The sequence below is a fragment of the Bradyrhizobium pachyrhizi genome (genome assembly GCF_029714545.1).
Lineage (GTDB): Bacteria > Pseudomonadota > Alphaproteobacteria > Rhizobiales > Xanthobacteraceae > Bradyrhizobium > Bradyrhizobium pachyrhizi.
The window spans coordinates 3,709,554-3,766,309 of sequence record NZ_CP121667.1; the positions used below are offsets into that span (position 1 = coordinate 3,709,554).

Below are 56,756 nucleotides of genomic sequence, written 5' to 3' on the forward strand. Positions count from 1 at the left end.
GTGGGTCGCGCACTCCGCGCCGTCGACGTTCTCACTGGCGGCGGCTCGTTTGGGCTGGCGTATCGAGAATGCTGTCTGTCTCGGTCTTCATGCCGCACCGTTCGAACGGCTGTTGCCGCATCTCGTGCGCGATGCGCGGATCATCTGCCTGCTGCGCGACGGCAAGGCGGCGTCCGATCTCGCGCGCTGGCTGACGGAGCGTGGTTGGGGGGCGTCGGCAATATGGACGCTTGCGGCGCTTGGCGGACCGCGTGAGTCCGTCACGCAGCATCGCGCCGACTCGTATGCGGGTGATTCAAGCGAGAGCCTGATCGCAGTCGCGCTGGAGGCGCGGGGAGAGCAGGGAATCGCACGCAGCTCGGGACTTGCCGATGCGCTCTTTGTGCATGACGGGCAACTGACAAAGCGACCGGTCCGCGCGCTTGCGCTGTCGGCGCTTGCGCCGCGGCCCGGTGAGCGGCTGTGGGATGTCGGCGCGGGCTCGGGCTCGATCTCGATCGAATGGGCGCTCTGTGGTGGGACGGCGATCGCCGTCGAAGCCCGCCGCGAACGCGCCGCCAACATCCGGCGCAATGCCGCGAGCTTCGGCCTGGCGCATCGGATCACCATCATCGAAGGCGAGGCGCCCGGCGCTTTATCGGACCTCGCGGCGCCTGATGCCGTGTTCATCGGTGGCGGCCTCGACGCCGCGATGTTCGATGCGATCTGGTCGCGGATTGCGCCGGGCACGCGGCTGGTCGCGCATGCGGTGACCCTGGAGACCGAGGCGCTGCTCTCCCATCTGCACCAGCGTCATGGCGGCGAGTTGATGCGCCTCGAGATCGCGCAGGCGGAGCCATTGGGTCGCTATCGCGCCTGGAAGGCTGCGCGGCCGATCGTGCAATGGAGCGCGCTCCGATGAAGGTCGCTGGTCTCGGATTCAGGCGCAATACCAGTGTCGCGTCCTTGCGCGACGCGCTCGACGCGGCCGGCGGTTCCGACGGCCTTGCAGCCGTTGCGACGGTGAGTGACAAGGCGGATGCGGCGGCGTTGAAAGCGCTGGCGCAGCAACTGGGAATACCGATCCGGGGCATTCCCGCGGAGACGTTGGCCGAGATCAAGACTGCAACGCAATCCGAGTTCATCAAGGCAAGATTCGGAACGGGCTCGGTCGCCGAAGCTGCGGCGATCGCTGCAGCAGGGCGCGGTGCGCGCCTGATCTCGGCCAGGACCGCGTCACAGGATCGCATGGCCATCGCGGCGATTGCGGAAGGAGACGGCGAATGACGGTACATTTCATCGGCGCAGGACCTGGCGCTGCCGATTTGCTGACCCTGCGCGGGCGCGATCTCATCGCCTCGTGCCCGGTTTGTCTCTATGCCGGATCGCTGGTGCCGTCAGGTGTTCTGGCGCATTGTCCGCCGGATGCGCGCATCGTCAACACCGCGGCGCTGTCGCTCGACCAAATCATTGCCGAGATCGCTGCCGCGCATGCGGAGGGCAAGGATGTCGCGCGGCTGCATTCGGGCGATCTCTCGGTCTGGTCGGCGATGGGCGAGCAACTGCGTCGGCTGCGCGCGTTGCAGATTCCGTATTCTGTCACGCCCGGGGTGCCGGCCTTCTCGGCGGCCGCGGCGGCGCTGGAGGCCGAGCTGACGCTGCCGGGCCTTGCGCAATCGGTGGTGCTGACGCGAACGCCGGGCCGGGCGAGCGCGATGCCTGATGGCGAGACACTCGCAGCCTTTGCCGCGACCGGCGCGGTGATGGCGATCCATCTTTCGATCCATCTGCTCGACAGGGTCATCGCCGAACTCACGCCGCACTACGGCGCGGATTGCCCGGTTGCGATCGTCTGGCGCGCGAGCTGGCCGGATCAGCGCATCGTGCGCGCCACGCTCGCGACGCTCGATACCGCCGTCGGCCCCGAGCTCGAACGCACTGCGCTCATTCTGGTCGGCAAGACGCTCGGGGCGGACGAATTCGCCGAGAGCCGTCTCTATGCAGCCGACTACGACCGCCGCTACCGCCCGGTCGGGGCGGTGCCGCGTTTTCCGGAAGCGTCGCCGGAATCATCGCAATGACCGCGGGGCTCGTCATCTCTGCGCCGGCATCCGGTGTCGGCAAGACGACGCTGACCCTGGCGTTGGCGCGCGCTTATCGCAATCGCGGCGTGAGGGTGCAATGCCTCAAGAGCGGGCCTGATTACATCGATCCCGCCTTTCACGCGGTCGCCACCGGACGCGCGTCGGTCAACATCGATAGCTGGGCGATGGCGCGCGAAGCCATCGCGCATTTGGCAGGCCGCGGCGCGGATGCCGATCTCGTGCTGACGGAAGGCTCGATGGGACTGTTTGACGGCGTCGCGGCGCGTGGCGTCTCGGGGACCGGCGCCACCGCCGACATCGCCGAGATGATGGGGTGGCCGGTGTTGCTGGTAATCGATCCCTCCGGTCAGGCGCAGACGGCGGCGGCGGTGGCGGCGGGATTGCGTGATTTCCGCGCCGGCGTACGGCTTGCAGGCGTCGTCCTCAATCGCGTCGCGAGCGCACGGCATGACGCCCTGGTGCGGAGTGCGATGGCAGGCGCGGGCATCCCGGTGTTGGGATCGCTGCCCCGCCACGCCGAGATCGCCTTGCCGAAGCGTCATCTCGGACTGGTGCAGGCCGAAGAGCAGGCTCAGATCGATGGTCTGATTGACGAAGCCGCGCGCTTTGTCGTCGAGCATATCGATCTCGACGCCGTGCTGAAATCGGCCGAGGTCTGGTCGCCGCAATCCGCCGTGCCCAGCCTGGTCATCACGCCGCCCGGCCAGCGCATCGCGCTGGCGCGCGACGCTGCGTTCTCCTTTGTCTATCCTCACATGCTGGAAGCCTGGCGCGCGGCCGGCGCAGAGATCGTGACGTTCTCGCCGCTTGCCGACGAAGGCCCCGACGCGGATGCCGATGTGTGCTGGCTGCCCGGCGGCTATCCCGAACTGCATGCCGGCCGGCTTGCGGCCAACAGGCGATTTCTCGGGCAGCTCCGCGCCTTCGCCGAGACGCGGCCGGTGCATGGCGAATGCGGAGGCTACATGGTGCTGGGCGCCGCGTTGACCGATGCCGACGGCGTGCGTCACGAGATGGCGGGCTTGCTCGGCCTTGAGACGAGCTATGCCAAGCGCCGCATGCATCTGGGCTACCGGCTCGCCGAGCTTGCCGCACCGATGCCCGGCCACGGCCCAGGCGCACGCCTGCGCGGCCACGAGTTTCACTATTCGACGATCATCGCGCAGCCCGACACGCCGCTCGCGGTGGTGCGTGATGCGACCGGTACGATCGTTGCGGAGACCGGATCGCGGCGCGGCTGTGCGACGGGTACATTCTTCCATCTGATTGCGGAGGACCGGTGAGCGGATTCGTGTCCTTCGTCTCGGCCGGTCCCGGCGATCCCGAGCTCCTGACCATGAAGGGAGCGGCGCGGCTGCGCGAGGCCGATGTGGTGCTCTATGACGATCTTGCCTCGGGCGCGATCCTCGATCTCGCGCGCTCCGGCGCCAATCTCGTCGCGGTCGGCAAGCGCGCCGGCCGCCTGTCGGCGAAGCAGCACCATGTCAGCCGGCTGCTGGTCGATTATGCTGCCGCCGGCGTGCGGGTGGTGCGGCTGAAATCCGGCGACGCCGGCATTTTTGGTCGGCTCGAGGAGGAGATCGAAGCGCTGCGCGCGGCCGGCATCGGCTACGAAATCATTCCCGGTGTGACCTCGGCCTCGGTTGCCGCCGCGCAGGCCGGCATTCCGCTGACGCGCCGGCTGACCTCGCGCCGAGTCCAGTTCGTCACCGGCGCCGATGTGACGGGCGAATTGCCCGCGGACCTGAACTGGGCGGCGCTGGCCGATCCGGAAGCGACCACCGTCGTCTATATGGGGCGGCGGACCTTCCCGGCATTGGCCGCAAGGCTGATCGCTCATGGCCTCGCGCCCGACACGCCCGCACTGCTGGCGGAATCGCTCGGCCACGCCGACGAGCGGCTGCTTCGCACCACGATCACAGCGCTGGCCGACCGGCTCATGCAGGCCGGCGCGGCCACGGCGGCTGCCGTTATCCTGTTCGGTGCGCTGGCGCCGGAGCGAGGGTGACGCGGCCATGTTGACGCTGTCTCTGATCGGCATCGGTTGTGGTGATCCCCGGCAGCTCACTTTCGCCGCGACCGCCGCGATCAATGCCGCCGACCTGATCCTGATCCCGCGCAAGGGGACGGCGAAGTCGGATCTCGCCGAGTTGCGTCGCACCATCTGCACAGAAGCGTTGACCAACGACCGCACACGCATTGCCGAGTTCGACCTGCCGGTGCGTGACGCCGGTGAGGAGGACTATCGCAAGGGTGTGGACGATTGGCACGATGCGATCGCCGCGACGTGGTCGCAGGAAATCGCGCGCCATCTCGGCGGGGAGGGACGCGTCGCCCTGCTGATCTGGGGCGATCCCTCGCTCTACGATTCGAGCCTGCGGATTGCGCGCCGGCTCGATCCGTTGCCATCGATCGAGGTAATCCCGGGCATCACGTCGATCCAGGCGCTGTGCGCGGCGCATGCGCTGCCGCTCAATGAGATCGGCGAGCCATTCCTCGTGACGACCGGCCGGCGGCTGCGCGAGGGCGGCTGGCCGCCCGGCGTCGACACCGTGGTCGTGATGCTCGACGGCGGCGCCGCCTTCCAGACGCTGGATCCTGCCGGGCTGCAAATCTGGTGGGGCGCCTATCTCGGCATGCCCGATCAGATCGTCATGGCGGGAGAACTGGCAGAGGTCGGCCCCCGCATCGTCGCCGCGCGACGCGAGGCGCGTGAGCGGCATGGCTGGATCATGGACAGCTATGTCCTGAAGCGGAGATCGTGATCCAGATTTTGCTCCGGCATTCCATGCAGCGGGGCCGCTAGGTCTTCAACCCGCGAATCGAGGGTTGAATGGTCAGGCGGTAAGCGACGAGCTTGTCGCCATCGAACTGCTCGAGCGTCGTCTCGCAAACCGGGCAGCGATACTCGCCCTCACTTCCTGACCTGGATGCCAGCTCAAGGCGTCGGAATCCAGCCCCGCAACGCGGGCATGTGACGTCGTCCTTCTTCATCAACTCACCCCAGAACAACACCGGCGCTCCTTTTTAGCGCAGACCGCGCGGCGGAACTATGTTCATGGCCGGAGAGCTATGGATCATTCGTGCATGGAAGCGGCGGTGGGTCGTCAAGCGGGCGACAGCGCAGCCGATCGCGCGGAGCGCGTGGCCGATTTTCAACGCATTATGCAAGTTCGGCAATGAGTTATGGCTCGGCCTTCAAGAGCAAGGGCCGCCGGACCGGTGCAACAATAGTGACTGCGATGTCGTTGTGTTCGAGAGAGATGCTGCGTCTGCTCAATACCACGCGCGATCGCCGGCACGCCCGAGGCCCACCGGCGATCAATCGCGATCAGCTATTGCCTGATCAGACGGACCACGTCCTGTCGCAGCAGGTAGAGCGAGACGGCGAGCAGAACGACGTCCTTCATCAGGAACGGCACGTTGCCGGTCATCGCGGGAAAGCCACCGGCGGCGACGTCCCAGCCATCGGGCATGAACGGAATGATGGTGACCGTCGCGATGAAGGTCCCGGTCGAGCCGAGGGCGCCGAGCACGCCGAGCCGCTTGTCCCAGAAGCCCGCGAGCAGCAGCGAACCGAATGTCCATTCCGAGGCGCCGAGGAAGTAGCTGGCGCCGGCGTGGCCGAACGCTGGATACAGCCACCAGATCAGCGGCCCGTTGCTGATAAACGGGACCAGCCGTTCGAATTCGTACGGAAACCACTTCTGGTAACCGAAGAACAGGAACATGATCACCATCGCGGCCCGGACGACGTGATAGTCGAGATCCTCCGCCAGCAGGCCGGACCTGTCGAGCGCGCGGACAAGCGGATTTTGTGTGGTGTCGGCAAGCGTGGTCATGGTCGTGATCCTTTTGCGTGACATCGCCCGGTCGCTTCAGGCGACCGCCGGGAAATCGATGTCGGTGTCGTTGATGCGGTTGAAGACGTTGGTGAAGACCGTGGTCGCAAACGCCAGGCTGATCTCGACCAGCTGCGCGTCGCTGTATCCGGCGGACTTGATCGCGGCGAAATCCTCGTCGCTGACGGTGCCGCTCGACTGCGCGAGGTTGCGCACGAAATGCACGAGCGCATCGCGCCTGGCGTCACCGGTCGGCGCGCCGTCGCGGATCTGCTTGAGCACATCAGCACTCACGCCAGCTAGTTTGGCGAGATGCGAGTGCGCGGCGACACAATAATCGCAGCCGCCGGCAGCGCTGATCACGAGCTTGACGACCTCCAGGTCGCGCCGGGGCAGGCTGCCGCCAGTCAGCACGGCGACGGCCGCGAGGATCGACTTGAGCGCGGCCGGACCGTGGGCGGCAATCGCCGCGTAGGTGTTCGGGACGCCGCCGATCGCCTTCTTGATCTGGGCGTAGATCTGGCCGGACGGGCCGGTATCGGTTTCGAGATTGGGGGTTGAGAGACGCGACATGGTGGCACTCCTTGTTGCGGGTGGTGAACGATTGCGGAGTGAGAATAGGATCGAGATTTGAGACATTGAATGTTCATATTGCTCGTTTATATGCTCAATCGTCTCATGCACTCCTTCAGGGGGATTTGGCTATGGATTGGCTGAGCCGGCTGTTCGAGATGATGCCGGTGCGCGGGCGGCTCGATCTTCGCTGCAGCTACAGCGTCCCCTGGCGTATCGAGCAGGGCCCGGGTTTAACCAACGAGATCCCCTATCATGCGGTGCTCGCCGGCTCGGCGATCCTGGACGCCGCCGCGGGCGGACGGCCGTTGCTGCTGAAGGCCGGCGACATTCTGCTGCTTCCCGGCAACCCGCGACACGTAATGCACGATGGAAGCGGGGCGACACCGCTGCCGGCGCGCAACCGGGCGGCGGAGAATTTCACGATCAGCGAAAACCTCGGATCGGACGAACGGCTTGACCTGTTGTGCGGGCACTTCGCGATTACACCGCTCCACGACCGTCTGTTGCGCGGCTATCTTCCGCCGCGTCTTGTCGTGCATGCCGGCGCGCGTGCGGGAAAGGGGACGGCTGCGCAGCTCGCCGGGCTCGTGTCGCTGATGCGCAGCGAAACGGCCGACGATCATCTGGGCGGCCGCGCCATGCTGAATGCATTGTCCACGGCAATGTTCGCGCTTGTGCTGCGGCTTGCGAGCGAGACCGATGCAACGTCACGGGGACTTCTCGCCCTGGTCGGTGATCCCAGGCTCGCGCCGGCCGTGGCCGCCATGTTCAAGGAGCCCGCGCGAGCGTGGTCGCTGCCGGAGCTCGCACGGCTTTGCAACATGTCGCGCGCCACGCTGGCGCGGCAGTTCCAGGACAAGCTCGGGCGATCGGCCAGCGATCTGCTCACCGATATCAGGATGACGCTTGCGGCGAACGAGTTGAAGGGATCGCCGCTTTCGACCGGCGCGGTGGCGGAGATGGTCGGGTATCAATCGGAAGCCGCCTTTCAGCGCGCCTTCAAGAGCCACATGGGCGTGACGCCGGCGCAGTGGCGAAAGACGCAGCACTTCGGGGAGGATGTGTTGGCCGGCGCCGGCGCGCCGGCCGATCCGGAGGGGAGTACGCCGGCCGCACATACCTAGCCTGCGAGAGGAAAGCGCCCGATGGTCACTCGCCACCGGCCAGTCTGCGCGCTGTCATGCTTTCACGATCGCCTGCTGGAGGACAGCGATCATGTCCTCGGGCTCGGGTCGGCGGGTATAGTCGGGGTTGACTTCGGAGTAGAGGATCACGCCGTCTCGTCCGATGACGTAGCGGGCCGGCATCGGCAGCGTCCAGCTCGGATCGTCGTTGAACGTCGGCAGATCGTTCTTCAGCTGCTTGTAGAGCTCGACCAGATAGTCGGGCAGGTGGAAGCGCAGTCCGAAGGCCTCGCCGACCTGACCGTTCACGTCGGACAGGATCGGGAAGGAGAGCTTGTTCTGGCGCACCGACTTGCGGCTGTTCGGCGCGGTCTGCGGCGAGATCGCCACCAGCGCGGCGCCGTATCTGTCGAATTCCGGCTTGGCCGCCTCGAGCGCCTGCAACTCCATGTTGCAATACGGGCACCAGACGCCGCGGTAGAAGCTGAGCACCAGCGGGCCGCGCTTCAACAGATCGGTCGAGTTGACGATGTTGCCCTCGGGATCGCGGAGCGAGAAGGCGGGGGCGACATCGCCCGCCTTCCTGGCGCGCTGGGCGGCACCGGATGCGATCAGCTCCGCGGTGGCGCGGTGCATGATATCGATGACTGGTCGCGGAACGTTGTAGGGCGGCTTTCCGGCTTCGAAATCGGCCTTGAAAGCGTTGAGCCTGGCTTGCAGCGACATGACGGTTCTCCTCGGTCTCTGCGTGGTGGACGGCGGCGCCGTCCGGTTTGTTGAACTCACACGCTGCAAGCTAAAGGAGGTGGCCACGCCGGGTAGCGCTGCCGTCGGACTAGCGCTTATTCCTGTCGGGAATAAGCATCGACCGTTTCAATCGGCCGATGACGTCATGCATTGAAGCTGCGCTCGAAGAAGCTCACGAATGCGCGTGCCTTGGCGGTCGCTGCACGTCCGGTCGGAAGCACGGCCCAGAGATCGAGGGCTGGGAGGTTCCATTCCGGCAGGACCGCGCGCACGGCGCCCGATTTGAGCTCCGGGGTGAACATCCATTCCGATGCGATCGTGAGCCCGGCATCGGCGAGCACCGCAGCACGGACGCCTTCGGCTGCGGTCACCCGCAACCGGCTCCGCACGGTGACGGCCAGTTCGGTACTGTCACGTTGAAACGACCACACGCTGCCCTCGCGAAGATAGACGACGGCTTGGTGCCGGCTCAATTCGCTCGGTGTCGACGGCGTGCCGGCGCGGTCGAAATAGGCAGGCGTGCCCAGCACGAAGCGCTGGCATCGCGCGATACGGCGCACCGTCAGCGTCGAATCCGTCATCTTACCCATCCGCAGCGCGACATCGATGCCCTCCTGGACGAGGTCGATCTGACGGTCATCGAGCACGACCTCGAGGTCCAGCTCGGGATGCTGCGCGAGAAACCTCGGCAGCATCGGAATGAGATGGATTCGTGCGAAGGTGACGGCCGCACAGACCCGCAATCGGCCCTTGAGGCCGGCCCCGGCGCCACGCGCCGCCAGTTCGGCTTCCGCAGCCTCTTCCAGCGCGCGCCGGGCACGCTCGAGATAGCCAAGCCCCGCTTCCGTCGGCGTGAGGCCATGGGTCGAGCGAATCAGCAGCTTGACCCCGAGAAACTCCTCGAGCTGCGCGACCGATTTCGAGACCGCCGGCTGGCCCACGCGAAGCTGCCGCGCTGCGCCGGAGAACGAGCCGGTCTCGACCACCCGCACGAATGTCTCCATCGCCGCCAGACGATCCATGCCTATTCTCCGCCGGAATGAACGTGTCAGCCCATCCTGTCACGGTCTGGGGCGATTGGCCATGTCAGGACGCGTCCCCGGGGAGTGGAGGCAGCAGGCTAGGACTTGCGGTGCCTGGCGTTGACCGCGATCGCGGCGGCGGCGGTGCGGTTCTCGACGCCGAGCTTGGCGTAGATCTGCTCAAGGTGCTTGTCGACGGTGCGCGGGCTGAGGCCGAGGATCTGCGCGATGTCGCGGTTGGTCTTGCCCTTGGAGAGCCAGGACAGCACTTCGCCTTCACGCGTGGTCAGGCCGAGCTCGCTGGAGAACTCGGCCGGCATATCGCCGCTGGTGTCCTTGGCGAGACGCAGCAGGAATTCGTTCGGGCCGAGCTTGCCCATATATTGCAGCCGCAGCTGCTCGTTGCCGGGGAAAGGTGCCACGGTCGCAGTCTTCTTTCCCGCAGCGCCTTTCTGCGCCTGCTCGAGCCATTGCGGCATCGGATCCGGCAGCGCGAAATTGTCGGCGGCGTCGGCGAGCGTGTCCGACAGCAGTCGCTGTGCCTGCGGCGTCGCCCACAGCAGCGCGCCGGCGCTGTTCACCGCGAGCAGATAGCGGCCGGAGACGTCGAGCGCGGCGCGGGCGCTTTGCGTCATCCGCGCATTGGCGAGATGGACCCGGATGCGCGCCAGCATCTCCTCGACCACGATCGGCTTCGTCACATAGTCGACGCCGCCGGCCTCCAGCCCGCGCACGATATGCTCGGTTTCGGCAAGACCCGTCATGAAGATGATCGGCACGCCGTCGAGCCCGGCATCGCGCTTCAGTCGCCGGCAGGTCTCGAAACCGTCCATGCCGGGCATCACGGCATCCAGCAGCACGATATCGGGCGTGATCTGGTCGACGATGCGCATCGCCGAGGCGCCGTCGAGCGCCACCATCACGGTCATGCCGGCGCCGTCGAGTGCATCGGTCAGCAGGCGCAACGTCTCGGGCGAGTCGTCGACGACGAGCGCAACGTCGCGCTTCTTTTGTTCAATGGTCATAACTGTGCAATATCTTCAACGTCGCCATATATTGATCGAGATCGAACCGGTCGATCAGCGTGCGCATCTGGCCGACGAAGTCGGCATGTTCGGGACACTCATTGCCGATCTCGTCGAGCTTGAGCTGGATCGCCCTGACGTAGCCGAGCTGGCCGAGGCTGATCAGCTCTTCGACATATTTCACCGGCGGCCGCGAACCACTCTCGGGCTTCCACTGTGGAGGCGGGGCCGGCTCGGCCTCATACTGCCACTCGATCTTGAGCAACTGGCGGATGGTCTCGAGCAGCCGCGGGATGTCGATCGGCTTCATCAGGTAGCCGTCATGGAATGGTTGCGCCAGCGGCGCGCCATGGGCCTCCAGCGCGCTGGCCGAGATCATCAGGATCCGCGCCTGGTGATGGCCTTCGGAGCGCAGGGTTTCGGCGACGGTCCAGCCGTCCATGCCTGCCATCGAGATGTCGAGCAGGAACAGGTCCGGCCGGCAATGCTGCGCGAGGGCAAGACAGCCCGGCCCATCCGGCGCGCTGAGCAGGATGAAGCCGAGCGGCGTCAGGATCTCGCGCAACAGGTCGCGGTGGGTCGGGTCGTCGTCGGTGATCAGGATCGTCTTGCGCGGACCGTGATAGCCGTACACGGGAGCATCGACCGGCGCATCGCGCCGCGGATTGGTGACCTCCGACAGCAGCAGCTTGACGCGGAACGTGCTGCCGGTGCCGACCGTGCTCAACACCTTGATGTCGCCGCCCATCACACCCGCGAGCAGGCGGCTGATGGTGAGCCCGAGCCCGGTGCCGGTCTGTGGTTGGGTGACGCCAAGCGCGCCGCGCTCGAACGGGGCGAAGATCCGCTCGAGATCGTCGGGCTGGATGCCGGGCCCGGTATCGATCACCTCGAACTCTGCGACCGGGCTGCGGTAATGCACCACGAACTGCACCTGGCCGGATTGCGTGAACTTGATCGCATTCGACAGCAGGTTGATCAGGATCTGCCGCAGCCGCTTCTCGTCGGCATAGACCACGACGGGCAGCACGGCCGGCCGTTTGAACACGAAGTCGATGCCTTTTGCTGCGGCTTGCAGGCGGAACATGCCGACCAGCTGCTCGAGGAAGTCATTCAAACGCACTTCATCGCGCGACAGGTAGAGCCGGCCGGCCTCGATCTTGGAGATATCGAGGATGCCGTCGATCAGCCCCGACAGATGATCGGCGCTGCGGCGGACCACGCGCACTTGCTCGCGCGGCCGCACCTGCAGGCTGTGGTCCTGCTCCAGCAATTGCGCGTAGCCGGAGATCGCATTCAGCGGCGAGCGAAGCTCGTGGCTGAGGCCCACGACGTACCGGCTCTTGGCGAGATTGGCTGACTCGGCAACTTCTTTGGCGCGCTGCAGTTCGGCGTCGGTCCGCTTGTGGGCGTCGATCTCCTGGATCAGCAGCGTGGTCTGCCGGCGTGTTTCCGCTTCCGCGGCGCGCCGGCTCTGTTGTGCCAGCACGAACAGCCAAGCGACGACGCCGATGATGAGGGTCAGCGCAAAGAACACCTTCCAGAGCACGTCGGCCAGCAATTCGTTGGCATGCACGGCCGCGGTGGTCTGCAGGTAGATCAGGCCGAGCACCAGCGCCACGAGGCCGGCCGAGACGGCGAACACGCCGAGATAATGCCCAAGCTGCGAGTTGATGCGGGCGTAGATCGGCTGCGGCATCACCTTGCCCAGCGCGTCCGAGACCTGTGCGCCGATCCGGCCATGCGGCTTGCAGAGGTCATGGCAGCGTGCGTCGAGCGAGCAGCACAGCGAGCAGATCGGGCCGGCATAGGCGGGGCAGGAAGCCATGTCCTCGGGCTCGAATGCATGCTCGCAGATGCAGCACTGGATCGATTCAATGTTCTGCCAGCTCCGCTTCGGCTTGCGGGCGATGTAGTACTTGCCATCGGTGGCCCAGGCGATCAGGGGAGCCGTGACGAACGCGACCGCAAGCGCGACGAAGGCCGACAGCGCCTTCGCGGTCGGGCCGAACAGGCCGTAGAACGCGCTGATCGAGACCACGGTGGCGATCGTCATCGCGCCGACGCCGACCGGATTGATATCGCAGAGATGGGCGCGCTTGAACTCGATGTGCTGCGGCCGCAGGCCGAGCGGCTTGTTGACGACGAGATCGGCTACCAGCGCGCCGACCCAGGCGATCGCGACGTTCGAGTAGAGCGCGAGCGTCTGCTCCAGCGCCTTGTAGACGCCGATCTCCATCAGCAGCAGCGCGACGACGACATTGAACACCAGCCACACCACGCGGCCGGGATGCGAGTGGGTGAGGCGGGAGAAGAAATTCGACCAGGCGATCGAGCCGGCATAGGCATTGGTGACGTTGATCTTGACCTGCGACAGGATCACGAATGTCCCCGTCAGCGCCATTGCCAGATCCGGCTGCGACAGCACGTAACGGAACGCCTCGAGATACATGTTGGCCGGCTCGGCCGCGTGCTCGGCCGAGACGCCGTGGCTCAGCGCGAAGAAGGCCAGGAACGAGCCGGCCAGCAGCTTGAGCGCGCCGAGCACGATCCAGCCGGGACCGGCGCTCAGCAGCGCGATCCACCAGGCCTTGCGCGAGGTGCGGCGGTCACGCGGCAGAAAGCGCAGGAAGTCGACCTGCTCGCCGATCTGCGCCACCAGCGCAAACACGACGGAGGCCGCGGTGCCGAACAGCAGCAGGTCGAGATTCCCTGCGGGATCGCCATGATCGCCGGCGAATTTGCGCCACTCGGTGAAGGAATGCGGATTGGCCCAGGCGATCGCCGCGAACGGCATGATGTGGAGGACGATCCACAGCGGCTGGGTCCAGAGCTGGAAGCGGCTGATCAGCGTGATGCCGTAGATCACCAGCGGAATGATCACGACTGCGCTGATCAAATAGCCGATCGGCCGCGGGATGCCGAAGCACATGTCGAGCGCGCTGGCCAGGATCACCGCCTCGATCGCGAAGAAGATGAAGGTGAAGGAGGCGTAGATCAGCGAGGTGATGGTCGAGCCGATATAGCCGAAGCCGGCGCCGCGGGTCAGCAGGTCGATGTCGATGCCGCTCTTCGCGGCATGGTAGGCGATCGGCAGCCCGCAGAGGAAGATGATGACGCTGACGACCAGGATCGCGGCGGAGGCATTCATCGCACCGTAGTTCAGCGTGATAGTGCCGCCGATCGCCTCCAGCGCGAGGAAGGAGATCGCGCCGAGCGCGGTGTTGGCGACGCGGGCGGCGGACCAGCGCCGCGCGCTCTTGGCGGTGAAGCGCAGCGCGTAGTCTTCCAGCGTCTGGTTGGCGACCCATTGATTGTACTGGCGCCTGACGCGGTCTATCCGCTGCCGCCCTGCCACTCGTTTGAACTCCTGGTCCACGATGCGCTGATCGCGGGCAAATCCCGTACCAAAACCTACGTCGCTATTTTGCGGTGCAGTATACGCGATCTCACGTATCAGCGCGCTGCACAAAAGTGAGCAATCCTCGCCTGATCAATAAGCGTTCTCGAACCAGATGGGGTGCTCATGTCAGACGAAACAAAACCAGGCCTGAAGTCTCCGCTCCGGCGCAAGCTCTTGATGGGAATGGCCGCTTTGCCGGCCGTCTCGATGCTGGGCCGTCCGGCATTTGCCGACGTCCCTGCAACCTCTGCGGTCAACACCACGGGGCTTGCAGTCACCGATAGCGAAGTCACGGTCGGCATCCTGCATTCTGTCACCGGCACGATGGCGATCTCCGAGACCGGGTCGGTCGAAGCCGAGAAGCTCGCGATCGAGCAGATCAATGCCGCCGGCGGCGTGCTCGGCCGCAAGATCAAGTTCATCCAGGAAGACGGCGCCAGCGACTGGCCGACCTTCGCCGAAAAGGCCAAGAAGCTGCTGGTCAACGACAAATGCGCGGCCGTGATGGGCTGCTGGACCTCGGCCTCCCGCAAGGCGGTGCTGCCGGTGTTCGAGCAGTACAACGGCATGCTGTACTACCCGACCTTCTATGAAGGCCTCGAGCAGTCCAAGAACGTGATCTACACCGGGCAGGAGGCGACCCAGCAGATCATCGCCGGCCTCGACTGGGTCAACAAGACCAAGGGCGCCAAGAGCTTCTACCTGCTTGGCTCGGACTACATCTGGCCGCGCACCTCGAACAAGATCGCGCGCAAGCACATCGAGAACCATCTGCAGGGCTGCAAGGTGGTCGGCGAGGAATACTTCCCGCTCGGCTCGACCCAGTTCAACTCGGTCATCAACAAGATCAAGCTGACCAAGCCGGACGTGATCTACGCGATCATCGTCGGTGGCTCGAACGTCGCATTCTACAAGCAGCTCAAGGCGGCCGGCATCGACCTGTCCAAGCAGACGCTGCTGACGATCTCGGTGACCGAAGACGAGATCGACGGTATCGGCGGCGAGAACATCGCCGGCGCCTATGCTTGCATGAAGTACTTCCAGTCGCTCGACAATCCGAACAACAAGGCCTTCGTGCCCGCCTTCAAGAAGATGTGGGGCGAGAAGACGGTGATCGGCGACGTCACCCAGGCTGCCTATCTCGGTCCGTGGCTGTGGAAGTTGACGGTGGAGAAGGCGCAGAGCTTCGACATCGACAAAATCGCGGCGGCTTCCCCTGGCGTCGAGTTCAAGGGCGCGCCGGAAGGTTACGTCCGGATCCACGAGAACCATCATCTCTGGTCGAAGACCCGCGTCGGACGCGCCAAGGCCGATGGCCAGTATGAGCTGATCTACGAGACCGCCGATCTCGTCGAGCCGGATCCGTTCCCCAAGGGCTACCAGTGAGCCAGTAGCCCGCATGAGCGGAGCGATATGCGGGACCGTCCCGGGTATCGCGACCGCCCGCTCGGGCTACGAAGCTCCACAACGCATCGTGGCCTGGACGTCAGCGCCCACGCCACGGAACGAGCGTCGCTTGACCGGCGGCGCGTGCCCCTTGGAATGACGGAGGACCAGATGTTCGGCGACTATTCGATCAGCGATCTCGGCGCCATCCTTGCGATGCAGGGATTTGCCGGGCTCATCCTGTTCTCCGTCTATGTGCTGATGGCGCTGGGACTTGCCATCATCTTCGGCCAGATGGGCGTCATCAACATGGCCCATGGCGAGTTCATGATCCTAGGGGCGTACGTCACCTGGATGACGTCGAACGCCGTGCAGCACGTCGCGCCCTGGCTGTTCCCCGGTTACTTCTTCATCGCAATGATCCTCGCGTTCATTGCTTCGGGCGCGCTCGGCATGCTGGTCGAGTGGGCGCTGATACGCCATCTCTACAAACGCCCGCTCGACACGCTGCTGGCGACCTGGGGCCTTAGCCTGATCCTGCAGCAGGCCTATCGTTCGATCTTCGGCGCGCGCGAGGTCGGCGTCGAACTGCCGGAATGGATGATGGGCTCCTGGCAGGCGACCGACTCGATCCAGATCCCGATCAACGGCATGTTCGTGATGGCGCTGACCATCCTGATCACGATCGCGGTCGCCTATGTGCTGTTCTGGTCAAGCTGGGGCAAGCAGGTACGCGCTGTGGTGCAGAACCGCGTGATGGCGGGCGCCGTCGGCATCAATACCGAGAAGGTCGATCGTTACACCTTCGGCCTCGGCTGCGGCATCGCCGGCATCGCCGGCTCGGCCTTCACCATGATCGGCTCGACCGGGCCGACCGCCGGCCAGCTTTACATCGTCGACACCTTCCTGGTGGTCGTGTTCGGCGGCGCCGCCTCGCTGTTCGGCACCATCGCCTCCGCCTTCTCGATCTCGCAGACCCAATCGACGCTGGAATTCTTCCTGTCGGGATCGATGGCCAAGGTGATCACGCTGCTGACGATCGTCGCGATCCTGATGGTGCGTCCGCAGGGGCTCTTCGCGCTCAAGGTCCGCAAATAAGAACAAGCAGGCTGGTCATGATCATCAACTCGCGCTTTTTCAATCGCTCCGAACTGCTCGGCTTCCTTGCGCTCGCGGTGCTGTTGTTTCTCGTCCTGCCGCTGTCGCTGGATATCTTCCGCCTCAACCTCGTTGCCAAATATCTGACCTACGCCTTCGTCGGGATCGGCCTCGTGCTGTGCTGGGGCTATGGCGGCATCCTGAGCCTGGGGCAGGGCGTGTTCTTCGGTCTCGGCGGCTACTGCATGGCGATGTACCTGAAGCTCGAGGCGTCCTCGGTCGCGAACACCAAGATCCAGTCGACGCCGGGCATTCCCGATTTCATGGATTGGAACCAGCTCACCTCGCTGCCTTTCCTCTGGAAGCCGTTCCACAGCTTCCCGGTCACGCTGCTGGCGATTTTGCTGGTTCCCGCGGTCTTCGCGCTGATCATCGGTGCCGCGATGTTCAAGCGTCGGGTCGGCGGCGTGTACTTTGCCATCATCACGCAAGCGATCGCCGCGATCCTCACTATTCTGATTGTCGGGCAGCAAGGCTACACCGGCGGCATCAACGGCATTACCGACTTACGCACGCTGCACGGCTGGGACATCCGCACCGATCACGCCAAGTACATCCTGTATTTCGTGGAGGTGGCATTGTTGTTCGGCTGCATCTGCGCCGCGCAGTTCATCCGCCTGACAAAACTCGGGCGCATCCTGGTGGCAATGCGGGAGCAGGAGGATCGCGTGCGCTTCTCCGGTTACAGCGTCGCCAACTTCAAGATCTTCGCGTTCTGCGCCGCGGCGGTGTTCGCTGCGATCGGCGGCGCCATGTTCACGCTCGAGGTCGGCTTCATGTCGCCGTCCTTCGTCGGCATCGTGCCGTCGATCGAGATGGTGATCTACACAGCGGTCGGCGGCCGGATGTCGATCTTCGGCGCAGTCTGGGGCGCACTGCTGGTCAATTTCGCCAAGACCAGCCTCTCGGAGTCCTTCCCGCAGCTCTGGCTGTTCGGCCTCGGCGCGCTGTTCATCGCCGTCGTGCTCGCCTTCCCGAACGGGCTCTCCGGCATCTGGGCGGACCACGTCCAGCCGCGCATTGATGGCCTGCTGGCATCACGCAAATCGAAATCGGCGGCCGGCCTGATCGCCGACGGCGCACCGGCCGAGTGAGGAGGGATCATCATGCTTGTCGGCCATCAGCCCAAGGACTTCCTGCTTGCGGTCTCCGGTCTCACTGTGTCCTTCGACGGCTTCAAGGCGGTGAACGATCTCTCCTTCTATGTCGAGGAGAACGAGATCCGCGTCATCATCGGCCCAAACGGCGCCGGCAAGACCACGGTGCTCGACCTGATCTGCGGCAAGACCAGGGCCACGTCCGGCTCGATCCAGTTCCGCGGCCAGGAGCTGACGAGGTTGCGCGAGAACGAGATCGTGCAGGCCGGGGTGGGGCGCAAGTTCCAGACGCCGTCGGTGTTCGAGGATCTCACCGTGTTCGAGAACCTTGAGATTTCCTTCCCGCGCGGCCGCACCGTGTTCGGCTCGCTGACCTTCCAGCGCGACGACACCGTCAGGCAGCGGGTCGAGGAGGTCGCCGAGATGATCTTCCTGAAGGACAAGCTCAACACCTATGCCGACCAGCTGAGCCATGGCCAGAAGCAGTGGCTCGAGATCGGCATGCTGCTGATCCAGGACCCGGACCTCCTGATGCTCGACGAGCCGGTCGCCGGCATGAGCGTGTCCGAGCGCGCCAAGACCGCCGAGCTGCTCAACCGCATCATCAAGGACCGTTCGGTCCTGGTGATCGAGCACGACATGAAGTTCGTCGAGGACATCGCGCACAAGGTCACGGTGCTGCACCAGGGACAAATCCTGTCTGAGGGAACGATGGAGCACGTCAAGAACGATCCGAAAGTCATCGAAGTGTATTTGGGGCACTGACGGATGATGACGAATGTCACAGGTCTAGCCGCGAACTCGGTCCACCTCTCCCGTAGGGAGAGGTCGAATTGCGCAGCAATTCGGGTGAGGGGTATCGCGCTCCCGTGGGACCTGAAGGCCCTCACCCGGCGCTGCGCGCCGACCTCTCCCCGGTGGGGAGAGGTGGAGTGTGCGGCTCTGCCGGACACTTCAACGCACATCTCGCAATAGGAGGCGATCTCATGTTGGCAATCTCAGATCTTCACGTCGCCTATGGCCAGAGCGAGGTGCTGCACGGCCTCAATGTCTCGGTCGCGCCAAACGAGATCGTCGCGATCATGGGCCGCAACGGCATGGGCAAGACCACGTTGATGAAGTCGCTGATGGGCATCCTGCCGGCCAAGAGCGGCAAGGTGACCATGGACGGCACCGAGCTCGGCGCGTTGAAGAGCTACGAGCGGGTGGCGAAGGGGCTCGCCTACGTGCCGCAGGGCCGCATGATCTTCTCCACCATGACCGTCAAGGAGAACATCGAGACCGGGCTCGTGGTGTCAGGCGGCTCCGAGGTGCCGGGCGATATCTACGAACTGTTTCCGGTGCTGCTCGAGATGAAGGAGCGCCGCGGCGGCAATCTCTCGGGCGGTCAACAGCAGCAGCTCGCGATCGCCCGCGCGCTGGCGACCAAGCCCAAGGTGCTGCTGCTCGACGAGCCGACCGAAGGCATCCAGCCGTCGATCATCAAGGACATGGCGCGCACCCTGAAGCGGATCCGCGATGAGCGGGGACTGTCGATCGTCGTCTCCGAGCAGGTCCTGAGCTTCGCGCTCGACATCGCCGACCGCGTGCTCGTCATCGAGAACGGCGAGATCGTTCGCGACGATCCACGCGCCAGCGTCGATGCCGCGCAGATTTCTAAGTACCTGTCCGTCTAACTATCGGTAACCCAAGGGGAGCATCGCGATGCCAGATACACTGATCAAGGTCGATCTCAGCAAGTCGGCCTATGAAAACGACAAGATCCATAACCGCTGGCATCCGGAGGTTCCGATCGTCGAGTGGGTCAGCCCCGGCGACGACTTCATCATCGAGACCGTCGACTGGACCGGCGGCTTCATCAAGAACAACGATTCCGCCGACGACGTGCGCGACATCGACCTCTCGATCGTGCACTTCCTGTCCGGCCCGATCGGTGTCAAGGGCGCCGAGCCCGGCGATCTCCTCGTCGTCGACCTGCTCGACGTCGGTCCGTTGAAGGAGAGCCTGTGGGGCTTCAACGGCTTCTTCTCCAAGCAGAATGGCGGCGGCTTTCTCACCGACCATTTCCCGCTGGCGCAGAAGTCGATCTGGGACATCAAGGGCCTCTACACCTCGTCGCGTCACGTCCCCGGCGTCAACTTCGCCGGCCTGATCCATCCCGGCCTCATCGGCTGTCTGCCCGATGCCAAGATGCTGGCGGCCTGGAACAAGCGCGAGGCCGAGCTGATCGCGACCAACCCGACCCGGGTGCCGGGCCTCGCCAATCCGCCGTTCGCGCCGACCGCGCATGCCGGCCAGGCCAGGGGTGACGTCAAGGCCAAGATCGGCCTCGAGGGCGCCCGCACCGTGCCGCCGCGCGAGCATGGCGGCAATTGCGACATCAAGGATCTGTCGCGCGGCTCGAAGATCTACTTCCCGGTCTATGTGCCGGGCGGCGGGCTCTCGATGGGCGATCTGCACTTCAGCCAGGGCGACGGCGAGATCACCTTCTGCGGCGCGATCGAGATGGCCGGCTGGCTGCACATCAAGGTCGACGTCATCAAGGACGGCGTCTCGAAATACGGCATCAAGAACCCCGTGTTCAAGCCGTCGCCGATCACGCCGAATTACAAGGACTATCTGATCTTCGAGGGCATCTCGGTCGACGAGGCCGGCAAGCAGCACTATCTCGACGTCCACATCGCCTATCGCCAGGCCTGCCTGAACGCGATCGAGTATCTGAAGAAGTTCGGCTACTCCGGCGCCCAAGCCTATTCGATCCTCGGCACCGCGCCGTGCCAAGGTCACATCTCCGGCGTCGTCGACGTGCCGAATGCTTGCGCCACGTTGTGGCTGCCGACGGAGATCTTCGACTTCGACGTCATGCCGTCGTCGGCGGGACCGATCAAGCATATCGAGGGCGACGTGCAGATGCCGATCTCGCCGGACAAGTAATCCTTTAGGTGATCCCTGCGCGAAGGGTGCGGACGGCTGCGTATCTGCCGCCCCGCATCCATCGCCGGATGTCACGCACGACTGCGCGAGGATTAAGGAAATGCCAATCTACGAATATCTCTGCAACGACTGCGGTTCCTTCACCGACATGCGGCCGATGGCGGAATGCGACCTGCCGCAGGATTGCCCGCAATGCGAGGCGACGTCGCCGCGTGTGATCCTGACTGCGCCGGCGTTCTTCTGCATGCCCTCGGACAAGCGCAAGGCGCACGCTACCAACGAGCAGAGCCGGCACGCGCCGAAGACGCTCGATCAGTACAAGGCCGCGCATGGGCCAGGCTGCGGCTGCTGCTCCACCGGAAAGAAGAAGCCGGCGCGACTGATGACCAAGACGAAGAACGGCGCCAAGGGCTTTCCGACCGCGCGGCCCTGGATGATCAGCCACTGACGGCGTGGTTGACCGTCTGCTCTCCTCAAACTGGCGCTGCTTCGTCATGGCCGGGCTTGTCCCGGCCATCCACGTCTTTCTTGGCCGATCGGAGCAAAGACGTGGATGCCCGGCACAAGGCCGGGCATGACGGAGCTAGTTAAGAAATCTCGATGTCATTGATCGCATTTCGAAACAGGCTCTCAGGCCTGCTCGGCGACTTTCAGCGCCTCGGTGCGGATTTCCTCGACCAGCCGCTCCTTCAGGGCAACGAATTCGGGTGTGGTCTTGATCTTGTAGGACCGGGGATGCGGCAGGTCGACCGCGATCTCGGCCTTGATGCGGCCGGGGCGCGCGCTCATGACGATGACGCGGCTGCCGAGGAAGATCGCCTCCTCGATGTCGTGGGTGACGAACAGCACCGTCTTCTGGTCGCGCTCCCAGATCCCCAGCAGCATCTCCTGCATCAGCGCGCGCGTCTGGTTGTCCAGCGCGCCGAACGGCTCGTCGAGCAGCAGGATCTTCGGATCGTTGGCCAGCGCGCGGGCGATCGCGGTGCGCTGCTGCATGCCGCCCGACAGCTGCTTGGGCCAGTGATTTTCGAAACCCGAGAGCCCGACCCGGCGAATGAAGGCGTCGGCGATGTCATGGCGCTCGGCTTGCGCAACGCCGCGCTCGCGCAGGCCGAAGGCGATATTCTCCCGCACCGTCAGCCACGGAAACAATGTGTAGGACTGAAACACCATGCCGCGATCGGCGCCGGGGCCGGTGACCTCGCGCCCGTCGAGCGTGACCCGTCCGCCGGTCGGCCGGTCGAGCCCGGCGACGATCCGGAGCAAAGTAGACTTTCCACATCCGGAGGGGCCGAGGATGGTGACGAAGTCGTTGTCGCCGACGTCGAGCGTGGTCGGCTCGAGCGCTCTCGTCGGCGCGTTGCCGGCGCGGGCGGGGAAGGTTCGCGAGACCTGATCGATCCTGAGCGCGGTCATGCGAGCTTCCACGGGAACAGCCAGGCATTGAAGGCCTTAAACAGGAAATCGGAGATCAGGCCGATCAGCCCGATCACGATGATGCCGAAGATGATCTGGCCAGTGTTGAGCAGCGCCTGGCTGTCGGTGATCATGTGCCCGATGCCCGAGGATGAGCCGATCAATTCGGCGACGATAACGTAGGTCCAGGCCCAGCCCAGCACCAGCCTGAGGATTTCAGCGATCTCGGGCGCGGCGGAGGGCAGCAGCACGCGGCGGATTATGCCGCGGTCGCGGGCGCCGAGCGTGTAGGCGGCCTCCACCAGGTCGCGCCTTGTGGCACCGACGGTGACGGCGACCATCAGGATGATCTGAAACACCGCGCCGATGAAGATCACGAGCAGCTTCTGCAACTCGCCGATGCCCGCCCACAGGATCAGCAGCGGGATGAAGGCGGATGCCGGCAGATAGCGCGCAAAGGACACAAACGGCTCGAGAAAGGCCTCGATCGGCTTGTAGGCTCCCATCAAAACGCCGAGCGGCACCGCGATGACCGCAGCAAGCACAAACCCGCCGATCACGCGCCAGATCGTCATCCCGATGTCGAACAGAAAGCCCTGCTTGGCGAGCAACTCATAGCCCTCCTGTACCATGGTCAGCGGGTTGGCGAGGAAGGTCTTGGACACGTGGCCGCCGAATGTCGCCCAGGACCAGAGGGCGACGAACAGCACGAAGAAGGCGAGGCCATAGGTCACGCGCTGCTTCGATGTCGTGGGCTCGAGAGGACGCATCAAAATGATCCGGGCGTATCTTATGCGGCGGTCCCGCCCGCTGTGTAGCGAGGCGGGACCGGCCGAAATGGTTGCTGCGTTACTTGATGAAGCTGGCGTCGTAGATGTCCTCGACCTTCGGCGCGGCCTTGATGATGCCGACCTCGAGCAGCAGCTCGGCAGCGTCCTTGTTGAAGGTGAGGAAGTCGCCGGCGAAGAATTTCTGGTTGGCGGCCTTGTCCTGCCAGCGCAGATACTTTGCCGAGTTGCCGAACTGCTCGCCGCTCTGCTTCACGTCAGCGCCCATGATCTCATAGGACTTGGCCTGGTCCTTGGCGATCATGTCGAGCGCCTCGAAATAGCTGTTGGCAAGCGCCTGTGCCGCTTTCGGATTGTCGGTCAGGAATTTCGGCGTGCAGCCGAAGGTATCCATCACGATCGGGTAGTCGAGTGTGGTCGCGATGATCTTGCCCTTGTCGGGAGCGGCGCGCACCGTTGACAGATAAGGCTCGTACGTCATCGCGGCATCGTTCTGGCCGGAGACGAAGGCCTGCGCCGCGGCTGCGGGCTCCAGATTCACCACGGTGACGTCTTTCACCGTGAGGCCGTTCTTCTTCAGCATCCACGCCAGCGCGAAATAGGGCGAGGTACCCGGCGCCGAAGCCGCGACGGTCTTGCCCTTCAGGTCCTTGATCGCGGCGATGTCGTTGCGCACGGCCATGCCGTCGGCGCCATAGCTCTTGTCGAGCTGGAAGATCTGCTTGGTCGCGACGCCATTGGCGTTCCAGGAGATCCAGGTCTCGACCGTCGTCGCCGCACACTGGATGTCGCCCGACGCAATCGCGAGATGGCGGTCCTTCTGCGGGATCTTCTTCAGGGTCACGTCGAGGCCGTTCTTCTTGAAGATGCCGGCCTCCTTGGCGAGCGTCAGCGGCGCGAAGCCGGTCCATCCGGAGATGCCGACGCCGACCTTGACGTCATCCGCGAACGCGGCGGTGGACGCGAGCAACACTGCGATTGCGGGCAATAGCTTGAAGGAACGCATGATTGTCGACCCCTTGAACGATGGATTGAACCCAGTTGATGTCTTCACGGCAGTCGCGGCGGTGCCGCATGAAGCATGTCGGCGGACGATGGCCCATGATGCATTGCATGAAATATGCCGCGCAAGGCGTCCTCAGCCTCCCTTGAAGCGAGCCACCAGGCGGTGCGTCTCGCCTGGATAATGCAGCCGCACCGCCGTCACCGTGCGCGCGCTGCGCCAGGTGTAGCGGTCGATCACGAGGCAGGGCGCGCCGACCGCGATGTCGAGCGCCTTTGCCGTGCGGTCGTCGGCGACGACGGCGCTGATGGTATGCTCGGCTTCGGTCCACGGCACGTGATGCAGCAGCCATGATCCCGGCGGTTCGCGGGCGAAGTCCGCGTCGGCAGCCTCCGGGACCGTGGAGAGATCGATCAGCCTGTCCTCGACGGCGAACGGCACGTTGTCGGCGCTGTGCCGGCAGGCGATCGCGACCACCTTGCCGGCCGTGCTGACGCCGAGCCGGGCGCGATCGGCCGATGTCGCGGTGCGGCGCCGGCATTCGATCAGCTGATAGCCGTAGCTGCGGCCGAGCGCGGTGATCTCGGCGCGGATGTCGGCGATCTTGAGCACCGCCGACAGATGCTGCGGACGGCGCACGAAGGTGCCGGCACGGCGCCGCCGCTCGATCAAATCGGCCTGCGCAAGTTCCGACAGCGCCTTGTTCACCGTCATGCGCGAGCAGCGATAGCGCGCCATCAGCTGGTGTTCGAAGGGGATGCGATGCCCGGGCGGCCATTCGCCGGTCAGGATCCGCGTCTCGATGTCGAGCCGGATCCGCTTGTAGAGTGTCGGCTTGCCGGCTGCATTCGGCTTGGGCTGGTCGGAGGCGAGACTCACGCGACGAGCCTCCGCACGCTGGCATTGAACTGCTCGCGCGCCTTGTCGCGCAGCCGGTGCCGGCCGCCTGCGACCACCTTGTCGCCGCCGGCCCAGACGCAGTCGATCGCGTCGCTGCCGGTTGCAAACAGCCAGCCATCGAGAACCGCATCGCCCGACCGTCCCGCGAGGGACGGATGCGCGGTGTCGAGGCTGACGATGTCGGCGCGTGCGCCGGGCGCGAGCCCGGCCTTGGTCTGTGCCAGAGCTTGCGCGCCGCCAGCCAGCGCCTGGTCGAACAGGGCACGGCCGGTGGATGTGCCCGGACGCCCCGAGAGCACATTGCGCTCGCGGTGTTTCAGCCGCTGACCGTATTCGAGCTGGCGCAGCTCGTCGGCGACGCCGACCAGCACATTGGAATCGGTTCCGATGCCGAACCGGCCGCCCGCGGCGAGGAATTCGCGCGCCGAAAAGATGCCATCGCCGAGGCTTGCTTCGGTGACGGGGCAAAGGCCGGCAACCGCGCCGCTGCGGGCGAGCGCTGTGACTTCCTGCTCCGTCATGTGAGTCGCGTGAATCAGGCACCAGCGCTGATCGACGGGCGCATGGTCGAGCAGCCATTGCACCGGCCGCCGCCCCGACCAGGCGGAGCAATCCTCGACCTCGCGCACCTGTTCGGCGGCGTGGATGTGGATCGGATCCGCCCCGGCCAGCGGGATGATCGCCGCCAGCTCATCCGGCGCCACGGCGCGCAGGCTATGCGGAGCGATGCCGATGTTGGCGCCGGGTAGATCTCGGATTGCCTCGCGCGAGGCGGCCATCAGCGCGGCGAACTGATCGACCGGGCAGATGAAGCGGCGCTGCCCGGCATGTGGTGCGGCGCCGCCGAACGTGCTGTGGGCATAGAAGCTCGGCAGCAGCGTGAGCCCGATGCCGGAGGCGCTGGCGGCCTCAGCAATGCGCACGGCCATCTCGGCGAGATTGGCGTAAGGCGCGCCGTCCCGATCGTGATGCAGATAGTGAAACTCGCCGACACGGGTAAAACCCCTCTCGAGCATCTCGACATAGAGCAGGGTGGCGACGGCGGCGACGTCGTCCGGCGTCATGGTCAGCGCGAAGCGATACATCGTCTCGCGCCAGGTCCAGAACGTATCGGTCGTGTCGCCGCGCAGTTCGGCAAGACCGGCCATGCCGCGCTGAAATGCGTGGCTGTGCAGGCTCGCCAATCCTGGAACCGCCATTTGGTGACGTTCGTCGCCGGCGCTAGGCGCAACGCCCGCCGTCACCGAAGCGATCGCGCCATCGACAACGACGACCTGCACGTCATTGGCCCAGCCCGAAGGCAGCAGCGCGAATGCGAAATGCAGTCGTGTCATTTTTCCACGCCGGCTGGACAGAACCCGGACACGATTATATGTCTAGACATATAAGTCAAGCATCCCACATCGAGGGGACGATCGCATGGCAGAGCGCTTCGACCGTATCTGGCACAACGCCCGGCTCGCCACGATGCGCAGCGACCGCACTGATCTCGGCGAGATCGAGCGGGGCCTGATCGCGGCGCGCGACGGCCGCATCGTCTATGCCGGCATGCAGTCGGATTTTCCCGTGGATGCGGACGCTGTTGAACGGACCGATTGCGGCGGCCGCTGGATCACGCCCGGACTGGTCGATTGCCACACCCATCTCGTCTTCGGCGGCAATCGCGCGCACGAGTTCGAGCTGCGCCTGAAAGGCGCGAGCTATGAGGAGATCGCGCGCGCCGGCGGCGGCATCGTCTCGACCGTCGCGGCGACGCGCAAGGCGACCGAGGCGGAGCTCGTCGCCGGTGCGCTGCCGCGGCTCGATGCGCTGATCGGCGAGGGTGCAACCACCGTCGAGATCAAGTCCGGCTATGGCCTCAATGCCGAGACCGAGATACGGCAGCTGGCGGCGGCACGCAGCCTCACCCGCCTGCGGCAGGTTGCGATCCGCACGTCGTTTCTCGGTGCGCACGCGCTGCCGCCAGAGGCCAATGGCGACAACGACGGTTACATCGATCTGGTTTGCAACGAGATGCTGCCGGCCGTGGCCAAGGCCGGCCTTGCCGACGCCGTCGACGGCTTCATGGAGGGGATAGCGTTTTCCGGAGAGCAGACGGCGCGAGTCTTCGAGGCGGCGCGTGCGCTCGGACTGCCCGTCAAGCTGCATGCGGATCAGCTGTCCAATCTCGGCGGCGCGGCGCTGGCCGCAAAATTCTCGGCGCTCTCAGCCGATCATCTCGAACACACCGACGAAGCTGGCGCCGTGGCGATGGCGAAGGCCGGCACCGTGGCGGTCCTGCTGCCCGGCGCGTTTTATTTCATTCGTGAGACGCACAAGCCGTCGGTCGAGCTGTTTCGTAGCCACGGTGTGAACATGGCGCTTGCGACCGATTGCAATCCGGGCAGCTCGCCGCTCACCTCGCTGCTGCTGGCGATGAACATGGGTGCAACGCTGTTCCGGATGACGGTCGCCGAATGCCTCATAGGGGTGACTCGGGAAGGGGCCCGCGCGCTCGGCATGCTTGCCGAGACCGGTACGTTAGAGGCCGGCAAGTGGTGCGATCTGGCGATCTGGGACATCGAGCGTCCGGCCGAACTGGTTTACCGCATCGGCTTCAACCCGCTGCACAGCCGGGTGTGGAGGGGACAATGAGCGATCGGGATGCGCCTGTCGTCGTGACGCCCGGAACCGTCGGCCTCGACGTCCTGGCGCGCGTGATCGCGGGCGCGCCCGTCGTGCTCGATCCATCGTGCTGGCCGCGCGTCGAGGCTGCCGCGCAAATCGTGGCGAAGGCGGCGCAGATCGACGTTCCCGTCTACGGCATCAATACTGGTTTCGGGAAGCTGGCATCGACGCGCATCGCGCCCGACCAGACTGCACTGCTTCAGCGCAACCTCATCCTGTCGCATTGCTGCGGAGTCGGTTCGAACACGCCCGAGCCGATCGTGCGTTTGATGATGGCGTTGAAAGTGATTTCGCTCGGTCGCGGCGCGTCCGGCGTGCGCCGCGAGGTGATCGAGCAGTTGCAGGGCATGCTGGCGCGCGGTGTCTATCCGCTGGTGCCGCAGCAGGGCTCGGTCGGTGCCTCCGGCGACCTGGCGCCGCTCGCCCACATGACCGCGGTCATGATCGGGGAGGGGCAGGCAATCCTTGATGGCAGGCTTGTGCCGGGGCGCGAAGCGCTTGCCGCTGCCGGCCTCGCGCCGCTGACGCTCGGCCCCAAGGAGGGGCTCGCGCTGATCAACGGCACGCAGTTTTCCACCGCCTACGCCATCTCCGGCCTGCTGCGTGCGCATCGCCTGGCGTGCGCCGCGCTGGTGACCGGTGCGCTGTCGGTCGATGCGGCGATGGCCTCAACGGTGCCGTTTCGTCCCGAGATCCAATCCTTGCGCGGCTATGATGGGCAGATCGCTGCGGCCGCGGCCCTGACCGCGCTGCTCGACGGCAGCGACATCAGACAATCGCATCTCGAAGGTGACGAGCGCGTGCAGGATCCTTATTGCTTGCGCTGCCAGCCGCAGGTCGCGGGCGCCGTGCTCGACCTGCTCGCGCAAGCCGCGCGCGGACTGACCGTCGAGGCCAATGCCGTGACCGACAATCCGCTGGTCCTGGTCGAGACCGGCGAGATCGTCTCGGGCGGCAATTTCCACGCCGAGCCGGTGGCGTTCGCTGCCGATCAGATCGCACTGGCGCTCTCGGAGATCGGTGCGACCAGCGAGCGCCGGATCGCGACCCTTGTCGACCCGGCGCTGAACTTCGGGTTGCCGCCGTTCCTGACGCCGGAGCCCGGCATCAATTCCGGCTTCATGATCGCCGAGGTGACGGCCGCGGCGCTCTATGCCGAGAACAAGCAGCGCGCGATGCCGTGCTCGATCGATTCCACGCCGACCAGCGCCAATCAGGAAGACCACGTCTCGATGGCCGCGCATGCCGCGCGCAGGTTGTCGGACATGGCCGACAATCTCGCGGCCATCCTCGGCATCGAGCTTTTGGTCGCGGCGCAGGGCATCACGCTGCGCGCACCGCATGCGACCAGCGCGCCGCTCGCCGCGGTCATCGCCGCGCTGCGCGCGCATGTTCCGGCACTCGCCGCCGACCGCTACATGGCCGACGATCTTGCGCGGGCCGCATCGCTGGTCGAAGCCGACGCGCTGCCTGCCGCAGCGATCGCGGTTCTCTCATCCGACCCGTTTCCAAAACTTGCTTAGCCGACAGGGGCATCCGTCATGAACCGCCGACTGGATAATGAACGCATCATCCGTGCTCCCCGCGGCACCGACATCAGTGCCAAGAGCTGGCTGACCGAAGCACCGCTGCGCATGCTGATGAACAATCTGGACCCTGATGTCGCCGAGCGCCCGAGCGAGCTCGTGGTCTATGGCGGCATCGGCCGTGCGGCGCGCGACTGGGAGAGCTTTGACCGGATTGCCGCGTCCTTGCGCAAGCTCGAGGGTGACCAGACGCTGCTGGTGCAGTCCGGCAAGCCGGTCGGCATTTTCCGCACCCATGCCGACGCGCCGCGCGTGCTGATCGCGAACTCCAACCTGGTGCCGCATTGGGCAACGCTCGATCATTTCAACGAGCTCGACCGGCAGGGCCTGATGATGTTCGGCCAGATGACGGCAGGCTCCTGGATCTATATCGGCAGCCAGGGCATCGTGCAGGGGACTTATGAGACGTTCGTCGAGGTCGGCCGCCGGCATTATGGCGGCAGTCTCGGCGGCAAATGGATCCTGACGGCGGGTCTCGGCGGCATGGGCGGTGCGCAGCCGCTGGCCGCGACGATGGCCGGCGCCTCGATGCTCGCGGTCGAATGTCAGCCGAGCCGCATCGAGATGCGGCTGCGCACGGGCTATCTTGACCGCCAGGCGACGACGCTCGATGACGCGCTGGCGATCATTGCTGAAGCGGTCAAAAGCCAGAAGCCGGTGTCGGTCGGCCTGCTCGGCAACGCGGCCGAGATCTTTCCGGAGCTGGTGCGCCGCGGCGTGCGCCCGGACATCGTCACCGACCAGACCAGCGCACATGATCCGATCAACGGCTATTTGCCGAAGGGATGGACACTCGCCGATTGGGAAGCCAAACGCGCGGCCGACCCGAAGGCTGTTGAGACGGCGGCCAAGACCTCGATGGTCGATCACGTCCAGGCCATGCTGGATTTCCACGCGCAGGGAATCCCGACGCTCGATTACGGCAACAACATCCGTCAGATGGCCAAGGACATGGGCCTGAAGCAGGCGTTCGATTTTCCGGGATTCGTTCCGGCCTATATCCGCCCGCTGTTCTGCCGCGGCGTCGGACCGTTCCGCTGGGCCGCGCTGTCGGGCGATCCCGAGGACATCTTCAAGACCGATGCCAAGGTCAAGGAGCTGATGCCCAACGACAGCCACCTGCACAACTGGCTCGACATGGCCAAGGCGCGCATCAAGTTTCAGGGACTGCCGGCACGGATTTGCTGGGTCGGGCTCGGCGACCGCCATCGGCTTGGCCTTGCCTTCAACGAGATGGTGGCGCGCGGCGAGCTCAAGGCGCCGATCGTGATCGGCCGCGATCATCTCGACAGCGGCTCGGTGGCGAGTCCGAACCGCGAGACCGAGGCGATGCGCGACGGCTCCGACGCGGTGTCCGACTGGCCGCTACTCAATGCACTGCTCAACTGCGCGAGCGGCGCCACCTGGGTGTCGCTGCATCACGGCGGCGGCGTCGGCATCGGCTATTCGCAGCACGCCGGCATGGTGATCGTCGCTGACGGCACGCCGGAGGCGGCGCGCCGGCTCGAGCGTGTGCTATGGAACGACCCGGCGACAGGCGTCATGCGCCACGCCGACGCCGGCTATGACACGGCGATCGAATGCGCACGCGCGAACGGGCTCGATCTGCCCAGCCTGCGCTGATGGGATCCCCCTGATCGGGAGTTGTTCGTGGTTCAGCGGCATCTCCCGATCGGGATGCAGGTTAACGAGCAATCTCGTCGCAGCTCTCTCAACCTTCCGGTTGATGGACGCGCGGTGACCGGCCGGACATGCCTTGATACGGGAAATCGGCGGTGCAGCTACCGGAGATAGGTGGTCCGTGGAGCGCTGCGCCTGTGATCCGTCGCGGGTGACACAAGTCTGCCTGCTTTCGCGTCAGCTTCGCTGACAGGATGAGCGGCCAGGGTCCTTGTCTCGCGGCAGATGGCATGCAATCTTCCGCAGCCGGCAATGCTGTTCGAGAGCAACAAGAACAATAATCCCTCTCGTCCCTCCAATTCTGTCGAGGGCCTGATCATGTCGAACCTTACCCAAACGACATCCGCTCCGTGGCGGATAGGAGTGCTGTTCTCGCGAACCGGCTTCATGTCGGTCATCGAGGAGACCCAGTATCAGGGCACGCAACTCGCGATCGAAGAGGTGAATGAAGCGGGCGGCGTGTGCGGCCGCGAGCTGGTTCCCGTTGCCTATGACCCCGGATCGGACTCGGCCGCCTATGGCCATTACGCCAAGCGGCTGATGATCGAGGATCAGGTCAGCACGATCTTCGGCTGCTACACCTCGTCGAGCCGCAAGGCGGTGCTGCCGGTGGTCGAGCGGCTGAACGGTCTGCTCTGGTATCCGACGCTTTACGAAGGGTTCGAGGCGTCGCCCAACGTCATCTACACCGGCGCCTCGCCGAACCAGAACAGCCTCGCGCTGTGCCGCTATTTGATGGATACGTTCGGAACGCGGTTCTATTTCGTGGGGTCGGACTACATCTATCCGCGCGAGTCCAACCGGGTGATGCGGGAGCTGCTCAAGAGCAATGGCGGCTCGGTCGTTGGCGAGCGCTATGTCAATGTCTATGCGCGCTGGCAGGATTTTGTGCCGATCATCCAGGATATCAAGCGTGTCAGGCCCGACGTGATCTTCTCGACCGTCGTCGGGGAGGGCACGGTGTTCCTCTATCAGGCTTATGCCAATGTCGGGCTCGATCCAAAGCAGGTGCCGATCGCCAGCTTGACCACGACGGAAGCGGAAATCGCCGCCATGGGCTTCGACGTCGGCGAGGGACACGTCACGGCGGCATCGTACTTCCAGGGCGTCGAGGGCAGCGCCAACAATGCGTTTGTGCAGCGCTTCAAGAAGCGGTTCGGCGCCGATATCTCGACCAATATGTGCGCCGAGGCGTCGTACTTCCAGCTGCATCTGTTCGCCAAGGCGCTCGAGCAGGTCAATTCACTCGACACCGAAGTGCTCCGCTCGATGGTGTTCGGCACCAGCTTTGATGCACCGCAAGGTGCAGTCACCGTCAACCCGATGTCGGGTCATACCGACCTCTGGACCCGCATCGGGCGCGCCAACCGCCAGGGACAGTTCGATGTCGTCAGCCAGTCGAAGGAGCCGGTGCATGCGGATCCGTTCCTGATCGGATATGGTCGTGCAACGCAAACAGGAAGCGTCCAATGAACGAAATGTCGCGTAAGCCGTCGCTGAGCCGAGACGTCGGCGGACGCAAGACCATGGTTCAGGAACTTGCCGATTTGTCGGCGGTGGTGGTCGCGCCGGTCGACGATCAGGTCGGCATGTTGCTGCGCGAGTTGCAGCGGTTCCGGATGCGGGTGCGGCAGGTCTGGCCGATGCCCGAGAGCGTGCCGGCCGATGCCGACGTGGTGTACTGCGAATATTCTCCTGACCTGGCGCGGCGCCTGCCGTGGATTCCCGGCGACGCGCGCTCGGCGCTGGTTGTGATCCTGCCGGCGACGGAAACCGTTCACGCCGATGCGCTATGTCATGCGACGCCGAACGCCGTGCTGCCGCGGCCGTTCACGCAAAATGCCGTGTTGTCGAGCCTCGTGCTGGCGCGTAGTCAATTTGGTTATGAACGGCGGCTTCGCAGCAAGATCGAGAAGCTCGATGACAATCTGCGCTCGATGCGCACGGTGGAGCGCGCCAAGGCGATCCTGATGGCGACGCGGCAGATGCCGGAAACCGAAGCCTATGGCTTCATCAGACGACAGGCGATGGATCGTCGCGTGTCGGCAAGTGCAGTCGCCGCGGCGATTGTTGACTCGTTCGAACTGCTTGGCTACGATCATCAACAGTAAGCCCCAATAGCGGGGCCGGCGGCGACAGCGCCGCCTTCGACACAACCGGCAACAAAGCCCTCCCAATGCTCGCGTAAGCGCGCATCGGGAGGGCTTTTTGTTTTTTCAGTCCTGAAGGGAGCGAGGGATGAGCATTTCACGGCGGACTTTGCTGAGGAATACCGCGGCGCTTGGCGCGTTCGCCGGCGCCGGACTGCCGCACATCTGGATCAAGAACGCCGACCTCGCTTTTGCCGCCGGCGGCGAGATCAAGGTCGGCGTGCTGTTCTCCCTGACGGGAACGACCGCAATCATCGAGGAATCGCTCAACAAGGCGACTCTGCTCGCCATCGAGGAGATCAACGCCGCAGGCGGCATCAAGGGCAGCAAGATCGTGCCGATCGTCGAGGACCCCGCGTCCGATCCGGCGACGTTCTCGGAGAAGGCTCGCAAGCTCGTCGTCGGCGACAAATGCGTCAGCGTGTTCGGCTCCTACACCTCGGCGAGCCGCAAGGCGGTGCTCCCGGTGTTCGAGCGGCAGAACAATCTCTATTGGTATCCGACGCTCTATGAAGGCCGCGAGTGCTCGAAGAACGTCATCTACACCGGCGCGGTGCCGAACCAGCAGCAGGACGAGTTCGTGCCCTGGCTGGTCAAGAAGTTCGGCAAGAAGTTCTACCTGATCGGCTCCAACTACATCTATCCGAAGGAAGAGAATAACTACTGCAAGAAGCTGCTTGAGAAACTCGGCGGCGAGGTCGTGGCGGAAGAATATGTGCCGCTCGGCCATTCCGAATTCTCTTCCGTCATCAACAAGATCCGCTCGACGCAGCCGAACGTGATCTTTTCCACCGTGGTCGGCGATTCCGTGGTCGCGCTGCATCGTCAGTACAAGGCGGCCGGCCTCGATCCCGAGAAGATGCCGATGGCGAGTCTCACGACCTCCGAGAACGAAGTCGCTGCGATGGGCGGCGAGGCGGCCGCCGGTCACTTCACCTCGGCGCCTTACTTCATGGTGCACAAGTCGCCGGAGAACGAGAAGTTCGTCGAGGCCTACAAGAAGCGTTGGGGCGCCGACAAGGTGACGCATTTCGTGTCGGAGGCCTGCTACTTCCAGACCTACCTGTTCAAGCAGGCGGTCGAGAAGCTCGCGACCAGCGATCTCACGCCCCCGAACATACGCGACGCGGTCAAGGGCCAGGAAGTGATTGCACCGCAGGGCAAGGTCCGGATCGAGCCGGAGAACCTGCACACCTGGTTGTGGCCCAAGATCGCGCAGGCGAAGTCGAACGGACAGTTCGAGATTCTGGTCGAGGCCAAGGAGTGGCTGAAGCCGGTGCCTTACGCGGCCTATCCCGGACAGTCATGCACCGAGAAGGGCCTGGTCGAGAAGAGCTGACGACGGGGGCTGACGAAGGCCGTCGGCGTGCGGCGCCGGCGGCCAGCGTCCCGAAACGAATGCTGCCTGTCGCTCGAACGGGCGCGAGGGGCAGGGCGCACAACGCGAACATCGAAAGCGGATCCCGACGTGGACCAATTCATCGAACAAATCGTCACCGGCCTCAGCATCGGATCGATCCTGCTGCTGGTCGCGCTAGGCCTGTCGATCATCTACGGCTCGATGGGCATCATCAATCTCGCCCATGGCGAGTTCGTGATGCTGGGCGCTTACACGGCCTGGGTGTTCCATACCTATCTCGGGCTCGGCCTGCTCGCGAGCCTGGTGCCGATCTTCTTCGTGGTCGCCGTGTTCGGCTGGGTCATCGAGCGCTATGTCCTGAGCCTGCTCAACAACCGGCCGCTGGATACGATCCTTGCGACCTGGGGCGTCGGCATCATGCTGCAGCAGGCGGTGCGGCTGATGGTTGGCAGCGAACTGCGCTACGTGCAACTGCCGCCGGCGCTGTCCGACAGCATGGACGTGTTTGGCATCTCGGTATCGTCCTATCGGGTGTTCCTGTTCGTGGTGTCGATCGCACTGTTCGTGGCGACCTGGTTGCTGATGAATCGCACCACGGTCGGAATGAAGCTACGCGCGATCATCCAGGACCGTTCCGTCGCTGCCTCGTTCGGCATCAACGCCAAACGGGTCTATGCGCTGACTTTCGCCTATGGCGCCGGACTGGCGGGCCTGGCCGGCGCGCTGGTGTCGCCGCTGAAGAGCGTGTCGCCCGATATGGGCACCGGCTATGTGGTCGATGCCTTCATGGTGGTGGTGCTCGGCGGCGTGCAGAGCCTCGCCGGCACCGTGGCGAGCGCCTTCATCCTCGGCGAGCTCTCCGGCGGCATTGCCTTCCTGCAGAACGACACGGTGGCCAAGGCGATCGTGCTGCTCGCCATCGTCGTGCTCATCCGTTTCCGCCCCGAGGGGCTTTTCACCGCACGCGTGCGGGCCTGAGACAGATCGCTCATCTATGCCGTCGCATGTTCCCAACTCCAGCGGATTGCAGCGCCTGATCGCGCAGCTTGCGCCTCTGCTGATCGTCTGCGCCGTGGTGTTCGCGCTGCCGGTGCTGCTCAACAACGACTTCCTGCTCAACAAGGTCGCGCGTTATCTGGTGCTGGGGATTCTCACGGTGTCGCTCGGGCTGTCCTGGGGATTCGGCGGCATCCTGAACCTCGGCCAGGCGATGAGCTTCGGGCTCGGCTCCTACGCCATGGCAATGGCGCTCAAGCTCAAGACCGTGCCGGTGCATACGGGAGCGAGTGGACTGCCGGACTTCATGGTCTGGAACAATGTCCAGCATTTGCCGTGGTTCTGGGAGCCCTTCCGGTCGCTGACCTTCGCGATCGCCGCGGGCCTGATCGTGCCGGCGCTGGTTGCGGCGGCGCTCGGCTGGTTCATGTTCCGGGGGCGCGTCACCGGCGTCTATGTCTCGATCATCACGCTCGCCACCATGGTGGTGATCAATCTCGTGATCATCGACCAGCAGAGCTACACCGGCGGCTTCAACGGCATCACCGATCTCGCCCAGCTCGAGATCTTCGGCGTCGCGTTCGATGCTTATGGCCGCGCAACCTACTATCTTGTGGCCAGTTGTGTCCTGCTCAGCCTGCTTGTCGCCTTTGCCTTCACAAGAACCAAGGCCGGCCTGATTGTACAGGCGATCCGCGACCATGAGAGCCGGGTGCGCTACTTCGGCTACGACGTCGCGCTTTACCAGATCTTCGTGTTCGCGCTGTCGGCGGCGATCGCGGGCCTTGCCGGCATGCTCTACACGGTGGTGATGGAGTTTGCCTCGCCGACCTTCCTCGGCGTGCAGCTCTCGCTTTCGGTGGTGGTGTGGTGCGCGGTCGGCGGCCGGCAGAGCCTGGTCGGTGCGTTCCTTGGCGCGGTGCTGGTGGCGGGCATGCAGGGCGCGCTGTCGGAGTCCGCAGCATTCCTGGAGACCTGGACGCTGGTGATGGGCGCGCTGTTCGTGCTCGTGGTGCTGTTCCTGCCGAAGGGGCTCGCCGGCCTTGCGCAGGTCGTGCTGCGCTGGATCGCGCTGCGGCGGCACGCTGCCGCGGGCGGCGTGGCGCAAGGCGTCGGCCAGACGGAGGGCAGCACATGAGCTCCCATCTCGATCTACGCGATGTCTCGGTCAGCTTCAACGGCTTCAAGGCGCTCAACAGTCTCAATATGAGCGTGCGCAAGGGCGAGCTGCGCTGCTTGATCGGGCCGAACGGGGCTGGCAAGACCACGGCGCTGGACATCATCTGCGGCAAGGTCAAGCCGAGCGCCGGCACAGTGAGCTTCGATGGCACCGCGCTGCAGGACCTCGAGGAATACGAAATCGCCCGCGCCGGCGTCGGCCGCAAATTCCAGGTGCCGAGCGTGTTCCGCGAGCTCACGGTCAGCGAGAACCTTGAAGTGGCGCGAGCGCGTCGCACCTCCGTGCTTGGCAATTTGCGCTGGAGTATCGGCAATTCAGGACGCAAGCATGTCGAGCGTCTGGCCGAGCTGGTCGGGCTCACCGAGCAGCTCGACCGGCCGGCCGCCTATCTGTCGCACGGTCAGACCCAGTGGCTGGAGATCGGCATGCTGGTCGCCCAAGACGCCGAGCTGATCCTGATGGACGAGCCCACCGCGGGCATGACGGCGCAGGAAACCCGCAAGACCGCCGAACTGTTCGCACGGCTGAAGGGCAAGCACACGCTGATCGTGGTCGAGCACGACATGGGCTTCGTCAAGGCGATCGGCGACATCATCTCCGTGATGCATATGGGCCAGATGCTGGCCGAGGGCACCGCGGCGGAAGTGGAAGCGCATCCGGAAGTGCGCCGCGCCTATCTCGGATCGGGAGGCATCAGCCATGCTTGAGCTGACCGACGTCGACGCCTTCTACGGCAACAGCCGCGCCCTGCAGGGCATCAACCTGATGGTTGGCAATGGCGAATTCCTCTCGGTGCTCGGCCGCAACGGCGTCGGCAAGACCACGCTGATGCGCAGCATCCTCGGCCTGATGGACCGGTGCACCGGACGGCTGTCGCTCGACGGCGCCGACATCTCGCCGCTGCGGACCTATCAGCGCGCCAAGGCCGGTATTGCCTACGTACCACAGGGCCGCGGGATTCTGCCGCGCTTCACCGTGCGGGAGAACCTGACGCTCGGAACCTTCGCGGCGAAATCGGCCAACGGCATCGAGGAATGGGTGCTCGAGCTGTTTCCGGTCCTCAAGGATTTTCTCAATCGCTATGGCGGCAATCTCTCCGGCGGCCAGCAGCAGCAGCTTGCGATCGCGCGTGCGCTGCTGGCCAAGCCCAAGGTCATCCTGCTGGACGAGCCGACCGAGGGCATCCAGCCAAACATCGTCGAGCAGATCGAGGACGTGATCGTCAGTCTCAATCGCGAGCGCGGCATCACGGTCGTGCTGGTCGAACAGAATGTCGCGTTCGCGCGGCGCGCGTCTCACCGCTTCGCGCTGCTCGAAAAGGGACGCGTCGTCGCCAAGGGCGCGATCGGTGAGCTCACCGATGATCTCATCCAGCTGCACATGGCCGTGTAGCGGGACTTATCGTTCAGGAAAGGGAGTCGAGACATGTTGCATGGAGACATATCGAGCAGCAAGGACACGGTCGGCGTTGCCGTGGTGAATTACAAGATGCCGCGCCTGCACACCAAGGCCGAGGTGCTGGATAACGCGCGCAACATCGCCAAGATGGTCGAGGGCATGAAGCTTGGCCTGCCGGGCATGGACCTCGTGATCTTCCCGGAATACTCGACCCACGGCATCATGTACGACTCCAAGGAGATGTACGAGACCGCGTCGTCGGTGCCGGGCGAGGAGACCCGCATCTTCGCCGACGCCTGCCGCAAGGCCAAGGTCTGGGGTGTGTTCTCGCTGACCGGCGAGCGCCACGAGGAGCATCCCAACAAGGCGCCGTACAACACGCTGATCCTGATGAACGACAAGGGCGAGATCGTCCAGAAGTACCGCAAGATCATGCCGTGGGTGCCGATCGAGGGCTGGTATCCCGGCGATTGCACCTACGTCTCGGACGGGCCCAAGGGGCTGAAGATCAGCCTGATCATCTGCGACGACGGCAACTATCCGGAGATCTGGCGTGACTGCGCGATGCGCGGCGCCGAACTGATCGTTCGCTGTCAGGGCTACATGTATCCGGCCAAGGAGCAGCAGATCCAGATCTCGAAGTCGATGGCCTGGGCCAACAACTGCTACGTCGCGGTTGCCAACGCCTCCGGCTTCGACGGCGTCTATTCCTACTTCGGCCATTCCGCGCTCATCGGCTTCGACGGAAGGACGCTCGGCGAGTGCGGTACCGAGGAGAACGGCATCCAGTACGCGCAGCTTTCGGTGTCGCTGATCCGCGACGCCCGCCGCAACATGCAGTCGCAGAATCATCTCTTCAAGCTGATGCACCGCGGCTATACCGGCCTGATCAACTCCGGTGACGGCGATCGCGGCCACGCGGTCTGCCCCTACACCTTCTACAAGAACTGGATCACCGACCCCGAGGGGACACGGGAAATGGTCGAGGCCATGACCCGTCCGACCGTCGGAACCGACGAATGCCCGATCGAGGGCATTCCGAACCAGAAAGTCGCACATCGTTGAGTGACATCGATGATCGGCGCCGGCGCGATGTTTCGCGCCGGCGTGGTTCGATGCAACGGCGGACACTTCCTCGCGAAGGAAACAGGGGGACATCATGAGCGGCCAATCGAATAGCGGGCTGGTTCAGCAGACCGAAGGGCAGATCGACGATCTTCTCGGCCATGAATTCGAGCACGAGCCGGTGCCGATGAGCGCCCGGCGCAGCGCCTTCTCGGTCACGATGGTATGGCTGGGCTTTCCGATGATCATCACCGGCGCGATGACCGGATCGCTGCTGGTGCTGGGTATGGGATTCAAGAATGCGCTGGTGGCGATGATCATCGGCAATCTGATCATGTTCGCCTATGTCGGCGCGCTCGGCCTGATCGGCACGAGGCGAGGCATGAACTTCGCGTTGATCGCCAGCATCGTGTTCGGAAAGAAGGGCTATGTGCTGGCGTCGGGCCTGCTGTCGACGCTGCTGCTCGGCTGGTATGCGGTGCAGACCGGCATCACCGGCGCATTGATCTCCTCGACTTACGGCCTCAACTATGTGGCGATGACCATCGTCGCGGGCGTGCTCTATATCGGGATTACCTTCGTCGGCGTGAAGGGATTGCACTGGATCGGGCTGGCGTCAGTGCCGATGTTTGTCGTGCTCGGCCTCTGGGTCGCGGCCGATGCCGCCTCGACCACGACGTCGGCGGCGATCTTCGGCTATACCGGCAATAATGGCGTCGCCAGCATGTCGATGGGCGTCGGGCTTACGGTGGTGCTCGCGCTGTTCATCGACGCAGGCACGGTGACGGCGGACTTCAATCGCTGGGCGCCGAGCACGCGGTCCTCGCTGTTCGCCACGTTCAGCGCGTTTCCGTTCGCCAATCTGGTGGCAATGCTGGTCGGCGGCGTGATGACGGCGGCGCTCGCCGTGCCGAACGCCAACCCGTTCGGTGTCGACAACATGTTCGGCTACATGAACGGCAAGCAGCTCACCTGGCTGAGCATCCTCGCGTTCATCTTCCTCTATGCCAATCTCGGCTCGGTCTGCTCGCATTGCCTGTACAACGCAGCCACCGGCTGGTCGCGCATCCTCGGGACCAATATGCGGCTAATGGCGGTGGTGCTCGGCGCTCTTGGCATCCTGGTTGCTGCAGGCAATGTCTGGGCGTTCTTCATCCAGTGGCTGTCGCTGCTCGGCATCCTGGTGCCGCCGATCGGCGCGATCATCCTGGTCGATCAGTACCTGCTGCGGGCCGAGGCGCGCGCGGACGTCGACTGGCGTGCGAAGCCGTTCATCGCCTGGGGCATCGGATCGCTGTGTGCCTTTGCGGTTGAAAACCTGATGCCGGGACTGTCCACTGCGATCTCCGCCGCGGTGGTCGCAGGCATCGTGTACGGGGCGATTGCACGGGTGGAGTCTTCCACGGAAGAGGTGGCGCGTCCGGCGTAAGCGATCAGCTCGATCAAGCAAGAAGGGTATATCAATGTGCGTCGACTATCAGATCCATGATCTCGGCAATTTGACCTTGCAGCGCGGCGCGACCATTCGCGATTGCAAGCTCGCGTACAACACCTATGGCCAGCTCAACGCGGCCAAGGACAACGTCATCGTCTATCCGACCTGGTACTCCGGCCAGCACTACGACAATGAATGGCTGATCGGACCGGGCAGGGCGCTCGATCCGGCAAAGTACTTCATCATCATTCCGAACATGCTCGGCAATGGGCTGTCGTCGTCGCCGAGCAACACGCCGGAACCGTATAATGGACCGCGTTTCCCGCAGGTGACCGCCTATGACAATGTGCGCGCCCAGCACCGGCTGGTGACCGAGAAATTCGGCATCAAGCACATCCGTCTCGTCGTCGGCTGGTCGATGGGCGCGTTGCAGACGTTCCATTGGGGCGCGCTCTATCCGGACATGATGGACCTCTTGGCGCCGTTCTGCGGCTCGGCCAAATGCTCGCGCCACAACTTCGTGTTCCTCGAAGGCGTCAAGGCGGCACTCACGGCGGATGCTGCGTGGAAGGAAGGCTGGTACACCGACAAGCCGGCCCGCGGCCTGCGTGCTGCCGCGCGTGTCTATGCCGGCTGGGGCTTTTCGCAGGCCTTCTATCGCGAGCAACTCGACATCAAGACGCTGGGCTATTCGTCGCTGGAGGATTTCCTGGTGGCGTTCTGGGAAGGCTTCTTCCTGCCGAAGGATCCCAACAACCTGCTAACCATGCTGTGGACCTGGCAGCACGGCGACATCAGCGACAACGAAATCTATAACGGCGACTTCAAGGCCGCGCTGCGGGCGATCAAGGCCAAGGCCTATGTCATGCCGGGTCAGACCGATCTCTATTTCCCGCCGGAGGACAGCAAGTTCGAGGTCGAGAACATGCCGAACGCCAAGTTCGTGGCGGTACCGTCGATCTGGGGCCACTTTGCCGGCGGGCCGGGGACCAATCCGGTCGATGTCGACTTCATCGACAGCAAGCTCAAGGAGCTGCTCGCATCGTGATATCGACCGGTTGCGAACGGCTGCCTGCGCGATCATGGGAGGCGTGAGCTTGTCCAATCCCGCTTTGCTGCTTGACCAGTACCGCATCCGGGAAGAACCGTATTATCGGCCGCTCAAGGATGAGGTCGAACTGTTCGGTGCAGCCTATGCCAACCGCATGCCGGTGATGCTGAAAGGCCCCACCGGCTGCGGCAAGACCCGCTTCATCGAATATATGGCGTGGCGGCTCGGCCGCCCGCTGATCACGGTCGCCTGCCACGAGGACATGACGGCGGCGGATCTGGTGGGGCGCTGGCTGCTCGATGCGGAGGGCACGGTGTGGAGCGACGGGCCGCTCACGACCGCAGTGCGTCTTGGCGCGATCTGTTACCTCGACGAAATCGTCGAGGCGCGCCAGGACACGACGGTCGTGATCCATCCCTTGACCGACGATCGTCGTGTGCTGCCGCTGGAAAAGCGTGGTGAATTGATCCACGCCCATTCCGACTTCCAGCTCGTGATCTCCTACAATCCGGGCTACCAGAGCGCGATCAAGGACCTCAAGGAATCCACCAAGCAGCGCTTCGCGGCGCTGGATTTCGGCTATCCGGACCGGCCAGCCGAGACCGAGGTGGTGTCGCGCGAAGCCGGTATCGAGCCGAACCTCGCTGATCTCCTGGTGAAGATCGCCCAGCACAGCCGCAACCTGAAGGGTCAGGGGCTCGACGAAGGCGCCTCGACCCGGATGCTGGTCAATGCCGGCCGCCTGATCGGATGCGGCATCAGCCTCGAAAAGGCCTGCGAGACGACGATCGTCGTTCCCCTGACCGATGATGCGGACACCAGGAACACGTTGCGCGACGTGATCTCGGCCTGTGGGTAAGTGGAAGATAGCAGGTGGCGGTCGCGCAAATCAGTTCGCTCGATAGCTTCCGGTCCGGACGTCGGCTTGCGGCCCTCTTGCGCGGCCATGACGATGTAGCTGCGGCGGTGCAGGCGGCGCGGGCTGCCCTGCAGCGAACTGGTTGGTTCGATGATCTGGCGGTCTGGGACGAGGCCGTGCACGCCCTGTTCGAGGCCAATCTCGGTCAAGCCGTGGTGCAGGGCTTTCTGCATCTATCGGAGCAATGGCCGGCGCAGCGATCGCCCGATGATCTGATCGCGATCGGCCGTGCGGTCAGAGACATCGGCTGCAGCGCCGGAAGCCGCGTCGCCCATGCGCTGCTGAGCGAATTGTCCAAGGTGCTGCCGCGGCTTGCAGGTGCAGGAGAACTCGCCGCGGTTCTTGCCGCGCTCGACCAACTCGCAGCTAGCGGTCCGGAGTCGGCGGGCCTCGCGATCGGCCGGCTGGGGCAGTTTCTGGCGCATGCCGGCGGCGAGGAGTTTGCGGCGTGGGTCTCCGCGGGCTTGCGCGCCAGTGGCGGTCGCGCATCGCGCCGCCGCGCCTATTTCGCGCTCGACGATCAGCTTTCGGCGCAGCTGTTCGCGGCCGGCCGGAGCGGGGATGATTTCGCGCGACTGGAGAAGCGCCTCGCTGCAACCACGATTGCGTTGTGGAACAGGAAGCCGCGTTTCCGCAAGCTTGCCGTTGCACCGACGCCGGTGCCGCGGCGGACCTCACTTGCCGCCGGCCTCATCGGTCTTCCGCAGACTTTTCCCGGCTTCGAAGGCGAGGCAGCGGAGGCCGTCTATCTCGCGGCGGTCGCGCATGCCGGCGCGCATCTGGTGCACTCCACCGCCCGCTTTCCGGTGGGGCGACTGAAGGCGCTGCAGATCGCGCTGGTCTCGCTGATCGAGGATGCCCGGGTCGAGACGCTGGCGCTTCGCGAGATGCCCGGGCTGCGCCGGCTGTGGCTGCCATTTCACAGCGCGACGCCAGCCGGCCAGGCAACCGCAGCCGGACTGATGATGCGGCTGGCGCGGGCGCTGGTCGATCCCGATTATCAGGATCCGGATGCCTGGGTGACCAAGGGACGTCAGCTGTTTGCCGCCGCCGCCGGCTGCTGGACCGATCCCGCCATCAGCCGCGAGATCGGTGGCTTGCTCGGCAACGACATCGGGCAGATGCGGCTGCAGTTCAACGCCAAGAGCTATGTCGCCGAACCCGCCTATCGCGACGATAATCTGGCGCTGTGGGATTTCGGCGACCAGCCGGACAGTCCGGCCGAGACGATCGAGCTTGCCGTCGATTCCGTACGGATCGAGCGGCGCGACGATGCGGGTGGCCAATCGGCCGACGATGACGCCAAGCCGGATGAGACGCTGCGCGCGAAGGCCGCCGCGGTCACGCTGCTGGACGGGTTTCCGGTCGCGACCTATCCGGAATGGGACTATGCGGCGCGTACCGAGCGGCCGGATTGGACCACGATTCTGGAAGCCGATGCCGCCGTTTCCGCGCAGCCCTTCGATTCCTCGACGGACGCCGAGGCGATGCGCTGGATCACGGAGTTGACCCGCGACGCGTCGATCGGCCGCCGCATCAGACACAAGGGCCAGCGCGACGGCGACGCCCTCGACATTGACGCGGCGATCGCCCTGACGATCGAGCGGCGCACCGGCAACATCAGCGAGCCCAGGGTCTACCAGCGCGATGCGCCGGGACCGCGCGATCTCGCCATCCTGCTGCTGCTGGACCTGTCGCAATCGACCGCCGACCGTGACCGCCGCGGCCGGACGGTCCTCGACGTCGAACGCAAGGCGGCCGCGCTCATGGCGGCGGCGGTCGAGGCCGCCAACGATTCGATCGCGGTGCACGGCTTCAGCTCCGACGGCCGCGAGCGCGTGCGCTACCTGCGCATCAAGGGCTTTGCGGAGCCGATGGACGCCGTGGTTCGCGCGCGCCTCGCGGGCCTAGGCAGCAGCCATTCCACCCGGCTGGGTGCAGCATTGCGCCATGCCGGGGGCTACCTCGCGGAACGACGGGCGTTCCGGAAGGTGCTGCTGGTTCTGACCGACGGCGAGCCGTCCGACGTCGACGTGCCGGATGCGCAATATCTCGTCGAGGACGCGCGCCGGGCCGCCCAGCAGCTGCGGCGGCGTGGCACCGACATCTTTGCCTTCGGAATCGGTGAGCACAGGTTTCCCCAGCTCGATCGGATTTTCGGCGAGCGCTATGCGCTCCGCGTGCCGCGTATCGAGGTGTTGCCGCAACGGGTGATGCAGCTCTACGCGGAACTGAAGAAATAGTCGCAGGAGCTATCCGGTTGCCCGGGGCAGGGAGCCCTTTGCGGTGATCTCCGCCGAGAGTTCCTCGATCGTCTTGCGCTGCTCCATGGCGGCGCGGCGGATCAGCGCAAACGCAGACGGCTCGGCCAGTGCATGGGTGTGCATGACCTGAAGGACCGCGGCAAGCACGACGCGGCGGGATCGCAGCCGCTGCTCCAGCTTGAGCACCTGTTGCTTCAGCTCGCTGGTGCGCTCGCTTCGCTCGAAGGCCAGGACGAGCGCGGCATAGATGCCGGCTGAGCGCAGCGGCTTCACCAGAAATGATGCAGGATCGAGGTCGAGCACCAGCTTCAGACGGCTCGGCGTCTCGGTGCCAAGCAGGGCGATGACCGGACTTCGTCCAAGCGACGTCCGTTGCGCCGGCGAGGTGAGCGGCAGGAACTCGTCATCGATCAGCGTCACGTCTGGGCGGCAGTCGATAGTGGCGCCGGGCTCCCATGTGACGATCTCGATTCCGAGGCGCTCGAACTGGCGCCTGACGATCGAGGCATCGCGCTCATCCTTGATGGCGACGAGCGCCTTGCGCCCGCGCAGCGAAAATGACGACGGTTTGCTCATTTCACGACCCGCAAATGCGGCGCATTCGGCAACGTTCCATCCCTTGCCGGGCTGGCGGCGATGTCGAGCTGCGTCAGATAAGGATCCGGTCTAACCGGCGCTTCAGCTTCCCAGAAGATGTCAAACTGTCCTTCGGCGTTCGAGACGGCCAGCCGCGGCGTCAGGACGCAGTGGTTGTTGCTGCCGTCGATCCAGACCGGACCTTGCGGCGAATTGTAGCGATGGCCGGCCGCGGCGCGCCGCACCTCGCCGATATCGGATGTGCCGGCACGCTGCAGCGCGCGGGCCAGCAGATAGACCGCGACATAGGCGGATTGCCCGTCGACGGACGGGCTGCTGTGCTCGCCGTAGCGCGCCTTCCAGCGCGCCACGAAGGCCCGGTTCTCGGGCAGGCGAATGCTTTCGAAATAGGCCGACGAGGTGATGCATCCGGCCGATGCGGGACCCGCGATCTTGAGCTCGGGCTCGCACAGGCTGCAGCTCAGCATCGGGATGTCGAGGCCGGCCGCGGCAGTCGCCGCATGAAAGGCGCGGATGAAGTCATAACTCGAACTGCCGACCAAGGTGTTGAAGACGACCGGCGGCCGGCGCCGCACGATCTCGTCCACGATGTGCGTGACCGCGCTCTCACCGAGTTCGAGCAGGCGTTCGGCGAGAATGCGTCCTTTGGCCGCCGTCACCAGCTCGCGGGTGACGCGATTGGTTTCCCAGGTCCAGACGTAGTTGGAGCCGACACAGAAGATCTCGCGCGACAGGTTATCGAGCACGTAACGCACCAGTGGCAGCACGTTGTGATTGGGTGAGGCGCCGACATAGATGACGTTGTCGGAGCATTCGAACCCCTCGTAGCGCGCCGGATACCAGAGCAGGCGGTCGGTACGCTCGACGATCGGCAGCACTTGCTTGCGCGAGGCTGAGGTGTAGCAGCCGATGATGTGCTCAACGCCGACGTTGCGAATGAGGTCGTCGCAGACCGTGTGGTACTCCGAAATGATTCCGCGGGGATCGCGGACATGCGCAGATATCGCGAAGTCGAATTCGTCCTGATTGTTGATTTCGTCGACCGCCATCATGGCGCTCTTCAGGATCTCGCGTCCCATGGCCTGATAGGGCCCGTGCTGCGAGCAGATGATGCCAACTGGAATGGAGGGCTTGGTCATTGAGTACTTTCGGCGGCGCAACGCATCAAGGAAATCATCTTCGCAGAGGTCGGTGCAAGAGGTCATGCCGATTTGCTGCGCATGCACCTCGCGAAATTTGTGCAGCCAGCCTCGTTGACAACGCGCTGCACACCTCCTTAGAATTTTCTCCTACAGGGTTTCCTGTCGAACCTTGCGTGCGTCGATTTGGCCGATGACGTCCCGATCGCCGCGCAGAGTGCTCCGTTCGACTCCGGACCCATGCGATAGTTCATAGCCGCGGCATTTGGGCCATTCGTCACCTTCGTTTCGGAGGGGCGGGTGGCTTTTTGCTTTTGCCGCTAAACAAATTGGCGACACGTCCGTGCCGCCAAGCCGGAGGCGCATGCGCGGTGATGGGCAGTGCCTGCGCTTGCGTCATGTCAAGTGCGGGGATGAGAAACGATGCCGACGACGGATCTTCACTATCTCGGGCTCATTGAGATCGGGCAGCAAATCCAGGCCAAAAAGCTCTCGCCGGTCGAGGTGACCAAGGCGATGCTCGGGCGGATCGAGCAGCTCGACGGCAAGCTCAAGAGCTACGCCTATGTGATGGGCGAGGCGGCGCTGGCCGAAGCGGCTGCAGCCGAGAAGGACATCGCGTCCGGCAGGATCAAGGGACCGCTCCACGGCGTGCCGATCGCCGTCAAGGATTTGTGTTGGGCCAAGGGCGCGCCGGCCGCGCACGGCATGACCATTCATCGGGACTTCCGGCCGAGCGAGGATGCCACGGTCGTCGCGCGGTTGAAGGATGCCGGCGCTGTCATCCTCGGCAAACTGCAGCAGACCGAGGGCGCTTATGCCGACCATCATCCGAAGATCGATCCGCCGAAGAATCCGTGGAATGCGGATTTGTGGTCGGGCGCATCGTCGAGCGGTTCCGGCGTCGCCACCGCCGCGGGGCTTTGCTTCGGTTCGCTTGGCACCGATACGGGCGGCTCGATCCGCTTTCCCTCGGCCGCCAACGGCATCACCGGGCTGAAGCCGACTTGGGGACGGGTGAGCCGTTATGGCGCGTTCGAACTCGCGGCAACGCTCGATCACATCGGGCCGATGGCGCGCAGCGCGGCCGATTGCGGCGCGATCCTCACCGTGATTGCGGGCCAGGATCCCAAGGACACCACCTCCGTGCCGCTGCCCGTGCCGAACTATCTCGCCGGCCTGTCCGGCGATCTGCGCGGCGTGACGATCGGGGTCGATCGACGCTGGACCAGCGAGGGAACCGACGAGGCTGCCGGCAAGGTGCTCAGCGAAGGGCTGCGCGTTGCCGCCGATCTGGGTGCGAAGATCAAGGACATCACCTTCCCTGATCCGAAGGCCGTGATCGAGGATTGGTTCCCGCTGTGCGGCATCGAAGTGGCGGTCGCGCACGAAGAGACCTATCCCGCACGCAAGGACGAATATGGTCCGGCGCTCGCCGGCCTGCTCGATCTCGGCCGGGCGCAATCCGGCATGAACTATCAGAAGATCGTGCTGCGGCGCGAAGCATTCCGCGGCGCGGTGCGGCTGTTGTTCGAGACGGTCGATCTGATCGCCGTCCCGGCCCAGGCGTTCGCTGCGCCGACATTGGCCAAGATGGCGGCGCTGGGTGAGGACCCGTCGCTGATTACCGGGCTGCTGCGCTTCACCTGTCCGTTCGACATGACCGGCAGCCCGACCGTGACGCTTCCCGGCGGCTTCGCGCCGAACGGCGGGCCTGTCGCCTTCCAGTTCGTCGGCCGTCACTTCGACGAAGCAAGCCTCGTTCGCGCAGGCGATGCCTTCCAGCGCGTCACCGACTGGCACAAGCGCCATCCCGCGATCTGAATTGAGGAGCCGACCGCATGACCGAAGATTGGTTGAAGAGTTCCATCATGGCCAAGCGCGCCCTTGCCAAGGGCGCGACCGGTACGACCCATAGCCTGACGATCGAGCAGCAGGGCGGCTTCCATTACGTCTATGGGCCCTATGCCAAGCCGACCATGTCGATCGACCCGGGCGGGGTGGTCGTTGTCGAAACCGAAGACGCCTTCGGCGGCGTGCTCACCAGCGAAAGCGACAGTCCCACGGCGAAACTGAACTTCCCCTACCTGAATCCGCAATGCGGGCCGATCGCGGTCAAGGGCGCCAGGAAGGGCGATTGCCTCGCCGTCTATATCCGCGACGTCGAAACCCGCGGCGCGCAGCCGGCCGGAACGACCTGCATCATTCCGGAATTCGGCGGCCTGGTCGGGACCGCATCCACGGCGCTGCTCAATCCGCCGCTGCCGGAACGCGTCAGGAAGCTGCATGTCGACCGCAACGGCGTGCGCTGGAACGACAAGATCACGCTGCCCTATGAGCCGTTCATCGGCACGATCGGCGTATCGCCTGAGATCGAGGCGATTTCCTCGCTGCAGCCCGATTATCACGGCGGCAACATGGACCTGCCCGACGTTGCACCCGGCGCGATTATCTATCTGCCGGTGCATGCCGAAGGCGGGCTGCTCTATGTCGGCGACTGCCACGCCACGCAGGGCGACGGCGAGCTCTCGGGCGTCGCGCTCGAGCAGCGCGCGACGGTGACGCTGCAGATCGATCTGATCAAGAACTGGAGCTTCGCCTGGCCGCGGCTCGAGACGCGCGACTTCATCATGACGATCGGCAGCGCACGCCCGCTCGAGGACGCTGCGCGTATCGCCTATCGCGAGCTCGTGCGCTGGATGAGTGCCGATTACGGCTTCGACGAAATCGACGCCTACATGCTGCTCAGCCAGGCCGGCCGCATGCGGCTCGGCAACATGGTCGATCCCAAATACACGATGGGAGCGTCGATCCTGAAGAATTACCTCAAGGCGTGACTTCAAACATCCTTCAACGACAGAGGACATCACGATGTATTCGGGGCGTATAGTCGGAATGGCTTTGCTTGGTGCAATGCTCGGGACCGCGGCAATAGGTGCCGCCCAGGCGGCGGAGCCGCCGCTGAAGGTCGGCTTGCTGGAGGACGTCTCCGGCGACCTCGCCTTCATGGGCATGCCGAAGCTGCACGGCTCGCAGCTGGCGGTCGAGGAGATCAACAAGAGCGGCGGCATTCTCGGCCGGCAGATCGAGTTGATTCACCTTGATCCCCAAGGTGACAATGCCCGCTATCAGGAGTTCGGCCGCCGGCTGCTCAATCGCGACAAGGTCGACGTGCTGATCGGCGGCATCACCTCTGCATCGCGCGAGGCATTGCGCCCGATCGTCGATCGCACCACCACGCCGTACTTCTATACGAACCAGTATGAAGGTGGTGTCTGCGACGCCAGCATGATCAGCATGGGCGCGGTGCCGGAGCAGCAGTTCTCGACCCTGATCCCCTGGATGGTCCAGAAATTCGGCAAGAAGGTCTATGTCATCGCAGCCGACTACAATTTCGGCCAGATCTCCGCGGAGTGGAACCGCAAGATCATGAAGGACCTCGGCGGCGAGGTCGTGGGCGAGGAATTCATCCCGCTCGGTGTGTCGCAATTCGCGCAGACGATCCAAAACATCCAGAAGGCGAAGCCGGACTGGCTGCTGACGATCAATGTCGGCGCGGCGCAGGACTCGTTCTTCGAGCAGGCGGCCGCGGCCAACCTCAACCTGCCGATGGGCTCTTCGATCAAGATCATGCTCGGCTTCGAGCACAAGCGGTTCAAGCCACCGGCGCTCAACAACATGCATGCGACCGCGAACTGGTTCGAGGAGATCGATACCCCCGAAGCCAACGACTTCAAGAAGCGCTGGCACGCAAAATTCCCCGATGAGCTTTACATCAACGACATGGGCTACAACGCCTACAACGCGCTCTACATGTACAAGGCGCTGGTCGAGAAGGCCAAGTCGACCAAGCTCGAGGACATGCGCAAGGTGATCGCAACGGGTGATGCCTGCATCGAGGCTCCCGAGGGCAAGGTCTGCATCGACCCGAAGAGCCAGCATACGTCGCACCGCATGCGCCTGATCTCGGTCGGGCCCAAGCATGAGGTGACGGTGGAGAAGGACTACGGCACGATCCAGCCTTACTGGCTTGGCGAGATCGGGTGCGACCTCACCAAGAAGAACGACAAGGACCAGTACACGCCGAGTCATCTTCCCAGCAAATCGTGATGCGCACGGGCACGAATCTTGCTCGTGTTTGCATCGCGGCTTTGAGGCGAGCCGGCGCCGCAATGATGCGGCGCCGCGATCAGGGAGACCGGAATGTCGGCTGAACTCTTCTCGGTATTTTATCAGTTCGCCGATGTCTTCGCGTTCCTGATCCTGTCGGCGGCGGGCCTGGCCATCGTGTTCGGCATGATGGGCGTCATCAACATGGCGCATGGCGAGTTCATCATGTGCGGCGCCTACGTCACCGTGGGGCTCGTGAATCTCGGCGTGCCGCTTCCGATCGCGCAGATCCTAGCCGCGCTGACCGCGGGGATCATCGGCATGATCGTCGAGTACCTCGTCGTGCGGCGCTTCTACAAGCGACCGCTCGACTCGCTGCTCGCGACCTGGGGCCTCAGTCTGATCGTGACGCAGTCGATGCTGCTGATCGTCGGGTCCGCGGTGCGCGGTATCGGTACGCCGGAAGGAAGCTTCGCGATCGGGGGCTACACGTTCTCGACCTACCGGCTGGTGCTGTTTGCCTGTGCGGTAGCGGTCCTGGCGGGCCTCTACATCATCTTCATGAAGACGCGCTTTGGCGTGATCGCGCGTGCCACGATGCAGAACGCGGCGATGGCCAAGGCGCTCGGCGCGCGCACCGGGCGGATCTATTCCATCAGCTTCGGCATCGGCACCGCCCTCGCGGGGCTCTGCGGCGCGCTCTACGCGCCGACCATGACGCTGATCCCGACCATGGGCGCGACCTTTGTGGTCGAGAGCTTCGTCACCGTGGTGATCGGCGGCGCCAATGTCCTGCTTGGAACTGCGCCGGCCGCGGTGTTCCTGGCGATGATCCGAATGGCATTGAATGCCAGCTACGGGCAGATCATCGGCCAGATCGGCATGCTGTTTGCTGTCATCCTGATCATACGTGTGCTGCCCGAGGGACTATCCAGCGTGCTGGTTCGTCGTGGGCGCTAGACGGGAATTTCTGATGTTGAAGCTGCTCGAGGGCCCGCAGACGCTCGGACGCGGGAAGATCTTCTGGTCCTGTTTCCTCGCCGTGTTGGCGGGCGCGCTGATCTATCCGCTGTTCGCCGATTCCTATGATGTCGGCAATTTCGCCTACTTCCTGATCTGGATATTCATGGCGCTCGGTCTCAGCCTGATGTGGGGATACGGCGGCATGCTGTCGTTCGGCCAGACCTTCTTCTTCGGCATCGCCGGCTACGGCTATGGCGTGCTCGCCATCAATATGGGAGGGGGAACGACCACGATCGCCGCGCTGGCTCTCTCCGTGGTCATCGCGATGATCGCGGCCGGGATCCTCGGCTACTTCATGATCTGGGGCGGCATCAGCGGGATTTTCTTCGGCATCGTGACGCTGTCGGCAACGCTGGTGCTTGCCTTCTTCCTCGGGCAGACCGCGGGACCCGAATGGCATATCGGTCCGGCCCGGCTGAACGGCTTCAACGGCATGAAGGGGATGGACCCGCTCACGGTCGGCAACTTCGACATCGAGGGCTCGGCGCTCTATTACGTCATGATCGCGCTGATCGTCATCGTCTACATCGCGCTGCGTATGCTGGTGAACTCGAGCATCGGCAACGTGATCGTGGCGACGCGGGAAAATCCGCAGCGCGCCGAGATGCTCGGCTATGACGTCCGCAAGTATCAGCTTTTGACCTTCGTGATCGGCAGCGGCCTCGCAGGGTTGAGCGGCGCGTTGTACACGTCGTGGGGGCAGTTCATCACGCCATCCAGCATCGGCCTGCCGGCGGCGGCGATGCCGATCGTGTGGGTTGCGTTCTCCGGACGCAACGATCTGACTGCGACCTTGGTCGGATCGTTCCTGCTGCTGTTCGGCTTTCAGACCATCACGGTCTACAGCCAGCAGGCGGCGTTGGTGCTGATGGGCGTGCTGCTGCTCGCCACCGTGATGCTGGCGCCGCAGGGCTTCGTGCTCGGCATCGGCAAGCTGGTCGTCAATTGGTGGACCAGGCGTCGGCGCCGCGACGAAGCCCCCGCGCTGGCCGATACCGCCCGCCTGCAATCGGATGAGACCTGAATTATGGCGCTGGTCGATGTGAAAGGTGTCTCCAAACGTTTCGGTGGATTGACCGCCGTCTCCGACGTCGACCTGACGGTCAATGCCGGCGAGGTGCACTGCCTGATCGGGCCCAACGGGGCCGGGAAGAGCACGCTGTTCAAATTGATCGTCGGGCTCTATCCGCCGACCACGGGCAGCATCTTCTTCGACTCGATCGATATCACCGCCGAGCGGCCCTACGCGCGGGTGCAGCGCGGCATGAGCATCAAGATGCAGGCGCCGAGCGTGTTCAAGGAGCTGCCGGTGCGGCAGAACATCCAGATCGCGCTGCAGGAACGCATTTCGGGCTCGGAATGCCGTGCTGAAGAGGAGCGGCTGCTCGCGTTGCTCAATCTGGCTGACGATAGCGGCAAGCTCGCCGGTGCGCTGTCGCACGGCCAGCAGCAATGGCTGGAGATCGGGATGGCGCTGGCGCTGCAGCCGCAGCTGCTGCTGCTGGACGAGCCGACCGCCGGCATGTCGCCGGAAGAGACTTTCAAGACCGGCGAGCTGATCAAGTCGTTCAATGCCAAGGGCATGACCGTCCTGGTCGTCGAGCACGACATGGCGTTCGTGCGTCAGGTCGCCCAGCGCGTTACCGTTCTGCATCTTGGCAAGATCTTCGCGCGCGGCAGCTTGGAGGCGATTTTGGAAGACGAGAAGGTCGCGGAAATCTATCTGGGTAAGACCCATGCCCACTGATCGCATTCTGGAGGTGTCGGGGCTTTGGGCGGGTTACGGCGCGACGCCGATCCTGCAGGGCGTCAGCATGTCGGTCTCGCGCGGCGAGATTGTCGGCGTGATCGGCCGCAACGGCGTCGGCAAGTCGACCCTGATGCGGTGCCTGATCGGACTGCTGCAGACCTGGCGCGGCACCATCAGCTTCATGGATCAGGATGTCACGCAGCTCGAGGCCGATGCGCGAGCGCGCGCCGGCTTCGGTTACATCCCGCAGGGCCGCGACGTCTTTCCGCAAATGAGCGTCGAGGAGAATTTGCAGGTCGGCGAGTTGATCGGCGGGCCCGAAGGCAAGAAGCTGCCCGAGTTGGTCTACGAGTATTTTCCGCGCCTGAAGGAGCGCCGGCGCCAGATCGCGGGCACCATGTCCGGCGGCGAACAGCAGCAGCTTGCGATCGGCCGCGCGCTGATCGGCAATCCGGCGCTGATGATCCTCGACGAGCCGTCCGAGGGCATCCAGCCGTCGATCGTGCAGCATATTTGCGAGGCGCTGAAATCGTTCCGGGCGGAGCTCGGGACCACGATCGTGTTCGTCGAGCAGAACCTCGACACCATCCTGGAGATCGCGCAGCGCTGCTACATCATGGAGAAGGGCAAGATCACGCGATCGCTGGCCGGTGAGGAGGTCAACGCGGACAACGTTCGCGCACAGCTGTTACTGTGATCGACCGCGCGATGCGGTGAAGATCAGTGTGTTGCATAATTGATAATAATGGAGGGAATGGACATGGATCTCGGACTCAAGGGAGCAAAGGTTCTCGTTACCGGCAGCACCAAGGGCATCGGCAGGGCGATCGCCGACACGTTCGCCGCCGAGGGCGCCAATGTCGGCATCTGTGCGCGCAACCAGGGCGACGTCGACGCTGCGGTCACAGCGCTCAAGGCCAAGGGCGTTGCGGCGTTCGGTAGTGCCGTCGACGTCTCGAACGGGCCGGCCCTGAAGGCCTGGGTCGCCGACATGGCGTCCAAGCTCGGCGGCATCGATGTCGTAGTCGCCAATGTCAGCGCACTGTCGATCGGGCAGGACGAGGAGAGCTGGGAGAAGGAATTCTCCACCGACATGATGGGGACGGTGCGCCTCGTCAACGCGGCGATGCCATATCTGGAGAAGAGCGGCGCCGCCGCGATCGTCACCATCTCGAGCGTGTCGGGACGCGAGGTCGACTTTGCCAGCGGTCCCTACGGGACGTTCAAGGCGGCGATCATCCACTACACGCAGGGCCTCGCCTACCAGCTCGCGGCCAAGGGCATCCGGGCCAATTCGGTGTCGCCGGGCAACACCTATTTCGAGGGCGGCGTCTGGAACATGATCAAGGACGGCAATCCCGAACTGTACAAGACCGCACTGGCGCTCAACCCGACCGGCCGCATGGGCACGCCGCAGGAGATGGCGAACGCTGCCGTGTTCCTGGCGAGCAAGGCGGCGAGTTTCATCACCGGGACCAACCTCGTGGTGGACGGCGCGTTGACGCGCGGCGTCCAGTTCTAGGCGGGGCGCGCCGTCAGCAACGTCGCGAGATCGCCGCCCGCGGCGGCGGTCCGGACAGGCATATTCCGACAACAGCAGGGCGTCAGATGTCAGCGGATTCATTGCACTACAAATCCATCACCGAGATCTCGGAGCTCATTCGCCGCAAGGAGGTGAAGCCCTCGGAGATCGCCGAGGCCATGCTGGGCCGGATTGCGAAGCTGGACGGACAGTTTCACGGCTATGCGCTGGTCCTTGCGGAGCGAGCGATGGCCCAGGCCAAGCAGTACGATGCGGAGATCGCCAAGGGCGTCTGGCGGGGCCCGCTGCATGGCGTTCCGATCGGGCTGAAGGACCTCTGCTACACCTCGTTTGCACCGACCGCGGGCGGCACCACGATCCACGCCAAATTCGTACCGTCCTTCAATGCCACGATCGTGGACCGGCTCGAAGTCGCCGGCGCGGTGACGCTCGGCAAGCTGAAGATGACGGAGGGAGCCTATACCAGCCACCATCCGGCCGTTCAGGCCCCGCTCAACCCGTGGAATGTGAACTACTGGGTTGGCTCCTCGTCGACCGGATCGGGCGTCGCGACCTCGGCGGGGCTCTGCTACGGCTCGATCGGCAGCGACACCGGCGGCTCGATCCGCTTTCCGTCGGCGACCTGCGGGTTGACCGGGATCAAGCCGACCTGGGGGCGGGTTAGCCGGCACGGCGTCTTCCCGCTGGCGGACTCGCTCGATCACGTCGGGCCGATGTGCCGGAGCGCTGCGGATTCCGCGGCGATGCTCGGCGTCATCGCGGGCGCTGATATCAACGACCCGACCGCCTTGCGGGCTCCGGTGCCGAGCTATCTGGCTGGAGCGGGCGATGGCATCAGGGGCCTCAGGATCGGTGTTGACCGCAGGTACACCCAGGAGGGCATCGATCGGCAGGTCGTCGCCGCGTTGGTGCAAGCCGAGCGCAAGCTCGCCGATCTCGGCGCCGACATCCGCGAGGTGCATTTCCCGCCCTACCAGAAGTTGGTCAGCCAGTGGATTGCGATGTGCTCGGTCGAGACGGCTGAGGCGCATCTGGACACCTACCCGTCGCGGAAGTCGGAATACGGACCCGACCTCGCGCAGCTGATCGAGCAGGGCCGGGCGACGAGCGGCGTCGATATTGCGGCCATCCATCATGAACGGCTGAAGTTCAGCGGCAGCCTCGCCGCGATGTTCGAAGATATCGACCTGCTGCTGATCCCGACGATGCCGGTGCCGATCCCGACGCTCACCAAGATGAGCGAATACGGCGCCGACCCCAACGTCCTCCTGAGCATTCTGCGCTTCACGGCGGTGTTCGATTTCTCGGGCAGCCCGACCATCACGCTGCCGATGGGCATGGCCTCGGACCAGATGCCGCTCAGCATGCAATTGGTCGGCCCGCATCTGTCCGAAGACGTGCTGGTCCGCGCCGGCGCCGCGTTCCAGTCGGTAACGGACTGGCATACGCGGCGGCCGCCGATCGAATAGGGGCCCTCAACCCGTCTTGTCGACATTCCAGAACAGCGGCACCGGTGCGCGGACGATGTCCTTCAGCGCCTTGCGCGTCGCGGCCGGTTGATTGTACTGCCCGGTCGGGACGTGGGTGACCACCTCGTAGGCGCGTGCCTGGATCTTGTCGGCCAGCGCCTTCTGGTCCGGCGGCGCCGCGGTGCGGGCAAAGCTGTCGCGCAGCCGCTCGAGCTCGGTGTCCTCGACCCAGCCGAAGAAGCCGCCGTTCTTGCCCTTGCCGTTGACGCAGGCGTTACCGATCGGATTGACGAGGTCGGCGCTGGCCCAGGTCGAATGGTAGAGCGACCAGCCGCCCTCGGCCGGCATCGACTGCTTGGCGCGCCGCGCCACCACCGAACCCCAATCCATCGCGAGCAGGTTGACGTTCATGCCGATCGAACGCAGCGCCTCCGCGGTGACCGTGCCGAGAGCGGTGATGATCGGGGCGTCGGTCGCGTGCAGGATCGTGATCGGCTCGCCCTTGTAGCCGCCCTGCTTGAGCAGCTCCCTGGCTTTCGCGGTGTCCGCCTTGGTCGACCATCCGACCGCGCTTTCGAACGGCGTTCCGGCGACGAAGATCGCCGGCGTGATCTTGTAGTAATCGGGATTGCCGATCTGGGTGTCGAGCCAGTCCTTCTGGTTCACCGCGTGCAGCACGGCCTGGCGGATCTCCGGCCGGTCGAACGGCGGCACCAGCCAGTTCATCCGGCACATGCCGGAGAAGCCCAACGTGTTGTAATCGGTCAGCTCGACATTGGAGGCGCGCGCGAGCATCGGATGGTGGTCGTGCGGCGGCACCTCGAAATAGTCGATCTCGTCGTTCATCAGCGCGTTGGTCGCGATCTGGA

Annotated in this window: 53 protein-coding genes (2 of these 53 cut by a window edge); 38 read left to right on the forward strand and 15 right to left on the reverse strand. The window is 64.6% G+C overall.

All coding sequences use genetic code 11. From position 1 onward, the window contains the following. The 6 genes in view from cbiE to cobF are tightly spaced (at most 7 nt apart) and all read left to right on the forward strand, a layout consistent with a single transcriptional unit that may run on beyond the window. Nucleotides 1-901 carry the 3' portion of a precorrin-6y C5,15-methyltransferase (decarboxylating) subunit CbiE gene (cbiE, locus tag QA639_RS16950; protein ID WP_283090269.1) on the forward strand. Its footprint begins 281 nt before the window's first position, so only the last 901 of its 1,182 coding nucleotides appear in the window; its start codon lies off the left edge, out of view; the stop codon is at nt 899-901. Beyond that, nucleotides 898-1,266 carry a cobalamin biosynthesis protein gene (locus QA639_RS16955; RefSeq protein ID WP_283090270.1) on the forward strand — a complete coding sequence of 123 codons (369 nt, stop codon included), beginning with the start codon at nt 898-900 and terminating at the stop codon, nt 1,264-1,266. Before cbiE ends, QA639_RS16955 begins: the two co-directional genes overlap by 4 nt. Then, nucleotides 1,263-2,060: a precorrin-4 C(11)-methyltransferase gene (cobM, locus tag QA639_RS16960; protein WP_028331450.1), complete on the forward strand. Its 798-nt coding sequence runs from the start codon at nt 1,263-1,265 to the stop codon at nt 2,058-2,060. Before QA639_RS16955 ends, cobM begins: the two co-directional genes overlap by 4 nt. Continuing rightward, on the forward strand, nt 2,057-3,367 hold the full coding sequence (locus QA639_RS16965; protein ID WP_157346049.1) for a cobyrinic acid a,c-diamide synthase CobB: 1,311 nt from the start codon (nt 2,057-2,059) through the stop codon (nt 3,365-3,367). Before cobM ends, QA639_RS16965 begins: the two co-directional genes overlap by 4 nt. Next, complete coding sequence (gene cobA / locus QA639_RS16970) at nt 3,364-4,092, forward strand: uroporphyrinogen-III C-methyltransferase (RefSeq protein WP_283090271.1); 729 nt, start codon at nt 3,364-3,366, stop codon at nt 4,090-4,092. The genes QA639_RS16965 and cobA overlap by 4 nt, the downstream gene beginning before the upstream one ends. Nucleotides 4,093-4,099: 7 nt before the next feature. After that, nucleotides 4,100-4,849, forward strand: coding sequence for a precorrin-6A synthase (deacetylating) (gene cobF, locus QA639_RS16975; protein WP_157346051.1), 750 nt, complete (start codon nt 4,100-4,102; stop codon nt 4,847-4,849). Nucleotides 4,850-4,886: 37 nt separating this feature from the next. On the opposite strand, the gene QA639_RS16980 is transcribed toward cobF, so the two are convergent. The 3 genes from QA639_RS16980 to QA639_RS16990 form a co-directional block, all read right to left on the reverse strand. Beyond that, a complete protein-coding gene (locus QA639_RS16980; RefSeq protein WP_157346053.1) occupies nt 4,887-5,078 on the reverse strand; it encodes a hypothetical protein in 192 nt (63 codons plus the stop codon). A gap of 341 nt (nt 5,079-5,419) precedes the next feature. Then, on the reverse strand, nt 5,420-5,926 hold the full coding sequence (locus QA639_RS16985) for a YkgB family protein (RefSeq protein ID WP_157346055.1): 507 nt from the start codon (nt 5,924-5,926) through the stop codon (nt 5,420-5,422). A 36-nt stretch (nt 5,927-5,962) separates the two neighbouring features. Continuing rightward, complete coding sequence (locus tag QA639_RS16990; RefSeq protein ID WP_283090272.1) at nt 5,963-6,499, reverse strand: carboxymuconolactone decarboxylase family protein; 537 nt, start codon at nt 6,497-6,499, stop codon at nt 5,963-5,965. A 131-nt stretch (nt 6,500-6,630) separates the two neighbouring features. Between QA639_RS16990 and QA639_RS16995 the strand changes: the two genes are divergently transcribed. Beyond that, nucleotides 6,631-7,626, forward strand: a complete 996-nt coding sequence (locus QA639_RS16995; protein ID WP_157346059.1) for an AraC family transcriptional regulator — start codon at nt 6,631-6,633, stop codon at nt 7,624-7,626. 54 nt (nt 7,627-7,680) lie between these two features. Here the strand turns inward: QA639_RS16995 and QA639_RS17000 are convergent, their stop codons facing one another. The 4 genes from QA639_RS17000 to QA639_RS17015 all read right to left on the reverse strand — a co-directional run bounded on the left by QA639_RS17000 (nt 7,681) and on the right by QA639_RS17015 (nt 13,778). After that, a complete protein-coding gene (locus tag QA639_RS17000; RefSeq protein ID WP_028331442.1) occupies nt 7,681-8,352 on the reverse strand; it encodes a peroxiredoxin-like family protein in 672 nt (223 codons plus the stop codon). 164 nt (nt 8,353-8,516) lie between these two features. After that, a complete protein-coding gene (locus QA639_RS17005) occupies nt 8,517-9,395 on the reverse strand; it encodes a LysR family transcriptional regulator (RefSeq protein WP_157346061.1) in 879 nt (292 codons plus the stop codon). A gap of 98 nt (nt 9,396-9,493) precedes the next feature. Beyond that, a complete protein-coding gene (locus tag QA639_RS17010) occupies nt 9,494-10,420 on the reverse strand; it encodes a response regulator transcription factor (RefSeq protein ID WP_050386958.1) in 927 nt (308 codons plus the stop codon). Then, nucleotides 10,410-13,778, reverse strand: coding sequence for a hybrid sensor histidine kinase/response regulator (locus tag QA639_RS17015; protein WP_283090273.1), 3,369 nt, complete (start codon nt 13,776-13,778; stop codon nt 10,410-10,412). The genes QA639_RS17010 and QA639_RS17015 overlap by 11 nt, the downstream gene beginning before the upstream one ends. A gap of 168 nt (nt 13,779-13,946) precedes the next feature. Here QA639_RS17015 and urtA point away from each other — a divergent pair, with 168 nt between their 5' ends. The 7 genes from urtA to QA639_RS17050 all read left to right on the forward strand — a co-directional run bounded on the left by urtA (nt 13,947) and on the right by QA639_RS17050 (nt 20,846). Further along, nucleotides 13,947-15,209: an urea ABC transporter substrate-binding protein gene (gene urtA, locus QA639_RS17020; RefSeq protein ID WP_028331438.1), complete on the forward strand. Its 1,263-nt coding sequence runs from the start codon at nt 13,947-13,949 to the stop codon at nt 15,207-15,209. 171 nt (nt 15,210-15,380) lie between these two features. Beyond that, on the forward strand, nt 15,381-16,307 hold the full coding sequence (gene urtB / locus QA639_RS17025) for an urea ABC transporter permease subunit UrtB (RefSeq protein ID WP_050387161.1): 927 nt from the start codon (nt 15,381-15,383) through the stop codon (nt 16,305-16,307). Between the two features lie 17 nt (nt 16,308-16,324). Beyond that, nucleotides 16,325-17,461, forward strand: a complete 1,137-nt coding sequence (gene urtC, locus QA639_RS17030) for an urea ABC transporter permease subunit UrtC (RefSeq protein WP_028331436.1) — start codon at nt 16,325-16,327, stop codon at nt 17,459-17,461. Between the two features lie 12 nt (nt 17,462-17,473). Then, entirely contained in the window at nt 17,474-18,229 is a 756-nt protein-coding gene (gene urtD, locus QA639_RS17035; RefSeq protein ID WP_057015909.1) for an urea ABC transporter ATP-binding protein UrtD, read from the forward strand. Between the two features lie 221 nt (nt 18,230-18,450). Then, the gene (gene urtE / locus QA639_RS17040; protein ID WP_283090274.1) at nt 18,451-19,140 is read left to right on the forward strand and encodes an urea ABC transporter ATP-binding subunit UrtE; all 690 of its coding nucleotides are present in this window, start codon (nt 18,451-18,453) and stop codon (nt 19,138-19,140) included. Nucleotides 19,141-19,168: 28 nt separating this feature from the next. Continuing rightward, nucleotides 19,169-20,398, forward strand: coding sequence for a formamidase (gene fmdA, locus QA639_RS17045; RefSeq protein ID WP_283090275.1), 1,230 nt, complete (start codon nt 19,169-19,171; stop codon nt 20,396-20,398). 100 nt (nt 20,399-20,498) lie between these two features. Then, on the forward strand, nt 20,499-20,846 hold the full coding sequence (locus tag QA639_RS17050; RefSeq protein ID WP_283090276.1) for an FmdB family zinc ribbon protein: 348 nt from the start codon (nt 20,499-20,501) through the stop codon (nt 20,844-20,846). Between the two features lie 182 nt (nt 20,847-21,028). Here the strand turns inward: QA639_RS17050 and QA639_RS17055 are convergent, their stop codons facing one another. The 5 genes from QA639_RS17055 to QA639_RS17075 form a co-directional block, all read right to left on the reverse strand. Then, nucleotides 21,029-21,814 (reverse strand): ABC transporter ATP-binding protein, encoded by a 786-nt coding sequence (locus QA639_RS17055; RefSeq protein ID WP_283090277.1) that lies wholly within the window; start codon nt 21,812-21,814, stop codon nt 21,029-21,031. Beyond that, entirely contained in the window at nt 21,811-22,584 is a 774-nt protein-coding gene (locus QA639_RS17060) for an ABC transporter permease (RefSeq protein WP_283090278.1), read from the reverse strand. Before QA639_RS17060 ends, QA639_RS17055 begins: the two co-directional genes overlap by 4 nt. Before the next feature lie 79 nt (nt 22,585-22,663). Then, complete coding sequence (locus QA639_RS17065; protein WP_050386951.1) at nt 22,664-23,608, reverse strand: ABC transporter substrate-binding protein; 945 nt, start codon at nt 23,606-23,608, stop codon at nt 22,664-22,666. Nucleotides 23,609-23,740: 132 nt separating this feature from the next. Beyond that, on the reverse strand, nt 23,741-24,484 hold the full coding sequence (gene hutC / locus QA639_RS17070; RefSeq protein WP_283090279.1) for a histidine utilization transcriptional repressor HutC: 744 nt from the start codon (nt 24,482-24,484) through the stop codon (nt 23,741-23,743). Beyond that, nucleotides 24,481-25,839 (reverse strand): formimidoylglutamate deiminase, encoded by a 1,359-nt coding sequence (locus tag QA639_RS17075; RefSeq protein WP_283090280.1) that lies wholly within the window; start codon nt 25,837-25,839, stop codon nt 24,481-24,483. Before QA639_RS17075 ends, hutC begins: the two co-directional genes overlap by 4 nt. Nucleotides 25,840-25,924: 85 nt before the next feature. Between QA639_RS17075 and hutI the strand changes: the two genes are divergently transcribed. The 15 genes from hutI to QA639_RS17150 all read left to right on the forward strand — a co-directional run bounded on the left by hutI (nt 25,925) and on the right by QA639_RS17150 (nt 44,235). After that, nucleotides 25,925-27,139, forward strand: a complete 1,215-nt coding sequence (gene hutI / locus QA639_RS17080) for an imidazolonepropionase (protein WP_283090281.1) — start codon at nt 25,925-25,927, stop codon at nt 27,137-27,139. Then, the gene (gene hutH / locus QA639_RS17085) at nt 27,136-28,695 is read left to right on the forward strand and encodes a histidine ammonia-lyase (protein WP_283090282.1); all 1,560 of its coding nucleotides are present in this window, start codon (nt 27,136-27,138) and stop codon (nt 28,693-28,695) included. The genes hutI and hutH overlap by 4 nt, the downstream gene beginning before the upstream one ends. Before the next feature lie 18 nt (nt 28,696-28,713). Further along, nucleotides 28,714-30,381, forward strand: coding sequence for a urocanate hydratase (gene hutU, locus QA639_RS17090; RefSeq protein ID WP_157346075.1), 1,668 nt, complete (start codon nt 28,714-28,716; stop codon nt 30,379-30,381). 375 nt (nt 30,382-30,756) lie between these two features. Continuing rightward, on the forward strand, nt 30,757-31,911 hold the full coding sequence (locus QA639_RS17095; RefSeq protein WP_028331424.1) for a transporter substrate-binding domain-containing protein: 1,155 nt from the start codon (nt 30,757-30,759) through the stop codon (nt 31,909-31,911). Nucleotides 31,912-31,997: 86 nt separating this feature from the next. After that, entirely contained in the window at nt 31,998-32,549 is a 552-nt protein-coding gene (locus tag QA639_RS17100; RefSeq protein WP_245467074.1) for an ANTAR domain-containing response regulator, read from the forward strand. A gap of 127 nt (nt 32,550-32,676) precedes the next feature. Continuing rightward, nucleotides 32,677-33,927 carry a transporter substrate-binding domain-containing protein gene (locus QA639_RS17105; protein WP_038377077.1) on the forward strand — a complete coding sequence of 417 codons (1,251 nt, stop codon included), beginning with the start codon at nt 32,677-32,679 and terminating at the stop codon, nt 33,925-33,927. A 129-nt stretch (nt 33,928-34,056) separates the two neighbouring features. Continuing rightward, nucleotides 34,057-34,926 (forward strand): urea ABC transporter permease subunit UrtB, encoded by an 870-nt coding sequence (gene urtB, locus QA639_RS17110; protein WP_283090283.1) that lies wholly within the window; start codon nt 34,057-34,059, stop codon nt 34,924-34,926. Between the two features lie 16 nt (nt 34,927-34,942). Next, nucleotides 34,943-36,082 carry an urea ABC transporter permease subunit UrtC gene (gene urtC, locus QA639_RS17115; RefSeq protein WP_050386945.1) on the forward strand — a complete coding sequence of 380 codons (1,140 nt, stop codon included), beginning with the start codon at nt 34,943-34,945 and terminating at the stop codon, nt 36,080-36,082. Next, nucleotides 36,079-36,831 (forward strand): urea ABC transporter ATP-binding protein UrtD, encoded by a 753-nt coding sequence (gene urtD, locus QA639_RS17120; protein WP_283090284.1) that lies wholly within the window; start codon nt 36,079-36,081, stop codon nt 36,829-36,831. The genes urtC (QA639_RS17115) and urtD (QA639_RS17120) overlap by 4 nt, the downstream gene beginning before the upstream one ends. Further along, entirely contained in the window at nt 36,824-37,516 is a 693-nt protein-coding gene (urtE, locus tag QA639_RS17125; RefSeq protein WP_050386944.1) for an urea ABC transporter ATP-binding subunit UrtE, read from the forward strand. The genes urtD (QA639_RS17120) and urtE (QA639_RS17125) overlap by 8 nt, the downstream gene beginning before the upstream one ends. 33 nt (nt 37,517-37,549) lie before the next feature. Further along, nucleotides 37,550-38,587, forward strand: coding sequence for an aliphatic amidase (locus QA639_RS17130; protein WP_028331418.1), 1,038 nt, complete (start codon nt 37,550-37,552; stop codon nt 38,585-38,587). Between the two features lie 94 nt (nt 38,588-38,681). Beyond that, nucleotides 38,682-40,016 carry a purine-cytosine permease family protein gene (locus QA639_RS17135; protein WP_283090285.1) on the forward strand — a complete coding sequence of 445 codons (1,335 nt, stop codon included), beginning with the start codon at nt 38,682-38,684 and terminating at the stop codon, nt 40,014-40,016. A 34-nt stretch (nt 40,017-40,050) separates the two neighbouring features. Further along, on the forward strand, nt 40,051-41,070 hold the full coding sequence (locus QA639_RS17140) for an alpha/beta fold hydrolase (RefSeq protein ID WP_283090286.1): 1,020 nt from the start codon (nt 40,051-40,053) through the stop codon (nt 41,068-41,070). Between the two features lie 34 nt (nt 41,071-41,104). Beyond that, entirely contained in the window at nt 41,105-41,932 is an 828-nt protein-coding gene (locus QA639_RS17145; RefSeq protein ID WP_051002629.1) for a CbbQ/NirQ/NorQ/GpvN family protein, read from the forward strand. 14 nt (nt 41,933-41,946) lie between these two features. Continuing rightward, a complete protein-coding gene (locus tag QA639_RS17150; RefSeq protein WP_283090287.1) occupies nt 41,947-44,235 on the forward strand; it encodes a VWA domain-containing protein in 2,289 nt (762 codons plus the stop codon). 9 nt (nt 44,236-44,244) lie between these two features. Here the strand turns inward: QA639_RS17150 and QA639_RS17155 are convergent, their stop codons facing one another. Together QA639_RS17155 and QA639_RS17160 are read right to left on the reverse strand one after the other, a co-directional pair. Further along, entirely contained in the window at nt 44,245-44,832 is a 588-nt protein-coding gene (locus tag QA639_RS17155) for an ANTAR domain-containing response regulator (RefSeq protein WP_283090288.1), read from the reverse strand. Further along, a complete protein-coding gene (locus tag QA639_RS17160; RefSeq protein WP_157346087.1) occupies nt 44,829-45,992 on the reverse strand; it encodes a transporter substrate-binding domain-containing protein in 1,164 nt (387 codons plus the stop codon). The genes QA639_RS17155 and QA639_RS17160 overlap by 4 nt, the downstream gene beginning before the upstream one ends. Nucleotides 45,993-46,415: 423 nt before the next feature. On the opposite strand from QA639_RS17160, the gene QA639_RS17165 reads away from it, so the two are divergent. The 9 genes from QA639_RS17165 (at nt 46,416) to QA639_RS17205 (ending at nt 55,887) form a co-directional block, all read left to right on the forward strand. After that, nucleotides 46,416-47,816 carry an amidase gene (locus tag QA639_RS17165; protein ID WP_283090289.1) on the forward strand — a complete coding sequence of 467 codons (1,401 nt, stop codon included), beginning with the start codon at nt 46,416-46,418 and terminating at the stop codon, nt 47,814-47,816. Between the two features lie 17 nt (nt 47,817-47,833). Beyond that, the gene (locus QA639_RS17170; protein ID WP_283090290.1) at nt 47,834-48,829 is read left to right on the forward strand and encodes an acetamidase/formamidase family protein; all 996 of its coding nucleotides are present in this window, start codon (nt 47,834-47,836) and stop codon (nt 48,827-48,829) included. A gap of 58 nt (nt 48,830-48,887) precedes the next feature. Continuing rightward, nucleotides 48,888-50,102, forward strand: a complete 1,215-nt coding sequence (locus QA639_RS17175) for an urea ABC transporter substrate-binding protein (protein ID WP_141339913.1) — start codon at nt 48,888-48,890, stop codon at nt 50,100-50,102. Nucleotides 50,103-50,195: 93 nt separating this feature from the next. Then, nucleotides 50,196-51,062 (forward strand): ABC transporter permease subunit, encoded by an 867-nt coding sequence (locus QA639_RS17180; protein ID WP_016845722.1) that lies wholly within the window; start codon nt 50,196-50,198, stop codon nt 51,060-51,062. 13 nt (nt 51,063-51,075) lie between these two features. Beyond that, a complete protein-coding gene (locus QA639_RS17185) occupies nt 51,076-52,149 on the forward strand; it encodes a branched-chain amino acid ABC transporter permease (RefSeq protein WP_283090291.1) in 1,074 nt (357 codons plus the stop codon). Nucleotides 52,150-52,152: 3 nt separating this feature from the next. Continuing rightward, entirely contained in the window at nt 52,153-52,872 is a 720-nt protein-coding gene (locus QA639_RS17190; protein WP_283090292.1) for an ABC transporter ATP-binding protein, read from the forward strand. Then, nucleotides 52,862-53,572, forward strand: a complete 711-nt coding sequence (locus tag QA639_RS17195; RefSeq protein ID WP_050386935.1) for an ABC transporter ATP-binding protein — start codon at nt 52,862-52,864, stop codon at nt 53,570-53,572. Before QA639_RS17190 ends, QA639_RS17195 begins: the two co-directional genes overlap by 11 nt. 63 nt (nt 53,573-53,635) lie before the next feature. Further along, nucleotides 53,636-54,397 carry an SDR family NAD(P)-dependent oxidoreductase gene (locus tag QA639_RS17200; RefSeq protein ID WP_038376099.1) on the forward strand — a complete coding sequence of 254 codons (762 nt, stop codon included), beginning with the start codon at nt 53,636-53,638 and terminating at the stop codon, nt 54,395-54,397. An 86-nt stretch (nt 54,398-54,483) separates the two neighbouring features. Further along, nucleotides 54,484-55,887, forward strand: coding sequence for an amidase (locus tag QA639_RS17205; RefSeq protein WP_283090293.1), 1,404 nt, complete (start codon nt 54,484-54,486; stop codon nt 55,885-55,887). A gap of 6 nt (nt 55,888-55,893) precedes the next feature. Here QA639_RS17205 and QA639_RS17210 read toward each other — a convergent pair whose 3' ends face one another. Then, a protein-coding gene (locus tag QA639_RS17210; protein WP_283090294.1) for an ABC transporter substrate-binding protein crosses the window boundary here: on the reverse strand, nt 55,894-56,756 show its 3' portion. It continues 727 nt past the right edge of the window; the window shows 863 of its 1,590 coding nt (coding positions 728-1,590); its start codon lies off the right edge, out of view; its stop codon occupies nt 55,894-55,896.

What these genes read in the sequence shown, in the direction of transcription:
- QA639_RS16955 (WP_283090270.1), top strand. Translation starts at nt 898, where the DNA reads ATGAAGGTCGCTGGTCTCGGATTCAGGCGCAATACCAGTGTCGCGTCC.
- cobM (WP_028331450.1), top strand. Translation starts at nt 1,263, where the DNA reads ATGACGGTACATTTCATCGGCGCAGGACCTGGCGCTGCCGATTTGCTG.
- QA639_RS16965 (WP_157346049.1), top strand. Translation starts at nt 2,057, where the DNA reads ATGACCGCGGGGCTCGTCATCTCTGCGCCGGCATCCGGTGTCGGCAAG.
- cobF (WP_157346051.1), top strand. Translation starts at nt 4,100, where the DNA reads ATGTTGACGCTGTCTCTGATCGGCATCGGTTGTGGTGATCCCCGGCAG.
- QA639_RS16980 (WP_157346053.1), bottom strand. Translation starts at nt 5,078, where the DNA reads ATGAAGAAGGACGACGTCACATGCCCGCGTTGCGGGGCTGGATTCCGA.
- QA639_RS16985 (WP_157346055.1), bottom strand. Translation starts at nt 5,926, where the DNA reads ATGACCACGCTTGCCGACACCACACAAAATCCGCTTGTCCGCGCGCTC.
- QA639_RS16990 (WP_283090272.1), bottom strand. Translation starts at nt 6,499, where the DNA reads ATGTCGCGTCTCTCAACCCCCAATCTCGAAACCGATACCGGCCCGTCC.
- QA639_RS16995 (WP_157346059.1), top strand. Translation starts at nt 6,631, where the DNA reads ATGGATTGGCTGAGCCGGCTGTTCGAGATGATGCCGGTGCGCGGGCGG.
- QA639_RS17000 (WP_028331442.1), bottom strand. Translation starts at nt 8,352, where the DNA reads ATGTCGCTGCAAGCCAGGCTCAACGCTTTCAAGGCCGATTTCGAAGCC.
- QA639_RS17005 (WP_157346061.1), bottom strand. Translation starts at nt 9,395, where the DNA reads ATGGATCGTCTGGCGGCGATGGAGACATTCGTGCGGGTGGTCGAGACC.
- QA639_RS17010 (WP_050386958.1), bottom strand. Translation starts at nt 10,420, where the DNA reads ATGACCATTGAACAAAAGAAGCGCGACGTTGCGCTCGTCGTCGACGAC.
- urtA (WP_028331438.1), top strand. Translation starts at nt 13,947, where the DNA reads ATGTCAGACGAAACAAAACCAGGCCTGAAGTCTCCGCTCCGGCGCAAG.
- urtB (WP_050387161.1), top strand. Translation starts at nt 15,381, where the DNA reads ATGTTCGGCGACTATTCGATCAGCGATCTCGGCGCCATCCTTGCGATG.
- urtC (WP_028331436.1), top strand. Translation starts at nt 16,325, where the DNA reads ATGATCATCAACTCGCGCTTTTTCAATCGCTCCGAACTGCTCGGCTTC.
- urtD (WP_057015909.1), top strand. Translation starts at nt 17,474, where the DNA reads ATGCTTGTCGGCCATCAGCCCAAGGACTTCCTGCTTGCGGTCTCCGGT.
- urtE (WP_283090274.1), top strand. Translation starts at nt 18,451, where the DNA reads ATGTTGGCAATCTCAGATCTTCACGTCGCCTATGGCCAGAGCGAGGTG.
- fmdA (WP_283090275.1), top strand. Translation starts at nt 19,169, where the DNA reads ATGCCAGATACACTGATCAAGGTCGATCTCAGCAAGTCGGCCTATGAA.
- QA639_RS17050 (WP_283090276.1), top strand. Translation starts at nt 20,499, where the DNA reads ATGCCAATCTACGAATATCTCTGCAACGACTGCGGTTCCTTCACCGAC.
- QA639_RS17055 (WP_283090277.1), bottom strand. Translation starts at nt 21,814, where the DNA reads ATGACCGCGCTCAGGATCGATCAGGTCTCGCGAACCTTCCCCGCCCGC.
- QA639_RS17060 (WP_283090278.1), bottom strand. Translation starts at nt 22,584, where the DNA reads ATGCGTCCTCTCGAGCCCACGACATCGAAGCAGCGCGTGACCTATGGC.
- QA639_RS17065 (WP_050386951.1), bottom strand. Translation starts at nt 23,608, where the DNA reads ATGCGTTCCTTCAAGCTATTGCCCGCAATCGCAGTGTTGCTCGCGTCC.
- QA639_RS17075 (WP_283090280.1), bottom strand. Translation starts at nt 25,839, where the DNA reads ATGACACGACTGCATTTCGCATTCGCGCTGCTGCCTTCGGGCTGGGCC.
- hutI (WP_283090281.1), top strand. Translation starts at nt 25,925, where the DNA reads ATGGCAGAGCGCTTCGACCGTATCTGGCACAACGCCCGGCTCGCCACG.
- hutH (WP_283090282.1), top strand. Translation starts at nt 27,136, where the DNA reads ATGAGCGATCGGGATGCGCCTGTCGTCGTGACGCCCGGAACCGTCGGC.
- hutU (WP_157346075.1), top strand. Translation starts at nt 28,714, where the DNA reads ATGAACCGCCGACTGGATAATGAACGCATCATCCGTGCTCCCCGCGGC.
- QA639_RS17095 (WP_028331424.1), top strand. Translation starts at nt 30,757, where the DNA reads ATGTCGAACCTTACCCAAACGACATCCGCTCCGTGGCGGATAGGAGTG.
- QA639_RS17105 (WP_038377077.1), top strand. Translation starts at nt 32,677, where the DNA reads ATGAGCATTTCACGGCGGACTTTGCTGAGGAATACCGCGGCGCTTGGC.
- urtC (WP_050386945.1), top strand. Translation starts at nt 34,943, where the DNA reads ATGCCGTCGCATGTTCCCAACTCCAGCGGATTGCAGCGCCTGATCGCG.
- urtD (WP_283090284.1), top strand. Translation starts at nt 36,079, where the DNA reads ATGAGCTCCCATCTCGATCTACGCGATGTCTCGGTCAGCTTCAACGGC.
- urtE (WP_050386944.1), top strand. Translation starts at nt 36,824, where the DNA reads ATGCTTGAGCTGACCGACGTCGACGCCTTCTACGGCAACAGCCGCGCC.
- QA639_RS17130 (WP_028331418.1), top strand. Translation starts at nt 37,550, where the DNA reads ATGTTGCATGGAGACATATCGAGCAGCAAGGACACGGTCGGCGTTGCC.
- QA639_RS17135 (WP_283090285.1), top strand. Translation starts at nt 38,682, where the DNA reads ATGAGCGGCCAATCGAATAGCGGGCTGGTTCAGCAGACCGAAGGGCAG.
- QA639_RS17140 (WP_283090286.1), top strand. Translation starts at nt 40,051, where the DNA reads ATGTGCGTCGACTATCAGATCCATGATCTCGGCAATTTGACCTTGCAG.
- QA639_RS17145 (WP_051002629.1), top strand. Translation starts at nt 41,105, where the DNA reads ATGGGAGGCGTGAGCTTGTCCAATCCCGCTTTGCTGCTTGACCAGTAC.
- QA639_RS17155 (WP_283090288.1), bottom strand. Translation starts at nt 44,832, where the DNA reads ATGAGCAAACCGTCGTCATTTTCGCTGCGCGGGCGCAAGGCGCTCGTC.
- QA639_RS17160 (WP_157346087.1), bottom strand. Translation starts at nt 45,992, where the DNA reads ATGACCAAGCCCTCCATTCCAGTTGGCATCATCTGCTCGCAGCACGGG.
- QA639_RS17165 (WP_283090289.1), top strand. Translation starts at nt 46,416, where the DNA reads ATGCCGACGACGGATCTTCACTATCTCGGGCTCATTGAGATCGGGCAG.
- QA639_RS17170 (WP_283090290.1), top strand. Translation starts at nt 47,834, where the DNA reads ATGACCGAAGATTGGTTGAAGAGTTCCATCATGGCCAAGCGCGCCCTT.
- QA639_RS17175 (WP_141339913.1), top strand. Translation starts at nt 48,888, where the DNA reads ATGGCTTTGCTTGGTGCAATGCTCGGGACCGCGGCAATAGGTGCCGCC.
- QA639_RS17180 (WP_016845722.1), top strand. Translation starts at nt 50,196, where the DNA reads ATGTCGGCTGAACTCTTCTCGGTATTTTATCAGTTCGCCGATGTCTTC.
- QA639_RS17185 (WP_283090291.1), top strand. Translation starts at nt 51,076, where the DNA reads ATGTTGAAGCTGCTCGAGGGCCCGCAGACGCTCGGACGCGGGAAGATC.
- QA639_RS17190 (WP_283090292.1), top strand. Translation starts at nt 52,153, where the DNA reads ATGGCGCTGGTCGATGTGAAAGGTGTCTCCAAACGTTTCGGTGGATTG.
- QA639_RS17195 (WP_050386935.1), top strand. Translation starts at nt 52,862, where the DNA reads ATGCCCACTGATCGCATTCTGGAGGTGTCGGGGCTTTGGGCGGGTTAC.
- QA639_RS17200 (WP_038376099.1), top strand. Translation starts at nt 53,636, where the DNA reads ATGGATCTCGGACTCAAGGGAGCAAAGGTTCTCGTTACCGGCAGCACC.
- QA639_RS17205 (WP_283090293.1), top strand. Translation starts at nt 54,484, where the DNA reads ATGTCAGCGGATTCATTGCACTACAAATCCATCACCGAGATCTCGGAG.